Below are 57,671 nucleotides of genomic sequence, written 5' to 3'. Positions count from 1 at the left end.
GCGCCCATGCAGCGGCTCCCCGATGGAGCGGATGGCGAGCGCAAAATCATCGACCGACTGGTCCTTGGGCACATAGCCGATGTCGAAGTGCCGCTCGGCCACCAGGCGATAATTGCGCGTGATGAAGCCATAGAGAATATCGGCGAGGAACCGTCGCTCGCGCCGGTTGATGCGGCCCATGATGCCGAAGTCCACTGCCACCACGTCGCCGTTGCGGGAATCGACAAAGAGGTTCCCCGGATGCATGTCGGCATGAAAGAAGCCGTCGCGGATGGCGTGCTTCAAAAAACTCTGCAGCAGGTTGGCGGCCAGCGCCTTGCGGTTCACGCCCGCAGCATCCAGCGCCGCATGATTGCGGATCGGAATGCCTTCCACCCAACTGGTGGTCAGCACATTCTGCGCCACATGCTCCCAGCTGACAGTGGGGATAACGAAGCCGGTGTCGTTCTTGATGTTCTCGGCCATCTCCGAGATGGAGGCCGCCTCGAGGCGCAGATCGAGTTCCAGCCGCGCCGAGCGGTCCAGCGTCTGCACCACTTCGGTGGGCCGCAGGCGCTGGGTGGAACGCACGAAGCGCTCGGCGAGGCCCGCCGCGGCATAGAAGCTCTCGATATCGGCCATGAAGCGGTCGCCCACACCCGGCCGCAGGATCTTGACGGCAACGGTCTTGGCCGGCCCCACCGGGGGAACGAGCCTGGCCCTGTGCACCTGCGCAATGGAGGCCGCGGCGATGGGCGCGCTGAGATCGGTCAGCTCGGCAGCCTTGCCCTCGAGTGCTGCCCGCAGGATCTGGGGCACCAGCGCGGGGTCGAACGGGTCCATCCGATCCTGTAGCCCGGCCAGATCATTGGCGATATTGGCGCCAACCACATCGGGACGGGTGGCCAGCGTCTGGCCGAATTTCACATAGGTCGGGCCCAGCCGGTTCAGCGCCTTGTTCAGCCGCTCCACATGCCCCGTCTTGCGCACGCTTGGCCGCTCGATTAGCCGCCCCAGCCAGATGCCGAGCCGCAATGGCGCCAGCGCCGGGGGCAGGCCATTGGTCGAAATGATCGACAGCGCCCCCTCGCGCGCCAGGACATAGCCGGCCCGCGCCAGGCGATAATAGGCTGAGATCAGCATGTGCCTAGAGCTTCCATCCCGAAAACAGCGTCGCGACATTGCCTGTATAGGCGGTGGCCCTAACGCGCCGGAAGCCGGCCTCGCTCAGCATCGACTGGAACAGCGCTGGCGAGGGAAACTTGCGGATCGATTCCACCAGATATTGATAGGGTTGCGGATCGCCCGTCACCAAGCGCCCCATGGGCGGGATCACCCGGTCCGAGAAGGCCTTGTAGACGGCGTCGAACCCGGGCACATCGACTTGCGAAAACTCAAGCACCAGGATGCGTCCGCCGCGCTTGAGCACGCGGTGTGCTTCGTTCAGCGCCTTCTGGATGCGCGGCACGTTGCGGATGCCGAAGGCAATCGTATAGGCGTCGAAGCTGTTGTCCTCGAAGGGCAACTCTTCCGCATTGGCCTCGACGAAACTGGCTTGCGCCGGATAGCGCCAATTGCGCGCCCGCTCGGCGCCTATGCGCAGCATGTCGGTATTGATGTCGGAAACGACCACTTCGGAATAGCCCACCGAGGCATTGATGATACGCTCGGCGACGTCGCCCGTGCCGCCCGCCATATCCAGCACGCGGTAGGGCCGTGTGCCGCGCTTGGGCGGCGCGAGGTCCGCCACCAGGGCGTCCTTCCAGACGCGGTGGATACCCCCGCTCATCAGGTCGTTCATAAGGTCGTAGCGATCGGCCACCTGGTGAAACACCTGGTTGACCATGCCCTGCTTGTCCTGCAGCGCCACGGTCTGCTCACCGAAATGAGTGGTCTCTTGCGCATCGGTCATGGCGTGGCTCGCAAATACTGGACAGGTTTGGCGCACCATATAGAACCGATATGGGCTTTGCCATGGCGCAAAGCCGCACATGTTTAAAGAGGCCATGATGCCGGAATTACCCGAGGTAGAGACCGTCCGCCGCGGCCTGGAGCCGTGGATCGATGGGGCGACCATTGAAAAGGTGACGCTCAACCGTGAGAATTTACGCTTCCCCTTTCCGGCAGGATTGGCCGAGGCGATCGAGGGGGCGACCATTACCTCGGTCGGCCGTCGCGCCAAATATCTGCTGCTGGGTCTTTCCAACGGCAAGACAGTGCTCAGCCATCTGGGCATGACCGGCTCCTGGCGCTTCGCCGAACACGCCATCGACAAGCCGCCGCGCTATTACGAAACCGAGCCAACTCCAAAGCACGACCATATGGTGTGGACCATTTCCCACCCCCGGCACGGCAAGTCCCATCTGATCTATGCCGACCCGCGCCGCTTCGGCTTCATCGACCTCTACGACGATCTGGCCGACAGTCCCTATCTCAAGGGCCTCGGACCCGAGCCGCTGGGCAATGACTTCAATGCCGATGAGATGGCGAAAAAATTCGCCGGCAAGAAGACGCCGATCAAAGCCGCCCTGCTGGATCAGCGCGTGGTGGCGGGCCTGGGCAATATCTATGTCGCCGAGGCGCTGCATCGCAGCCATATCCTGCCGACGGTACTCGCCGGCCGGCTGGTGACGGCCGGGGGCAAGCCCAAACCCGTGCTGGAGGATCTCGCCAGCGCCGTGCGGCAGGTTCTCATTGAAGCCATCGAAGTCGGCGGCTCGACGCTGCGCGATTTCCGCAATGCCGAAGGTGGGAGCGGCTATTTCCAGCACCGCTTTGCGGTATATGATCGCGAAGGCGAACCTTGCCCGACCCCGCTCTGCACCGGCACTATCGAGCGCATCGTTCAGTCGGGGCGATCGACGTTCTTCTGCCCGATGTGTCAGAAGAAGGTTTGATGTCTCAGTCGACACCCTCCCCCCTTGCGGGGAGGGATCAAGGGTGGGGGTTGATTAGCCCCGCTATCGGGGCTCTCGCACCCCCTCCCAACCTCCCCCGTCCAGGGGGAGGTGCCGTCCGGCGGATGCGGTGGCATCAGAACACCCCATTCCTCCTTTGAATCCAGTTGACGCTGGCCCTTCCATCCCCTATAGACCGCCCAACTTGGCGGCAGTTCATACGCCGCCGATTTCATTTCATCCCGGACCCTGTGACGCCCAAGGCGCGCGGAGATGTCCGGCTGGACAGCCAAGAGGACCGTCATGGCCAATACGCCTTCAGCCAAAAAGGCTACCCGCAAGATCGCAGCCCGCACCGCGGTCAACAAGTCGCGCCGTTCGCGCGTCCGTACCTTCATCCGCAAGGTTGAAGAAGCCATCGTTGCCGGTGACCACAAGCTGGCCATGGAAGCGCTTGCCGTTGCCGCTCCCGAGATCAATCGCGCTGCGACCAAGGGCATCGTTCATGCCAACCTGGCTGCCCGCAAGGTTTCGCGCCTCAACAGCCGCGTCAAGGCTCTGAGCGCCTGATCGGGCACGCTGCGCGGCGCTTTCTGGCGCTGCTGCCGAAACGGCAAAACGGGCTCCGCAAGGAGCCCTTTTTATTTGCCGCCAATCGGGCAAGCTTTTCTCATGTGACAACTTCATGTCGCTGCTGGTTACGTACCTCTTGAATCCCGACCGGGTTATAGTGGAGTGCCGGATCCAAGCTGTTTCAAAGACTTGAGCTGTCGTATCCTTGTTACCGGGTTGTGATGTGGCGGCGTCGGAGCAGTAAAAACCGATCCATCGAAAATAAATTTTTCACCATGAGTCCGGACCCCGTATAGCGATTCTATCATGAGTCTCAGAGCCTTGGATTTTGCCTCTCGGCAGCCTTCTCGTCCCCTGAAATGACAAGCAGAGAGTCAAGCCCCAATTTTGCTGATTCCACGGTTGCAGGCCCAAATTGCTCCCTCTAAAGTAATCTCGTCAGCAAGCGAGGGGGCGCCAGAAACGAGCGTCCCGGCAAGTTGGCGAGTTCAATCTGGATCGGTGGTTTGATCCTTCGCGACAGGGTTTGTTGTTGCATTTTGAGCTGGTGGTAGTGTGTTGGCAGCGTATTCAGCAGCCGGTCCCCTGAGGCCGGCCAGACTTCGGTAAGGCGGTCCGCAGGCTCGGACCGAGTTCATGACAAATATGATTGCGACGCCGGCGGATAAACCGCCGGAGGAAGTAACTTTGCCCGCAACGCCGGGCATCGGGGCAAAGCCTTGGCCTGTGACCGCAAGGGTCCGGCCGGGGTGGAAAAAAGGTAATCGGCCGAACTTGTGCGGATCGGCCGGGCAACAGGAAATGGGGCTATCAATGATGCGACAGGCGACCGCTGGAGGAGATGACTGGGTGGCAAGAACCCCCGCTTCTTCCCCGTCCACGACCAGCAAAGGCGACAATCCTGTCATGAGCACGACCGATTCCACCGAAGGCCAGCGCGAGCTCTGGAACCGGATTCGCGCCCGCATCAAGGCTTCGGTCGGCGCCGATGTCTTCACCTCCTGGTTTGCCGCGCTCGAACTCGAGGAAGTGCTCGACGACGTGGCGCACCTGTCCGCCCCCACGCGCTTCCTGTGCTCCTGGGTGCAGTCCAACTATGCCGACCTGCTGCTGGAAACCTTCCGTCAGGACCTCGATCACATTGCCCGCGTGCAGGTGACGCTGCGCGTCAATGGCCAGGCCCGTCCCCGTCTGGCCCAGCCCGCCACCGAGGCTACAGCCGCTTCGGCGCCGGCCACGGCTTCGGCCTCGCCCACCCAGGCTCCGGTCACTCCGCGCCTGGTCCGTGACAATACCGCGACCAAGGGCGACGCCCTTTCCGGCAGCGCGATCGACCCGCGCATGACCTTTGACAGTTTCGTTGCTGGCGAAGCCAACGAGATGGCGCTGGGCGTTGCCCGCCAGATCGCCAATGCGGCCGCCAACAACACCGTGACCTTCAACCCGGTCTATATTCATTCCACCGTTGGCCTGGGCAAATCCCATTTGCTCAACGCCATCGCCCATGCCGTGCAGTCAGCGGATGCGTCCAAGAACATCGTCTACCTGACCGCCGACCATTTCATGTACCATTTCATCACCGCCGTGCAGCGCCAGTCCGCGCTCGGCTTCAAGGAATGGCTCCGCCGCGTCGATCTGCTCCTGATCGATGACATGCAGTTCCTCCAGGGCAAGTCGGCCACCGAATTCGGCCATACCCTGGGCACGCTCCTCACCGGCGCCAAGCAGGTCGTGGTGGCTGGCGATGCGCCGCCGCGCGATCTCGAAATGCTGGATGATCGGGTGCGCTCGCGCCTCTCGGGCGGTCTGGTGATCCCGATTTCGGGCTTTGACCTCGATCTGCGCCGCGCCATCGTGCAGCGCCGCGCCGACCAGTCCAGCGCCCGTTTCGGCATGCATTTCCCGGCGCCCGTCATCGACTACATCGCCCGCGCCGTCATCAGCCATGGCCGCGATCTCGATGGCGCCGTCAATCGCCTCGTTGCTGCCAACCAGTTGACCGGCGAACTGATCACCGTACCGCTGGCCGAAAAGACCCTGGGCGACCTGATCCGCTCCCACGAGGCGCGCCGCGTTCGCATCGAGGACATCCTCAAGATCGTCTCGCGCCACTACAAGGTGCCGCGCAACGAACTGCTATCGGCCCGCCGCTCGCGCGATGTCGTTCGCCCCCGCCAGATCGCCATGTTCCTCGCCAAGGCGCTGACTTCGCGTTCCCTTCCCGAAATCGGCCGTCGCTTTGGCGGCAGGGACCACACCACGGTTCTCCATTCGGTCCGCAAGGTCGAACAGATGATCAAGGACGATGTGGAACTGGCCCAGGAAATCGAACTGCTCAAGCGCATGCTTGAAGAGTAGAGCCCGGGGCGGGGTGACACCATCGGTGGAATGCCGGCGAATGGCGCTGCAATTCCCCGGCAAAATCTACCCTTGCCCTTGCCAACCCCTTACGAAATTGTAAATGTCCAACCCCCGGCTTGCCGGGGGTTTTGCTGCCATCAGGCAGACGCGTAGTGCCAGGGAATTTGCCGCATGAAAGTCACGCTCGAACGCAATCATCTGCTCAAGTCGCTGAGCCATGTGCATCGAGTGGTGGAGCGGCGCAATACCTATCCCATCCTCGCCAACGTCCTGTTCAAGGCCGGCGATGACAAGGTGGAACTGCGCGCGACTGACCTTGATATCGAGGTGACCGAAAGCGTTCCGGCCATGGTGTCCACCGCTGGCACCACGACGGTTCCGGCCCACACCCTTTATGAAATCGTGCGCAAGCTCGCCGATGGCGCCGAAGTGCGGCTTGAGACCGATGGCGGGGAGAACATGGTTCTGACCTCCGGCCGCTCGCGCTTTAACCTGGCGTGCCTGTCGCCCGACAGCTTCCCGGATCTCAAGTCCGGCAGCTTCGGCCATGAATTCTCCATGCCGGCGGCAGCGCTGCGCGAACTGATCGAACGCACCCAGTTCGCCATCTCCAACGAAGAAACCCGTTACTATCTCAACGGCATCTATTTCCACACCGTCGATGTGTCCAACGCCGGAACCGTGCTGCGCGCCGTCGCCACCGATGGCCACCGCATGGCCCGGGCGGAAATCGAAGCGCCAATTGGCGCTGGCGGCATGCCCGGCATCATCGTGCCCAAAAAGACCGTTGGCGAAGTGCAGAAGCTGCTCGATAGCGCCGATGGCGACGTCAAGGTGGAGGTCTCAGACACCAAGATCCGCTTCACCGTTGGCTCGGTCGTGCTGCTCTCCAAGCTGATCGAAGGCACCTTCCCCGATTATGACCGGGTGACGCCCAAGAACAACGACAAGATGATGAACGTCGACCGGCAGAGCTTCGCCACCGCCGTCGACCGCGTCTCGACCATTGCCTCCGATCGCGGCGGCAAGGCCGTCAAGCTCCAGGCCAAGGATGGCCTCCTGGAGCTTTCGGTCACCAACCCGGATCACGGCACGGCGAGCGAAGAGCTCGCCGTGGAGTTCGACACCGACGGCTTCGAGATCGGCTTCAACGCCCGATATTTGCTCGACATTATCGGCCAGATCCGCTCCGACAGCGCAATCTTCATGTTCAACGACGCCGGGTCTCCCACGCTGGTCAAGGACGAGGGTGACACCAAGGCGCTCTATGTGCTGATGCCGATGCGGGTTTAAGGGCGCCATTGCTCACCCCAAACGCGATCGTCACCCTCGGGCCTGACCCGAGGGTTCTGCACTTCCTTGCGGGCTTCGAAAACCCCCTCGGGTCAAGCCCGAGGGTGACGGCCGGTGGACGGGCCTGAATGTCGAGCGTGCAATCATGACCCGCCACCTCTCCCGCCTGCGTCTCACCGCCTTCCGCAACTATGCTGCGGCAGCCCTGGACCTCGACCATCGCCATGTCGTGCTGACCGGCCCCAATGGCGCGGGCAAAACCAATCTGCTCGAAGCCATATCGCTCCTTTCCCCCGGTCGCGGCCTGCGCCGGGCCAGTTTCGAGACCGTCCAGGCGCAGGGCTCCGACATTGGCTGGGCGGTGGCGGCAACGGTTGAAACCGATAATGGTCCTGCCGATATCGGCACCGGCGCCGGGCCCGATGGCGGCCGGCGCGTGCGCATCAATGGCGCCAATGCCCGCTCCATCGAGGCGATGAGCGACTATCTGCGCGTCCTCTGGCTCACACCCAGCATGGATGGGCTCTTTGCCGGCCCTGCCAGTGACCGCCGCCGGTTCCTTGATCGCCTGGTGACCACGCTGATCCCGACCCACTCGGCCTCGGTAGGCGACTATGAAAAGGCGATGCGGCAACGCAACAAGCTGCTCGATGATGGGGGCGACACTGCCTGGCTCAGCGCCATCGAGCGTCAGATGGCCGAGCTTGGAGCATCCATCCATCTCGCCCGTACCGACAGCCTTGAGCATCTCCAGGCCCTGATCGAGCAAAGCCTCGACGATGGCAGTTTCCCGGCAGCCCATCTGGGTCTGACACCGCTCTTCGAGGATGGCACGGAGCCCACCTCGTCAGCGGCGCTGGAGGCGGCTCTCGCGGGGCTTTGGAGCGGCTCCCGCGCCCTTGATCGTGCTGCCGGACGCACCATATATGGACCACACCGCGTCGATCTCGAAGTGACCTACAGGCAAAAGGCCATGCCGGCCGCCCTGGGATCGACGGGGGAGCAAAAGGCGCTGCTGATCGGGTTGATCCTGGCTCATGCGCGGCTCGTCAAGCTACGCACGGCTATCACGCCGTTCCTGTTGCTCGACGAGATTGCGGCCCATCTGGACCCCGACCGCCGCCGCGCCCTGTTTTCCGCGCTGGATAGTCTGGGAACCCAGTGTTTCCTCACTGGCACCGACAAGGTATTGTTCGAGGCGCTGGGCGAGCGGGCGCAGATGCTGACCGTGCGCGAGGGGCGTCTCTTGAGGGAATAATGCCCTTCCGGCGGCGCCACCATGATGTCTTGTGAACCATAGCCTCCTATCCCCGGCAAAAACCCCTCAAAAGCCCAATTTGCTTGGGGTTTGAGGCTGCTTCCGCTACAACAAAACCACTCTGAAACGACTGATTCGGAACCCATGACCGACACCCCCATGACCGATCCCAACGAATATGGCGCCGATAGCATCAAAGTGCTCAAGGGGCTCGATGCCGTGCGCAAGCGCCCCGGCATGTATATCGGGGATACGGATGACGGTTCGGGCCTGCATCACATGGTCTACGAGGTGGTGGACAACGCCATCGACGAAGCCCTTGCCGGCCACGCCGATCTGGTGACGGTGACGCTCAATGCCGATGGCTCGGTAACCGTCATCGACAACGGTCGCGGTATTCCCACCGGCATCCACAAGGAAGAGGGTATTTCAGCTGCCGAGGTCATCATGACCCAGCTTCATGCCGGCGGTAAGTTCGACCAGAACTCCTACAAGGTGTCCGGCGGTTTGCACGGCGTGGGCGTCTCTGTGGTCAACGCGCTCAGCCAGTGGCTGAAGCTCAAGATCCGCCGCGATGGCAAGATCTTCGAAATGGGCTTCACCCACGGCAATTCGGACGCTCCGCTGGAGCAGACCGGCACCTATGAGGATAACAAGCAGCCCGGCACCTATGAGGGCCGCAGCGGCAGCGCGATAAGCTTTCTGCCTTCGTCCGAAACCTTCACCATGGTGGAGTTCGATTTCAAGACGCTGGAACATCGCTTGCGCGAGCTCGCGTTCCTGAATTCCGGCGTGCGCATCCTGCTCAATGATCTGCGCCATCCCGAGCCCGTCTCGGCGGAGCTGTTCTACGAGGGCGGCCTGGAAGCCTTCGTCAAATATCTCGACAAGTCCAAGGCGCCGGTGATCGACAAGCCGATCACCATGATCAGCGAGAAGGACGGCATCACCGTCGAGGTCGCGCTGCAGTGGAACGACAGCTACCACGAGAACGTCCTCTGCTTCACCAACAACATTCCCCAGCGCGACGGCGGCACGCACCTTGCCGGCCTGCGCGGCGCCCTGACGCGCCAGGTGGTCGGCTATGCCGAATCCTCGGGCATCTCCAAAAAGGAGAAGGTCTCGGTCACCGGCGACGATACGCGCGAAGGGCTGACCTGCGTGCTTTCAGTCAAGGTTCCCGATCCAAAATTCTCGTCCCAGACCAAGGACAAGCTGGTTTCCTCCGAAGTGCGGCCCGTCGTTGAAAACATCGTCAACGATAAGCTGGGCCAGTGGTTCGAAGAGCACCCCAACGAGGCCAAGATCATCGTCGGCAAGGTGGCCGAAGCCGCCGCCGCTCGCGAGGCCGCCCGCAAGGCGCGTGAACTCACCCGCCGCAAGGGTGCGCTCGAAATCTCGTCCTTGCCCGGCAAGCTCGCCGACTGTCAGGAGCGCGATCCAGCCAAGTCGGAAATCTTCATCGTGGAAGGTGACTCTGCAGGCGGTTCCGCCAAGCAGGGGCGCGACCGCTCGAACCAGGCCGTGCTGCCCCTGCGCGGCAAGATCCTCAACGTGGAACGTGCCCGCTTCGACCGCATGATCTCCTCCGACCAGGTCGGCACGCTGATCACGGCGCTGGGCACCGGCATTGGCCGCGAGGAGTTCAACGCCGACAAGCTGCGCTACCACAAGATCATCATCATGACCGACGCCGACGTCGACGGCGCTCATATTCGCACGCTCCTGCTGACCTTCTTCTACCGGCAGACGCCGGAGCTGCTGGAGCGCGGCCACATCTACATCGCCCAGCCCCCGCTCTACAAAGCCATGCGCGGCAAGTCCGAGCAGTATTTGAAGGACGAGGATGCGCTGAACGACTATCTGATCGATGCGGGGCTCGACGAAGCCGTGTTGACGACGCGCGACGGGCATCAGCATGCCGGCGCTGACCTGCAGGCCATCGTGCAACAGGCGCGCAACATCGTGAACGCCATCGACAATCTCAACACGCGCTACAATCGCAGCCTCGTCGAACAGGCTGCCATCGTCGGCGGGCTTGATCCCGAAGGGCTCAATGACCCGGCCCGCATTAGCGGCACCATGGAACGCGTGGCCAACCGGCTCGACCGCATCTCCGATGAGCTGGAGCGCGGCTGGTCCGGTGTGATCACCGATGAAGACGGCCTTGCCTTCTCCCGCACCGTGCGCGGCGTCACCGAAACCCACCAGCTCGACAAGGCCCTGCTGCAGAGCGCTGACGCGCGCAAGATGCGCCAGTTGGCCGAGCGGCTCGACGAAATCTATGGCGGCGTGCCGACCCTTACCCGCAAGGGCGAGACGCACAACATCTATGGACCGTCTTCGCTGTTCAAGGCCGTGACCGACTATGGCCGCAAGGGCGTGTCGCTGCAGCGCTACAAGGGTCTGGGCGAAATGAACGCGTCCCAGCTCTGGGAAACCACGCTCGACCCGAATGCGCGCACCCTGCTCAAGGTCGAAGTCAACCAGAGCGACGAAGCCGACCAGATTTTCACCGCCCTGATGGGCGACCTGGTCGAACCCCGCCGCGACTTCATCCAGGACAACGCACTGAGCGTGAGCAATCTGGACGTTTAAGCCCGACTCCCAAAGTCCTCATGGTGAGCTTGTCGAACCATGGGGTCGAGCGAGTGGAGGCTGGGGTGCCACGGCCTCGTCCTTCGACAGGCTCAGGATGAGGTCTACTCGGCGCCCCTGCGCTAGGGCAGCCGATACTGCGAACTCTCGCACCCGCTCGCACGCCAATACCCATCGACTGGCGTAAACCGCCCCGTAGCGGCGTGCTGCACCCGGGCAGCAAAGGCCATGGCCTGGCATTCATTGGTGCCGGCCACCACATGCACCATCTCGTGCAGGATGGTCAGCTCCCGCAATTCGTCTGCACCCGGCGTAAAAAATCGCGGGCATATGACAAGCGGCACGACGCCGTTCTGCGGCGGCACGCGGGCAAAGGCGGCAAATCGGTCGCAGGAGTTGGTGGCTTCGCCCTGTACCTGCACCGCAACCTTTACGTCGCCACTCCAGACGCCGGACGAAAACCGCTGCAATGTTAGTGCGTCGCGGTAGGCGGTAACATCCACGCCGAACTCCGTCGGCGCGAGGCTGGGCAGCGCCCGCTCAAAGCGATCCACCGCATCCGAAATGGCCGCCTCAAGCAATTGGGATTGCTGCGCCGAGGCCTCCTTTGCCCCGCCTGCCAGCGCCAATATCACGACGGCCAAATATAAAGCGGCTCGAATCATGGCGCCAAGAGGCCCCGCTCACGCGGCAAAAGCAAGGCTGCAAACGGCCCACCCCTATCCCTCCCTTAAGGGGAGTGTTTACTATCCACGGTGTCATTCCCGCGAAAGCTGCGAAGCTCTCCAGACCTCCCGCCGCTGTTGATACGATTGTGATCCCCCAGCAGTGACCCGCCCGCAACACCGCGCTGCCATAGCTCCAGCTGCACAATAAACCGCCACAATTGCCCCGGAGAAGCTTGCCCATGGCCGCGTGGCAAGCGCTCCCTTGGGCTAGACGCAACACGAGCCGGCCAGCATGAGCCTTCATCTTTCGCTAACCTCTTGTTTCCCATTCTGGGCGGATCGGAGTAGAAGCGGCAAAAGGCACTTCGAACTAGGTTTGCTCGATGGATTTTCGCATTTCCGCCGATGATCGCGTGGGTGGCCGGCCGGCCAAGGTCGGCAAGCCGCGTGCGGCTGCCCGTGGCAAGGCCCAGGGCCAGCGTGTGGAGCCCTCCATGGGCCGATCGGTGGGCGTATTTGTGGATGACGAACGCTCTGGCGGCGTTCCCCCCAATAGCCCCGGCGGCAAAGCCCCCAAGGGCAAGGCGCCAAAGCCGCCCCGTCGTGGCAAGGCCAAGCCGGCAGCCAAGCGCAAGCGTTCGCGCAGCGGCGGTTTCCTCATGGGCCTGCTGTGGTGGGGGTTCGTTGCCTGCCTCTGGGGCGGCATCGCGGTTATCGGCATCGTGGTCTACTACGGCGCGCAATTGCCCTCATCCAATACCTGGGCCATTCCCGACCGTCCGCCCAATATCCAAATTCTGGCCTCCGATGGCTCGCTGATCTCCAATCGCGGGGTCACGGGTGGCGAAGCCATCACCTATCGCGAACTGCCCTATTACGTGCCCGCGGCCATCATCGCCTCGGAAGACCGGCGCTTCATGAGCCATTTCGGCGTCGACCCCATTGGCCTGGCCGCGGTGGCGGTGGAGTCCATTCAGGCGGGCGACGTGACCCGCGGCGCGTCCACCATTACCCAGCAGGTCGCCAAGAACCTGTTCCTGACGCCCGACCAGACCCTGGGCCGCAAGGTGCAGGAAGCAATCCTCGCGGTATGGTTGGAGCAGAACTATACCAAGGAAGAAATCCTCGAACTCTACATGAACCGGGTGTATTTCGGTTCGGGCGCCACCGGCATCGAGGCGGCGGCGCAGACCTATTTCGGTGTTTCCGCGCGCAACCTGTCGCTTGGTCAGGCCGCGATGCTTGCCGGCATCCTGCCTGCGCCATCGGCTTATAATCCCAAGAACAATTCCGAGCGCGCCATTGAGCGGCAGCGCCTGTCGCTCAATGCCATGGCCGAAGAAGGCTATATCACGCGCGAAGAGGCCGCCGCCGCTCAGATCGACCCCAGCCAGACCGTGCGCACGCGCATCGCCGGCTCGGAATCCTATGTGGCCGATTGGGTGGAATCCCTGATGACGGCTTATCTGGGCGAAATCAAAAGCGATGTGGTCGTGCAGACCACCATCGACTGGAAGATGCAGAAGGATGCCGAGTTCATCGTCAAGGAAATGGTGGCCTCTGAAGGACCCAAGCGCGGGTTCAAGCAGGGCGCCCTCGTCGCCATGGATGTGGACGGCACCGTGCGCGCCATGGTGGGCGGCGTCGATTACCAGGCCAGCCAGTACAACCGCGCCGTCACCGCCAAGCGTCAGCCGGGCTCCACCTTCAAGCCATTCGTCTATATGGCCGCCATGGAAAAAGGCTATACGCCCGAAACCTTGGCCGAAGACGCCCAATTCGAGTACAAGGGCTGGAGCCCGCGCAATGCCTCTGGCAAATATGCCGGCACCGTCACCCTGCGCCAGGGCCTGGCCTATTCGCTCAACACCATCTCGGCTCGCCTCGCCATCGACGTGACGCCTGAAGCGGTGGTCGACGTAGCCACCCGTATGGGCATCTCCTCGCAGCTCACCCCCGTGCCCTCCATCGCGCTGGGCACCCAGGAAGTGAACCTGCTGGAACTGACCTCGGCCTATGCGCCCTTCGCCAATGGCGGCATGGGCGTCATCCCCAATGTCATCACGTCCATCAAGTCCAAGGACGGCGACCTCCTTTATGAAGCCTCGGACGCCGGCCCCGGCCGCGTGGTTGCGCCGAATATCCTCGCCATGATGAACGACATGCTCACGACCGCGGTGGAAGTGGGTACCGGCAAGGGCGCCAATCTGGGCGGTTGGGAATTCGCCGGCAAGACGGGCACTTCCCAGAACGCACGCGACGCGCTGTTCGTTGGCTATACGTCGGCGATGGTCACTGGCGTCTGGCTCGGCAACGATAACGACACCAAGACCACGCTTTCCGGCGGCAATGTGCCCGCGGCCATCTGGTCGCAATTCATGACCAAGGCGCACGAGGGCAAGCAGATCGCCTCCATTCCCGGCGGCAGCTATGAAGGCCAGCTCGTGGCCCAGCAGATCATCGATCCTGCGACCGGCCAGGTGGCGATCGATCCGGCCACGGGCCAGCCCATGACGCAATATGTCGATGCCGGCACCGGCCAGGCTGTCCAGACCACGACCGATCCGGCTACCGGCCAGTTGATGCGCGTCGATCCGGCAACAGGGCAATATGTTCCCGCCAATGCTACGGCTCCGATCGCCACCCCTACGCAGCCTGGTTTAACCGATCCCAATGCCGGCTTCGGCAATGGCGCCCAGATCGATCCCAACACGGGCCAGCCGGTCAACCCCAATGGCGGCTACCTGGTGGATGCCAATGGCAACCAGATCGATCCCGCGACCGGCATGCCGGTGGGGCAGGTGGTTGGCGGCAATCAGGTGATCCAGCCCCAGGCGATCGATCCGGTCACCGGCTATCCGCTGCAGCCGCAATCCACTGGCGTTAGCGAAGCGCCCATCGATCCGCAGACCGGCCAGCCCATGACCCTGGTCACCGATCCCGCCACCGGCCAGCAGGTCTGGGTCCCCAGCGCCCCAGCCCAGCTCCAGCCGCCCCAGGACATCGTCGTGGAGCAGGTCCCGATCGAAAACGAGAACTCCCAGCGCACGCTGATGGATTTGATCTTCGGGAACTAGCGCGCCTGGTTCTTCCTCGCGCCATCCTCTCAGTCAACACCCTCCCCCTTGCGGGGAGGGATCAAGGGTGGGGGACATTTAGCCCCGATATAGGGGCCAGCCGCCAACCTACCCCGAGGTGACGTGCGGTGGGTGGTGACTTTCTGTGTGCTTCCGTAGCAGTCAGTAGACCTCATGGTGAGCCTGTCGAACCACGAGGCGTGCCCGGATCTACCGCCCACCCAACCGCGTCTTCTGCATCCCATCGGCATCAAAATTATCCGGCGCGAGCCAGCGCTCATATTCCGCCCGCAAAGCCGGCCACTCCCCATCGATCATGGAAAACCACGCCGTATCGCGGCTCTCGCCCTTGACGATCCGGTCCTGCCGGAACAAGCCCTCATACTGAAAGCCAAATCGCCGCGCCGCGGCCTTGGATGGCTCATTGCGGTTGTTGCACTTCCACTCGAAGCGCCTATAGCCCAGATCATCGAACGCATGCCTCGCGAAGAGATATAGCGCTTCGGTTGCGAGCGGGGTGCGCGCCATGCCGGGGCCCCAATAAACGCCACCGATCTCGATCGAAGCATGCTCGGGAAAAATCCGCATCCAGCCCTGGCGACCGAGCGCCTTGCCGGTGCGCCGGTCGACCACCGCCACAAAGCGGTCCGGCCCCGCATTCATCCGGTCAATGAAGCTCTCCGCCTCGGCCAGCGTCGTCGGCGCATGCTCGAACAGCCATGCAAACCGCTCCGGCACGCCCTCGCCCTGCGCTGCCGCCAAAAGGTCCGCGGCATGACGGCGCTCCAGCGGCTCCAGCCGAACATAGCTTCCCTCCAGCACGATAGGCTGCGGCGCTGACTTGGCGGCTTGTACACTCACTTGGTGGTCTCCCAGATGGCGTCCAGCGCCTTGCGATAATTGGGATATAGCAGCTCGATCCCCAGCGCCTGCTTGATGGCGGCATTGGAAACCCGCTTGTTGTCGGCGTAGAAGCTGCGCTGCATCGGCGTCATCTCGGCATCGTCGAACGCGGTTACCGGCGGTGGCTCCACCCCCATCATCCCGGCCGCCAGCGTCACCAGATCCTGCGGCGGCGCCGGCTCGTCATCGGCCAGATTAAAAGTGCCATCGAGCCGCGCATCAGCCGCCAGCGCCGTCACCCGGCCGATATCCTCCACATGTATGCGGTTGAACACCTGCCCGGGCTTGACCACCCGCCGCGCTGTCCCATCCCGCAGCTTGTCGAAAGTCGACCGGCCCGGCCCATAGATGCCCGCCAGCCGCAAAATGGCCAGCGGCACACCGCGCTCGGCCGCATAATCGCGCCAGGCCTGTTCGGCCAGCACGCGCCGGTCCGAGCGTTCATTGCGCGGCACCAGCGGCGCCGACTCATCTATCCACTCGCCCCCAAAATCCCCGTAAACCCCGACGGTGGAATAGTAGCAGAGCCACTGCAGATTCTTGGCCGCATCGAGATCGGTCCGGTGATGGATCAGGGCCGGATCACCATCGGCTCCCGGTGCGATGGAAAAGATCACATGGCTCGCATTCCGCAGGCTTGGCCCCAGCGTGGCGCCGGCAGAAGCGCCATCGAACACATGCGCCGTGATACCCTCACGCCTTAGCCGCTCCGCCTTCTCGGTCGTGCGAACGGTGCCCTCAACGTTAACATTCTGTGAACCGATCCGCAGCGCCCGGACGGCAGCCTGCGACGAAAACCCCAGCCCAAAGATAAAGGCGTTCATGCGATATCCACGCTCCATTCGCTAGCCACCGAGCTATCGCTTTCCCGCGCCTGATAGGCAAGCCTGAGCGCTGCCGCACGCGTCGGATCAAGCCGCCGCAACGCCCATATAGCGGCGCCCCGCACCAGCGGATCGGGATCGTCCAGCCGTGCCTCGACCAGCGGCACGAGGCTCTGATCGTCGGAATTCCCGATGGCAATCAGCACGTTGCGCAAAAACCGCCCAAGCCCGATCCGCTTGATCGGCGATCCGGCAAACAACTGCCGAAACGCTGCATCATCGAGTTGCACCAAGTCCGCCAACGCCGGCCGCTCCAGCTCATCCCGCGCCCGCAGCTTGGCCTCGCGGCTCACCGAGGCGAACTTGTTCCACGGACAGACCGCCAGGCAATCATCGCACCCATAGATGCGGTTGCCCATCGGCCGCCGAAACTCCAGCGGAATCTGGCCTTTGTGCTCCACCGTCAGATAAGCCAGGCACCGCCGCGCATCGAGCTGAAACGGCGCCGGGAAGGCGTTGGTCGGGCAGACATCGAGGCACCGCGTGCAAGAGCCGCAACTCTCCCGGCCCGCCTCGTCCACGGGCAGTTCAGCCGAGGTCAGGATCGCGCCCAGAAACAGCCAGGAGCCGAATTCCCGGCTGACCAGCACCGTGTGTTTGCCCTGCCAGCCCAGCCCTGCCGCCTCGGCCAGCGGCTTTTCCATCAACGGTGCCGTATCCACGAACACTTTCACCTCGGCGCCCGATCGCCGCGCCAGTAGCCCCGCCAATTCCTTGAGCTTGCCCTTGATGATCTCGTGGTAGTCGCGATTTCGCGCGTAAACCGAGATCGAGCCATGCGACTTTTCGCCGAGCACGGCCAGCGGATCGCTCTCTGGCCCATAATTATAGCCAAGAAGGATCAGCGACTTGGCCTCCGGCCACAGTCCCTTGGGACTAGCGCGGCGCTCTGCCGTCTCCGCCATCCAGTCCATGTCGCCATGCCAACCCGCCGCCAGCGCCTGGTTCAGCTTTTCGGGCAGGTCCGGCCGCGCATCGGCCGGAGTAACACCAAAGCTGCCAAACCCAAGCGCCATCGCCCGGGCGCGGAGCTCGGTGACGAGGGGTTCGGGACTGGAAAACGAACTGCTCAAACAGACCTCATGATGACCCTGCCGAAGGGGCGGGATGAGGTTTACTGCACAATCAGGCGCGAGTGCAAAATATCAAAAATCCAGATCCGCATAGCCCCGCTGCGGCGGCATCGAGACCACCCGGTCATTGAGCAGGGTCCGGAACGCCGGCCGCGACTTGATGCGCGAATACCAGTCCCGCGTTTCCCCGGCCTTGCCCCAATCGATATCACCCAGATAGTCCAGCGTCGACAAATGCGCCGCCAGCGCAAAATCCGCCAGCGTCATGCTGTGTCCGGCAAGCCAGGAGTGATTGGCAAACAGCCAGTTGAAATAGAGCATATGCTCGTTGAGATTGGCCTTGGCCACCCGCAACACGGCAGGGTCCGGCGTCTGCCCGCGCTGATCCCGCTTGACGATTTTTTCCTCAAGGATGTAGCGCGTCACTTCATCGTTAAGTTTGAAGATTACCCATTCGATCATCCGCCACATCTCGGCGCGCGCGCCCGGGTCCGCCGGGATCAGGCCCACAACCACGCTGGGCGTATAGAGATCTTCGATGGTGTGGATATTGGCCAGCACGCCAATCACCGGCTGGTCACCATCGCCCAACAGGATGGGCAGCGTCGCCGCCGGATTGATCTCCAGCAGCTCGGGCGTGCGCAGCCATGGCTTGATCTCTTCCATGTCGAGCGGCACGCCATATTCGGCACACATCAGGCGAATAAGCCGCGAGGACGGGTCGAGAGGATGGTGCAGCAGGCTTGGCATGTTGACGCTCTTCTCTTTTTGGGGCCGGTGCCGCCCAAAGCTTGGCGCAGCAAACGAACAGCGATAGTGCTTGCCCGCTCGCAAAGCCCAACAGTCTGAATTAGGGGATCAAATGAACGCCGATCAAGGTCTTTTTGTGCCGCTGATCCTGGGAATTCTCGAAGGGCTTACCGAATTCCTTCCAGTCAGCTCCACTGGCCACCTGCTTTTGGCCGGCCACTTCTTCGGGCTGACCCAGCCGGCGACCTTTATCGTGCTGATTCAGCTGGGGGCGATCCTCGCCGTCATCACCGTTTATTTCGCCAAGCTGGGCATGCTTATTCGCGACGCGCTGACCGGCAAGGCCTATGCCTGGAACTTTGCCCTGGCCGTGGTTCTCGCCTGCCTGCCGGCGGTGGTCGCCGGCGTGCTGCTGCGCGATTTCATCCAGGGGGATCTGTGGGAATCAGCCATGCTGATCTGCATCACCCTGCTGGTCGGCGGCGTTGTCCTGCTGATCGTCGACCGGCTGCCGCTGCAGCCGCGCTATGACGATATCTATCAGTTTCCCTGGCATCTGGCCCTCATCGTCGGGCTCTTCCAGATGCTGTCCCTGGTGCCCGGCGTGTCGCGCTCAGGCGCCACCGTGGTGGGCGGCATGCTGTTCGGGGCCAGCAAGCGCGCCGCCGCCGAATTCACCTTCTTCATCGCGCTGCCCATCATGGTCGGCGCCTTTGGCTACGACCTCTACAAAAGCCGCGACCTCATCGACGGCTCCATCGCCCTCAACGTCGCCATCGGCTTTGCCGCCGCCTTCATAGTCGGCACGCTGGTCGTCCGCTACCTGCTCACCTTCGTCAGCAGATACGGCTTCGCCCCCTTCGCCTGGTGGCGCATCGCGGTGGGTGGTGCAGGGCTCATCGCGCTGCTGGTGTGGGGCTAGATCAATCCGATCTCGGGGTAGGACCCATTTTTAGTCCACCCACGGCGTTTCCCTCGGACTTGATCCGAGGGCCTCTCCTCGCTTGTTCCGTGTTGAGAGTGACCCCCGGATCACGTCCGGGGGAAGCATCCGTGGGTGGATGGCATTGGCAGGCAAGCCCCTACACAGCCCAAGCCTATTGTTCGACGGCCTTATAGGTGGCCGGAATGGAGAAAAACGCCCGCGGGATTTCGACGCCTTTTTCCACGTCATAGAGCGAGAAAGTAAGCTCGGCGCCGCTGGGCTCCACCAGGCTCCATTGGGCAAGGTCCTTGGTGTCGGTGTCGAAAATCAGTGAAACCTGCACCGTGCCCGCGACGGTTTCATCGATCACCGTGATGGTCATGTAGCCGTCCGCCGTCGTCACATCCACCACATTGGCGTCGAGCAGGTTGATCTGGTCGCCCAGGAATTGCCGCAGCGGAATGGTGTCCTGTGGATAGGCGTAATAGGTTTCCTCGCGCCGGTTGAGGACATAAAAGCCCCGCCCGACCGATACGATTTCTTCGCGGCTCGGGGGCGCATAGCGGAAGGCGATCTTGTCGGGCCGCTCGAGGAAGAACGTGCCTTCCGTGCGCCCGCCATTGCTGTCGATCTGCAGGAACCGGCCGACCATGGTGCGGATCGCCGAATTATGCGCGCCGATTTCGTTGATCAGCTGCTGCTCCTCGGCCGACAGGGCACGGTCCAGCGCCCAGGCAGGCACGCTGAGGGCGAAGGCGGCGGAAAGGCCGAGCAGCAAGGCATCGCGGCGAATCATGAATGGGCGTCCCGTGGCTGAAAATACTGACTAGGCTAACCTCAAACGCAATTGCGGCAACAGGGAGTTGGTTCCGTTCACCTGATGTTCATCCGCAACGCAAGGGGGGAGAACGAGAAACTGCCGATTCCATCGCACCCTTCACCCGGCGCTTCGCGCGGACCTCTCCCCCGAGTGGGGGATTGTTCATATCGGGATTTTTGCGCCGTCGTTTCAGTCGACACCCTCCCCCTTGCGGGGAGGGAGCAAGGGTGGGGGTCGGTTAGCCTCCATATTGGGGGCATCCCCCACCCCTCCCAGCCTCCCCCGTCAAGGGGAGGTGCCGCCTGGCGGGGATGAAAGATCATGCCACCCAGCTCTTCCCTACTAATCGGCCCCCACCAGGATCTCGCGCTTGCCCGCATGATTGGCCGGTGAAATGACGCCCTCGCGCTCCATCCGCTCGATCAGCGTCGCGGCCTTGTTGTAGCCGATCGCCAGGCGCCGCTGCACATAAGAGGTGGACGCCTTCTTGTCGGTCAGAACGATATGGACAGCCTTGTCGTAGAGCTCGTCGCCCGAACCGGCATAATCATCGCCGCCACCAGCGCTCTCGCCGTCGAAATCGCCGCCCTCACCATCTTCCTCGGTGATGGATTCCAGGTAATCGGGCTGGCCCTGCGATTTGAGGTGCGCAACCACGGCCTCCACTTCGGAGTCCGCGACGAACGGGCCGTGCAGGCGCTTGGTGCGGCCGCCTGACGCCATATAAAGCATGTCGCCATTGCCCAGCAGCTGCTCGGCACCCTGCTCGCCCAGAATGGTGCGGGAGTCGATCTTGGAGGTCACCATGAACGAGATACGGGTAGGGAAGTTGGCCTTGATCGTACCGGTGATCACGTCCACCGACGGGCGCTGCGTGGCGGTGATGATGTGGATGCCGGCGGCACGTGCCATCTGCGCCAGGCGCTGGATGGCGCCTTCGATGTCCTTGCCGGCCACCATCATCAGGTCAGCCATTTCGTCGACGATGACGACGATATAGGGAAGCACTTCCAGGTTGAACTCTTCGCTCTCGAAGATCGCCTCGCCGGTTTCCCGGTCGAACCCGGTCTGCACGGTGCGGGTGATGGTCTTGCCTTCGGCGGCCGCTTCGCTCACGCGCTGGTTGAAGCCGTCGATATTGCGGACGCCGATCTTGCTCATCTTGCGATAGCGATCTTCCATCTCGCGTACCGCCCATTTGAGCGCCACCACCGCCTTGTGCGGGTCGGTCACCACGGGCGTCAGCAAATGCGGGATGCCGTCATAGATGCTCAGCTCCAGCATCTTGGGATCGATCATGATCATGCGGCATTGTGCGGGCGTCATCTGGTAGAGCAGTGACAGGATGAAGGTGTTGATACCCACCGACTTGCCCGAGCCTGTCGTACCCGCGATCAGCAAATGCGGCATGCGGGCAAGGTCGGCGATCACCGGCTCACCGCCGATGGTTTTCCCGAGGCAAATGGGCAGCTTGCCCTTCATCTTCTCGAAGTCGGAGCTGGCCAGCATCTCGCGGAAATAGACGGTTTCGCGATTGCGATTGGGCAGTTCGATACCGATGGCGTTGCGGCCGGGAACCACCGCGACACGGGCCGAAATCGCGCTCATCGAGCGGGCGATGTCGTCGGCCAGCGAAATCACGCGGGATGACTTGATCCCGGGTGCGGGCTCGAGCTCGAACAGGGTGACGACCGGACCCGGGCGGACATTGATGATGTCGCCTTTGACGCCAAAGTCTTCGAGCACGCCCTCAAGCTGCCGCGCCATTTCTTCCAATCGCTCCGGAGCATGCTCTGGCGATGGGCCAAGATGCTTGGGCTCCGACAACAGGCTCAGCGGCGGCAGCTCGAACCCACCGGGTTCATCAAGGAACGAGGTCTGCGCTTCGCGTGCCACGCGGTTGCCGGGCACGGGGCGCGGCGCTGGCGCGGTCACGCGCGGCTTGGTCGGATCAACCGGGTGGAACCGCGAATCGCCCTGCTGGCGATGGCTGGCGGCGGGAACAGGCAGATCGGCGACGAACGGGATGTCGTCGTCCTGCGGCTCGTCGGGGTAATCTAGTTCGGTGTCGTCATAGCTCGGGCGGGCATTGATGCGCGGCGAGATTTCAGGCTCGGCGGCACGCTCGAATGTGGGCTCCATGCCGGGTTCGACCGGCGCATGGATACGGCGCTGCGTAGCGGCAACCATAGGCTCGCGCCGTTCACCCACCGGCCCACCATCAAGGCTCGGCTCGACATCGTCATCACGCCAGCTGGCGGCATCGGCAGCCCGCCGCTCGGCATGGCTGGCCCGGGCGCGGCGAAATGCGGTGCGCAGCGAATAGCCCATATGCACCATGGCGCCGAGCGCCACGTCGACGAGCGGATTGGTTTCCGGCTCGTCTGCATCGGCCGGTTCGGCAACGGCGCCCTTGCGGCCGGCAGCTGCCGCCCTGGCCTTGTTGGGTCCGGTCGGCACCGAGTTGCCCAGGCCCATGGCGATCCAGAACAGTGCAAAGGCCGGAATGGCAATGATGATAGCAAAAAGCGCGGCGGTGACCGCCTGCGGCTGTTCGCCGGTGACCATGGTGGCAATTGTGGTAAAGCCGGTGCCGATCAGCCCGCCCAGGCCGGTCGGCAGCGGCCAGCTTGCCGGCATGGCAACGAATGAGAGCACGCCGGCACCCAGTAGCGTCGCACCCACCCAGCCGATGAAGCGCAGCCCCAGGCTCGTCGGCATGCGGCGGCGCGAGAAGGTCCAGCCCCACAGTGCCGGTGGCACCAAAAGGATCAGCGCGCCAAGCCCGAACACCTGAAACAGCGTGTCGGCGATCACCGCGCCGGGGAATCCGAGCCAATTGGCCGGCGTCTTGGTCGTTGCATAGGAAAAGCTGGGGTCGTCCACCGACCAGGAGGCCAGCGCCACGAGGCACACCGCCACTATCCCGAGCAGCACCAGTCCTGCGACGCGCACCGGAATGCGGATCGCCAAGGCAGGGGGCGGCGCCGGAATGGCCGGCTTGCTGCCGCTACGCGTGCCGCGCTGCGGCACTGAACGGATTTCATCGAGTACAGGCGAGGGGGAGCTGGGCATGGGCAATCTCGATAGGCCCCGGAACGGAAGGGGCTGTTTGCCGTGATGCTAATCGGGCCGGGTTAACCCAAGGCTAACCATGCGAGTTTTGCCCGGCTGGTTCCCACGGAGTCCACCGCAAGAGAAAAGGCCCCGCAACTGAGTGCGGAGCCTTTCGAGAAAATCCGGTGGCGGCGAACCGCCACCGGCAAAAGCTTAGTTATAGGCGCGCTCGCCGTGGCTGGAGAGATCGAGGCCATCGACTTCGCTCGATTCGGTGACGCGAGCCCCACCGAAGATCGCCTTGACCACCAGCATGGCGACGAGGGCCGCTACGCCCGACCAGACGATGGCGACGACCACGGCCATGATCTGGGTGACCAGTTGGCCGCCCATCGCATAGCCCTCGGCCCCGAAACCGCCCAGGGCCGGGTCGGCAACGATGGCCGTGCCGATGGCGCCGACAATGCCGCCAATGCCGTGGATGCCGAAGACATCGAGGCTGTCGTCATATTTCAGCATCGGCTTGAGGGTGACCACGGCCCACAGGCACACAAAGCCGGTGACCGCACCCAAGACGATCGCGCCGAACGTTCCGGCAAAACCAGCCGCTGGCGTGATGGCGACGAGGCCAGCGACAGCGCCCGAAACAAAGCCCAGGGCCGAAGCATGGCCGCGGGTGATCTTTTCGCCGACAGCCCAGGCAATGCCCGCGGCAGCAGGAGCCGTGATGGTGTTGAGGAAGGCCTGAGCGGCAACGCCGTTGGCGCCGAGAGCCGAGCCGGCGTTGAAGCCGAACCAGCCAACCCACAGCAGGCACGCGCCGATATAGGTGAAGACCAGATTATGCGGCGCAATCGGCTCCTTCATGTAGCCAAGGCGCGGCCCCAGCACGATGGCAGCCACCAGCGCCGCGACGCCGGAATTGATGTGCACGACCGTGCCACCGGCAAAGTCCAGCGCACCCATCTGGAAGAACAGGCCAGCGCCCGACCACACCATGTGGGCGATCGGCAGATAGGCGAAGGTGAACCAAATGGCGAGGAACGCCATGACGGCGCCGAACTTCATGCGTTCGGCAATACCGCCCACCACCAGCGTTGCGGTGATGCAGGCGAAGGTGAGCTGGAACACCACGAAGATCAGCTCGGGAATGGTGCCCGAAACCGAATCGGGAGTGACATTGGCGAGGAAGAAATTGGAGAAATCGCCGATAAAGGCGGAAAGCCCGCCTTCGCTTGGACCCGAGAAGGCCAGCGAATAGCCATAGGCCACCCAGAGCAGGGCGATCATCGAGAAGGCGCCGAACACCTGGGTGATGACCGATAGAATGTTCTTGGAGCGCACGAGGCCGCCATAGAACAGGGCAACGCCCGGAATGGTCATCAGGATGACCAGGAGGGTCGAAACGATCATCCAGGCGGTATCGCCCGTGTCGATGCTGGCGACGACCTCCTCGACCACTTCGGCAGCCGGCGCTGCCGCATCCTGGGCAAGGGCTGGCAGGGCCAGCAGCAGGGAGGCAAGTGCGGCGCTCCCCAAGATTTTTGACGTCTTCATCTCTAGTTTTCTCCCGAGGACGCTTAAAGGGCAGATGCGCCGGTTTCACCGGTGCGAATGCGGGTGACGGCAAGCAGGTCGAGCACGAAGATCTTGCCATCGCCGATCCGGCCGGTTTGCGCGCTATCGCAAATGGCGGCGGAAACGGCATCGGCGAGCGAGTCGTCGACGGCGATCTCGACCTTGAGCTTGGGCAGGAAATGCACGGCATACTCGGTGCCGCGGTAGATTTCGGAATGGCCCTTCTGGCGGCCATAGCCCTTCACTTCGCTTACGGTCATGCCGTGCACGTCGAGCGAGTTCAGAGCCTGGCGGACCTCTTCGAGGCGTGACGGCTTGATTATCGCAATCACCAGTTTCATGTGTGCCCCTTTGCGTTTTGGCGCTTTCTGGATGCACTCTCAGACTCAAGACGTGTGCCAACTTGATTTGGCCGGATTTAAATACGTGGATTCAATGGGTTAGATGCGATGCCGCTTTTCTGAGCGTGCTGGCTTCGCGACTTTTGCCTAATTCATAGGCAGCTCCGTGCCGGTCTGAGTAGAAATAAGGCAAGGCTGTGACGTTCAGCACGCTTGCGTGGCACGAGGGGAGCGGCACAATGGGGCAAACGGAGAAATGGGCATGAGCGGGCAACAATCATTCGACGTGCTGATCGTGGGTGGCGGGCCCGTGGGGCTCACCCTGGCGCTGGCCCTGGCGCAATCCGCGCGCGGCATTCGCATTGGCCTGGTCGATCGCCGCCCGCTCAGCGTGCCGAGGGACAATCGCGCTTCCGCCATTGCCGCAGGGGTGCGCCGGGTATTCGAGGTCCTGGGCGTCTGGCCGCTCATGCTGGCCCACTCGCAAGCGATCACCGCGATGCGCATCACCGATTCGGGGCAAGGCGATATCGCCCGCCCCAGCTTCCTGACCTTTGAGGGTGACGTAGCGCCCGGCGAGCCTTTTGCGCATATGGTGCCGAACCATGTGAGCGCTCAGGTACTGCTCGATGCCGTGAGCGACAAGATCACGGTCATCGCCCCCGCTGAAATCACCGGCTTTGCTGCCGCTGGTAAGCTGGCCCAGCTGCAGCTGGCCGACGGACAAATCCTTGCCGCGCCCCTTGTCGTCGCTGCCGATGGCGCCCGGTCCGCTCTGCGCGGCATGGCTGGCATTGGCGTGCTTGGCCGCCCCTATGGGCAAACCGGGCTGGTCGCGACCATCAGCCACGAACTGCCACATGATGGCGTTGCCTATGAACACTTCCGCCCCGCCGGCCCCTTTGCCAGCCTGCCGCTGCCGGGCAATAGTTCATCCCTGGTCTGGACGGAAAGCACGGACGAGGCACAGCGCCTGCTCGCCCTCGATGCGTCAGAAGCTGCCGCCGAGATCGAGGCCGCGATGGGCTATGCGCTCGGCGCCGTCACGCTGGAGGACAAGTTGGCGGGCTTCCCGCTCCATCTCCAGATCGCCCGCGATTTCGTCAGCACGCGTCTGGCGCTGGTGGGCGATGCCGCCCATGTCGTCCATCCCATCGCCGGGCAGGGGCTTAATCTGGGGCTCAAGGACATCGCGGCGCTGGCCGAAGTGGTGATCGACGCCATCCGCCTCGGGCTCGACCATGGCGCCGACGATGTGCTGGAGCGCTATCAGGCCTGGCGGCGCTTCGACACCGCCAGCATGGCGGCGATGACCGATGGCCTCAACAGCCTCTTTTCCAACGACGTCCCCCCCGTCCGCGCCATCCGCGATTTCGGCCTGGGGCTGGTCGACCGCGCGGGGCCGGTCAAATCAGCCCTGATCCGCACCGCTGCCGGTGTTTCCAGCAATGGGCCAAAGCTGTTGAGCGGGTTGCCGATCTAGGGTGTCGGCGCGTGGGAGACCTCATGGTTCGACAAGCTCACCATGGGGTCTACTGGGCGAATTCCACTCTGAGCGACATGCTTTAGGTTGCGCGGACTGAGCCGGCGGCGAGCAATATCCGCCCTCACCCACGGCGTCATTCCCGCGAAAGCGGAACCTCCGTTTCAAAACAGGGGTTCCCGCTTTCGCGGGAATGACACAGTGGATGGAACTGACTGGGATGATGAGCCCAAGGTAATTTGAACCCTGGTTACCCCCGAGGTCCCTTCAATTCCGGCAGCCGCCGCAGCATCTCGGGATCGACACTGCGCGCCTCATCCAGGCTCAGCAGCGGCACGCCGCTGGCGATGGGGAAAGCCAGGCGCGCCGCGACCGAGATCAGCTCGGTCTTGTCTTCCGAAAGGGTCAGCCGCGTCTTGGTCAGCGGGCAAACCAGCATTTCGAGCGTCTTGACGTCGAACTGGTGCCGCAAATCGGAAACGGGCGTGGCCATCAGTTGAGCGGCGCCCCGCCGTTGCCGCCCCGGGCGATTTCGTATTCCGTCATCGCGATCAAAGTTTCGGCACGCTGCTCCAGCGTTTCGGCCTCCAGCAATACCTGCTTTTCGGCTGGGCCATAGGGCCCCACCATGCAGCAGAAATTGACCAGGTCCGCCGTGCCGGTGCGCTCGATTTCTTCCCAATTGAGCTCGATATTGGCGAACTCGGCATAGTCACGCATCATCCGCACGAACCGCTCACGGTCGACGCGCTCCTCGCCAAAATCACGCTCGAAATCAGTAGCAAATTCCTCGGCTGCGATGGCGCCCTGGCGATAAGGCGTCATCACCGTCAGTTCATGCGCCAGCCGGAACCGGGTCACCCCTTCAAGGATAATGAAATACCGGCCCTCCCCGCTTTCCTCGAAATGGGTGAGCCGCCCCAGGCACCCGATCGGCTGTAGCGGACTGCGGCCGCGCGGGCTTTCTTCCTCGGTATCTTCTGGCTGGATCAGCCCGACTAGACGGTCGCCGCGCAGGGCTGCGTCCACCATCTCGATATAGCGCGGCTCGAAGATATTGAGCGGGCGATGGGAGAACGGCAGCAGCAATGCGCCCGAAAGCGGGAACAACGGCACCGATTTGGGCAGTTCGGCCGGCGATTGCGGACGCTTGGGCATGAAAGCTCCGATCAGGAGAACAGGGCCGCCGACAACATGCGCCGGCCCTTGTTGGTGGCAGGGTCCTTGGGACCCCAGGCATCGAAGAACTCCAGCAGCTTCTTGCGCGCGCCATCCTCGTTCCAGGTGCGGTCGCGCTTGAAAATCGCCACCAGCGCCTCGGCCGCCTCCACGCGCTTGCCTTCCGCGTTCAGCGCCAGCGCCAGATCATAGCGCGCCTGATGATCGTCCGGATTGGCCGCGATGGCCGCTTCCAGCGCCGTGGTCTCCGACAGGTCGGCAGCCTCGGCCAGCAGGCGAATGGAATTGGCGGTCGAAAGATAAGCCTCGCCCTTGCGCTCGCCCTCGGGCACCAGCTCCAGCGTTGCCTGCGCCTGTTCGGCTTCGCCCGCGGCGAGATACACCTTGGCCAGCCCGATCAGGGCCTGGGCATGGTCGGGCTGGTGCTGCACCACCATGCCATAGATTTGGGCCGCACGGCCGAGATCGCCAGCGGCAAAGGCCTGGTCGGCCGCCGCCAGCGCTTCGGTGATCTGTGCCTCGAGCGAGCCTTCCTGTGGCTGCGGGGCAGGGGCCGCGGCAATCACCTTCTCGGCGAAGCGGCGCACTTCGCCTTCCGGCATTGCGCCCATGAAGCCATCCACCGGCCGCCCGCCGGCAAAGGCAAACACGGCCGGGATCGACTGCACGCCGAGTTGGCCCGCGATCTGCGGGTTTTCATCGATATTGATCTTGATCAGCCGAATCGCGCCGGCTTTCTCGTTGACCACTTTTTCCAGCGCCGGCGTCAGCGCACGGCAGGGGCCGCACCATGGCGCCCAGAAATCGACCAGTACCGGCTGCTCGATCGAAGCATCGATCACGTCGGCCTTGAACGCCTGGTCGGTCGAATCCTTGATCAACGCGCCGGCTGGCACAGCGGCGGGAGAAGCATTGGCGGCGCTGGAAAACGGAGTGGACATGAATGCAAAGGCCCTTGAAACTAGGCGGATGATAATCGTTCGGCGCTCTTTTTGCGCCCGGAAACGGCGATGTGACAAGCCCTTTGGCGTCGCCGATGACGCTAAGATGACGCGGAGGCAAAATTGTGGGTTGCCAAGGGGCACGCGTTTAGGCATATAGGCCCGCGTCGCCGGACATCAAGTGTGCCCGGAGGCAACGGAGCGCGGGTGTAGCTCAGGGGTAGAGCATAACCTTGCCAAGGTTAGGGTCGTGGGTTCGAATCCCATCGCCCGCTCCAATTCTCAAGGCCGGCAAGCCTTGAGAAACAAAGGGTCCTTCGGGACCCTTTTTGTTTTTCTGGATGTTTGCGGAGCGAGCTCCAGCGAGTGGCCGTCCTGCTGCCATGGTTGCGCCGCACAAGAGCGGCGCTGTTTGGCGGCATCAGGCGTTTTCGCCAGAGGAGAACAACCATAACAGGCGACAATTACACGTTGATCGGGCTCGGTCTGGCAGCTTTGCTGGTGATCTGGCTCGTCTTCTCGGTGGTGAAGCGGATTTTTGGCCTGCTGCTGCTCGCGGGATTGGCGGTTGCCGGATTCGTCTTGTGGAACAATCCGGCCCTGCTTGGAGCGGTGCTCGAGGGCGCGCAAAGCCTCTGGCCCGTCAATTGATCTGCGCAGACCAGCTTCCCAGCCTATTTTCCTAGGTATTCGACCCCGGATGGCCTATATAGGTGTATGAACATTCCAGACCCAAAATCCTTCACCGATCCCGAAAAGCTGCGCAAGCTGATGGCGAACGCCGTTCGCCTTGGCTATGACGACCTCGCCTTTGGCTGCCAATTGCGCATTGCCGAACTCGCCGGCAACGCCCACAAGGATGCCGTCGAGCGCGCCTTCTGGACCAGCCTCACCGCTGCCGAGGAATTCCGCACCGCCGACAACGGCCGCTCCACCCGCCTGCTCAAGGTCCGCGCCAAGCACAAGCGCGTCGGTGCCCAGAAGGTGCTCTCCGACCTGATGATGGAAGAGGGCCTTTCCGACGGCTTCGACAAGTTCATTGCCCATGGCCGCAGCGATCTGACCGGCGAAGCCATCGTGCTGCAGCACGAAGACGAGTTCAGCGTCGATGTCGTCAACGCCGCCCGCAAGAAGCTGCTCGACAAGGGCGTTACCATTGCCGACGTAATGGCCTGAGCGCCAACGCTCGCTTCTTCTCTCACCCACCTCCCTCGGACCTGATCCGAGGGGATTGTTCACCAGCAGGCGCCACGCCGCTGGAACCCTTGAGCGGCCGCCTCATTAAACCGGCATCACCCCCATCGCCGCAAAATGCCCTTGTTTGGGTCCAATTGGCGACGCCTTTAGGCGCTCAAAGGAACGATCACGCTTTAGCGAGGTCGCATCATGACGGATTCCCATTCCGACGCCACACCGGAAATCGCCCCTGCCGATACCATCGGCAGGCTGTCCGAAGTGCTGGGTGGCGATCCCATGGACCGGCTCGATGCCGACATGAAGCATGTCCTCGATACGCTGGGCGAACTTGGCGCGCGGCCGCTGGAATATTCGACGCCCACCCTGGCGCGCCGCCAGCCGAAACCCGCCGACGCGGTCAAGGCGATCCTGGCGCTGCAGACTCGCGCTCCGGGCGAGGATGGCGTCGAGGCTGAGGACATCGAAATCACCAATGGCGAGGCCGAGTCTCTGCCCGCGCGCATCTATCGCCCGCTTGGCCTGTTGAGCCGCCTCAATCCCCTGGTCCTTTATTTCCACGGCGGCGGCTTCGTTACCGGCGATCTCGACAGCCATGATGCTTCGGCCCGCGCCATCGCGCGGCGCACCGGCGCCATCGTGGTTTCCGTCGCCTATCGGCTGGCGCCCGAGCATCGCTTTCCGGCAGCCCATGAAGATGCCTGGACGGCATGGACCTGGGCACTTGCCCAGGCGCGCGATCTCACCGCCGATCCGCGCCGGATGGCCGTCGTCGGCGAGGATGCCGGCGCTAATCTGGCCGCCAACATTGCCATCCGCACCCGCGACGGGCATGTCGGCCAGCCCGTTCACCAGGTGCTGATCCACCCGATCGCCGGCAGCGATCTGTCGACAGCCTCCTATGGCCAAACCCAGCGCGCGCGGCCCATTGGCCTGCCCGCCATGCGCTGGCGCTTCCGGCAATTGTTCGAGGATGGCGAGGAAATCAAGGACCCGCGCATCGATCTGCTGTCGCGCGACGATCTGGGCAATCTTGCACCCACCACCATCATCCTGGCTGGCATCGATCCCCTGCGCACCGAAGGCGAAATGCTGGCAGAAGCGCTGCGTCACGCCGGCACCCCCGTCAACTGTTGGACCTATGATGGTGTAACCCAGGGCTTCTTCGGCTTGGGCGTCATCGTCACCAAGGCGCTGTTCGCCCAGACCGACGTCGCCCAGGTGCTGGGCAAAGCCTTCGTGTCCAGCCGGCAGAGCTGAGCCATAAGCCGCTCATCGAATCAGAAATATTGCCCCAGGCGCCCTCTCTTGTTATGAGCGGGCAGCATTTGGTTTGCCACGAACGGCCCCAGACCCCTTGCGGGTCGTGGGGTCTGTTGCCATCTAGGGCTTAGATTTTGGCTGGGCGCGCGCGACGCGACCGGCAACGCATGGAGAACGGGTTTTTGTCCAAAAAGGATTTCTACGAGGTGCTGGGCGTCGCCAAGGGCGCCGATGACGCATCGCTCAAGAGCGCTTATCGCAAGCTCGCCATGCAGCATCACCCCGATCGCAATCCGGGCAATGCCGACGCGGAAGCCAAGTTCAAGGAAATCAACGAAGCCTACGATACCCTCAAGGACGGCCAGAAGCGCGCCGCCTATGACCGCTTCGGCCACGCCGCCTTCGAAAACGGCGGCGGCCGCGGTGGCGCTGCGGGCTTCGGTCCCGAATTCAGCTCATCGATGTCCGATATCTTCGACGATATCTTCGGCGATTTCATGGGCGGGCAACGCCGCGGCGGTGGTGGCTCGTCCAAGCTGCGCGGCAGCGATCTGCGCTATAACCTCGAAATCAGCCTCGAGGAAAGTTTTGAAGGCCGCACGGTGGAAATCGACGTGCCCACGCTCGTCGGCTGCACCACCTGCGATGGCTCGGGTGCCAAGCCCGGCACCGGCACCCACACCTGCCGGCAATGTAACGGCCACGGCAAGGTTCGCGCCGCCCAGGGCTTTTTCACCATCGAACGCACCTGCCCGGTCTGCCAGGGCCGCGGCCAGATGATGGACCAGCCCTGCACCGATTGCGGTGGCCAGGGCCGCCGCCAGGAAAATCGCAAGCTCTCGGTCGATATCCCAAAAGGCATCGAGGACGGCACCCGCATCCGCCTCGCCAATGAAGGCGAAGCCGGCGTTCGCGGCGGACCCCCGGGCGATCTCTATATTTTCATCTCCATCCGCCCGCACGATCTGTTCCAGCGCGACGGCGCCGATCTTTATGCCCGTGTGCCCATCGCCATGACCACGGCGGCCCTCGGCGGCGAGTTCGAAGTGCCAACGCTCGATGGCGCCCGCGCCAAGGTCAAGGTCGCGGCAGGCACCCAGCCGGGCCAGCGCGTCCGCCTCAAGGCCAAGGGCATGCCCGTACTGCGCTCCAAGGATGTCGGCGATCTCTATGTCCAGCTCGACATCGAGACCCCCCAGGCCCTCAGCCGCCGCCAGCGCGAACTCCTCGAAGAATTCGCGCGGCTGGAGACAGAGGAAACCAGTCCCACATCGGGCGGGTTCTTCGACAAGCTCAAGAAGATGTTTGAGGCTTGAGGCCGTTCAAAATCGCTCCAGTGGAGCAATTTCAGGCCTCAAGGCCATGAGAGCTACGCTCGAATGGCACGCACCTCCCACACACTCAATGTCATCCCGGCGCAGGCCGGGATCCAGCCCGAGATCACGCCACAGCCGCAAGGTGGCCGTCCCGAAGTCTGTCTGAGTCAGCCGAACCATCGGAGGATGGATCCCGGCCTACGCCGGGATGACACTGCGGTTGCTAAACCATCCGGGGCTTGCCTGCCTCAAGCCGCCACCGCTTGCCTTAACTGTCCCACCAGCGAATTGGTGCTCGTGCCCACGATCTCCACCTGGTGGATCGCCCCGATCAACTCGGTCCCGCCATTGAGATGCACCGCCTGCAGATAGGGCGATCGCCCACCCACCTGGCCCGGCATGCGCCCCGGCCGCTCGATCAGCACCGGCAGCGTCTTGCCCACGCATGAAGCATGGAACGCCGTCGTCTGCTTGTTGACCAGTTCCTGCAGCCGCCACAGGCGTTCGTTCTTGACCACCTCGCCAATCTGGTCGCCCAGATTGGCGCCCGGCGTACCCGGCCGCGTCGAATATTTGAACGAATAGGCCGAGGCATAGCCCACATCGGCGATGATCCGCAGCGTGTCCTCGAAATCCTGGTCGCTCTCGCCCGGGAAGCCGACAATGAAATCGCCCGACAGCGCCATGTCCGGCCGTGCCGTCTTGATACGTTCGATCAGCGTCATGTATTCGGCCGCCGTGTGGCGCCGGTTCATGGCCTTCAAAATACTGTCCGAACCCGACTGCACCGGTAGGTGCAGATAGGGCATCAGGATATCGAGGTCCCGATGCGCCGCGATCAGCGCATCGTCCATGTCGCGCGGATGGCTCGTGGTATAGCGCAGCCGCTCCAGCCCCGAAATTTCCGCCAGCCGATAAGCCAGTTCCCCCAGGCCCACGCTGCGGCCCTTGTCATCGCCGTGATAGGCGTTGACGTTCTGGCCCAGGAGCGTGATTTCCTTGACGCCGGCCTCCACCAGCCCCCGCGCTTCCGCCAGCACCTGCGCCACCGGCCGCGACACTTCCGCGCCGCGCGTATAGGGCACCACGCAGAACGAACAGAACTTGTCGCAGCCTTCCTGCACGGTCAAAAACGCGGTCAGCCCGCGCTTGATCGTCACTTCCTTTTTGGGCAGCGGCAGATGCTCGAATTTGTCTTCCTCGGGGAAGTCCGTGTCGATCACCGCTCGCTTCATGCTCGGATGCAATTGCCGCTGCGCTTCGGCCTTGGCCAGCATGTCCGGCAACCGGTGATAGGCCTGCGGCCCGAATACCATGTCGACCACGGGCGCGCGGCGGGCGATTTCCTCGCCCTCGGCCTGCGCCACGCAACCGGCCACGCCGATCATCATGTCCCCGCCCATGGCACGCCGCTCGGTCTGCAATTCCTTGAGCCGGCCCAGCTCGGAAAACACCTTCTCCGAGGCCTTCTCGCGAATGTGGCAGGTGTTGAGCAGCACCAGGTCCGCCTGCGCAATGTCCAGCGTCGGCTCATAGCCGTGCGGCGCCAGGGCATCGCCCATGCGGTCGCTGTCATAGACATTCATCTGACAGCCATAGGTCTTGATGAAGAGCTTTTTGGTGTTTGCGCGCGTCTCGGTCATATCGGCTCTTTAGCAGAGGACGCGCCAAGACTCAAAGCCAGTGCAACCATGGCGCCCGTCAGGGTGTTTCCCCTTCCAATAAGGGGAATCCAAGATGACCGATACCAACAAGAGTGACAACGCCGCTGCCATGAAGAATGGCAAGAAACCTGGCCCCAAGGATGCGCCGGTCCAGGTTCGCAATGCCGGCGAGGAATCGCAGGCCGACAAGCCCAGCGAATGGGACAAGCAGGATGAAGCCGTCGACGAAAGCTTCCCGGCCAGCGATCCCGCGACAAATTACTAGCGGCGGACCCCGCTAGCTAAACCTTTGTTGTTGCCCGAAACGGGCGAGTGAACCTATGCTTGTCTCCAGGAGTGGGGACAAGCGAGCGGCGCTCGTCCATTATCTCGTGCGGGCGGCATGGCAGAGGCAACTATCAGCAAGACTCCCCAGCGGCGCGCGCGGCGCTCCATCATCTACTACCTGGCAGCCCTGGCGCTGGTTGGCGTCGTGCCGAGCTTCCTCTTTGCAGGCGTCCTGATCGAGCGCAATGAAGCCGCCCAGGAAAAAACCCTCGAAACCCTTATCCTGGCGACCACACGCTCAAGCGTGCAGGCTGTCGAGCGCGAGATTTCCGCCAACATCACCACCCTGCGGGTGCTGGCGTCCTCGCCGGCACTGCGTGAGGGGGATTATCGCGGCTTTTATGCGCGCAGCAAGCTCGCCCTTGTCGACACGGATACCCATCTGTTCGTTGTCGATCCCGATTATACGACCTTTGCCAGCACGCGGGTTCCCTTCGACAGCCCGCGCGTCCAGACTAATGATATCGCCGCAGCGCAAGAAGCCTTCGAAAGCAACGAAGTCGTGGTTTCCGACCTGGTGTTTGGCGCAATCTCGAAAGTGTGGGTCTACAATATCCTGCTGCCGGTCGATCTGGGGCCGGAAGGCAAGAAGCTGATCGCGCTCAACCAGCCCGCCAGCAATTTTGCTTCCGCGCTCTCGACCAACAGCCTGCCCGAAGGCTGGAACGCGGCGCTGCTCGACAATGACGGCCAGATCATCGCGGCAACGCTTGATGGCGGCAATGTCGGCGATCAGTTCACCCCGTTCAACGCCATGGAACAGCCCTATGCCACGGGCTGGCGGCGCATCGAAACCAGCTCCGGTCCGGCCCAGGGCGTGATCCAGCGATCGGCGGCGACGGGCTGGCGGCTGGTTGCCTGGGCGCCGGCATCGATCATCAGCCAGCCGCTGCTGACGGCCATGCTGTCGCTGATTGCGGGCGCTGTCCTGCTGCTCGGCCTGATCCTGGCAGCCCTGTTCTGGGTCAGCCGGCGCATCGGCAGCTCGGTGCGGGGCCTGGCGCGCGATGCCCGGCGGCTGGGTGCTGGCGAATTGGTGGAAGCCAAGCCCTATCCCATCTCGGAGATCGCCGAAGTCTCCGACGCGCTGGCGCAGGCCTCGCGCGACCGGCAGGCCGCCGAGACCGAGGTGCGCTTCCTGATGCGCGAAGTGGCGCACCGCTCCAAGAACCAGATGACCGTCATCGCCGCCATGGCCAAGCAGACCGCACGCGGCGCTACCGAAGTCGGCACCTATGTCGAAAATTTCGAGCGCCGCATCCTGGGTCTCGCGCGCTCCACCGATCTGCTGCTGACCCATGGCCGGCAGGGCGTGGTGCTGGGCGAACTCATCGCCAACCAGATCGCGCCGTTCAGCCCCAGGGACACCAGGCGCCTGACCCTTTCGGGCCCCGAAGTGCGGCTCAACATGCAGGCCGCGCAGATCATCGGCATGGCGCTGCACGAACTCTCCACCAACGCCGTCAAATACGGCGCCTTTGCCGGCGACGACGGTACGCTGTCGGTCCGCTGGCACATTGCCGGCGAAAAACTCCATTGGATCTGGCGCGAAACCGTGGCGCGGGCGCTGCCCGAGGCATCCCGGGTGGGCTTTGGCACGACGGTGCTCAAGACCATGGTGGCGCGCTCTCTCGATGCGGAAGTCGAGCGCATCGGCCATGCCGATGGCATCGAATGGCGCTTTGCCGTTCCGCTGGCCTCGATCGATCCGGTCCAGGCGCCCGAGCCTGAGCCCGAACAGGACCTTGCCGCTGAATAATTCTGGCATTCTGGCGCACTTTGCCCTATATGCAGCCCAGCCTTAGACCCCCTGGGGTCCTTTGGCGTTTTCACGGCCCCTCCTGGACGACATCCCGGCCGGGGCGACCCCTATCCTCCAATTAAGGATCTATCCGATGTCGATTACGCCAGAGCGCAAAGCCGAACTCATCCAGGAATATGCAATCAAGCCAAACGATACGGGTTCGCCCGAGGTGCAGATTGCAATCCTGTCCGAGCGCATTGCCAATTTGACCGAGCACTTCAAGGGCCACAACAAGGACAACCATTCCCGTCGTGGTCTGCTCAAGCTCGTTTCGACCCGCCGTTCCCTGCTTGATTACGTCAAGAAGGTCGATGACTCCCGTTACAAGACCATCATCGAAAAGCTCGGCCTGCGTCGCTAAACGTAGTTCTTTGAATTTGCAGGTGCGGGATTTTCCTTCCGCATCTGCCTCTGCAATGGCGCCCTGATCGGGCGCCGCCGGCGAATGCCGGAGCATGGCAGGATTATTGGCCGCTCTCCTTCATGGGAGCTGCTTGTTGTCTTGCCCATGTTTCGTTCTTCGCCCGACGTAAACAGCACCTGTTTTGAGCCCGCTTCACACATGGGGTGTGCGGCAGGGTGGGTGCACCGGTTGAGTTCGTGGTTCTTGCCTTGATGGCCACCGCGTTCCCGCTCCGCCGGCAGAATGGAAAGACGAAAAACATGACGATCAATTTTGATCACCACAAGGTCGAGCTCAACTGGGGCGGCCAGCCCCTGACGCTCGAAACCGGCAAGATGGCCCGCCAGGCCGATGGCGCCGTGCTCGCTACCCTTGGCGAAACCGTGCTGCTGGCGACCGTTGTCAGCGCCAAGTCCGCCAAGCCGGGCCAGGACTTCTTCCCGCTGACCGTCAACTACCAGGAAAAGTATTTTGCCGCTGGCAAGATCCCCGGTGGCTATTTCAAGCGTGAAGGCCGTCCGACCGAGAACGAGACCCTGACGTCTCGCCTGATCGACCGCCCGATCCGCCCACTCTTCCCCGAAGGCTACAAGAACGAGACCCAGGTGGTCATCACCGTTCTGCAGCACGACATGGAAAACAACCCAGACGTGCTGGCCATGGTCGCAGCTTCCGCTGCCCTGACCATTTCGGGCATTCCCTTCATGGGCCCGATCGGCGCTGCCCGCGTCGGTTATGTCGATGGTGAGTACGTCCTCAATCTCGCCGTAGATCGCCGCAGCGAATCCAAGCTCGACCTCGTCATGGCCGGCACCGAAGACGCCGTGTTGATGGTTGAGTCCGAAGCCAAGGAACTCAGCGAAGAAATCATGCTGGGCGCCGTGATGTTCGGCCATGCCGAATCGCGCAAGGTCATCCAGGCCATCATCAAGCTCGCCGAGCTTGCCGCCAAGGAACCCCGCGACTTCCAGGCTCCGGATTATTCCGCCCTCGAAGCCGAAGTGCTCAAGGTCGCCGAAGCCGACCTGCGCGCGGCCTACAAGATCACCAAGAAGGAAGATCGCTACGCTGCGGTCGACGCTGCAAAGAAGGCCGTCAAGGAAGCCTTTGCCGCCAAGATCGAAGCTGGTGAAGTCTCCGCCGAAGACCTCGGCGAAGTGATCCACAATCTGCAGGCCAAGATCGTGCGCTGGAACGTGCTCGATACCGGCCTGCGCATCGACGGTCGTGACCTGTCCACCGTTCGCCCGATCGTTTCCGAAGTTGGCGTCCTGCCCCGCACCCATGGTTCGGCGCTGTTCACCCGCGGCGAAACCCAGGCGCTGGTCGTTGCCACGCTCGGCACCGGCGAAGACGAGCAGTATATCGACTCGCTCGAAGGCACCCAGAAGCAGAACTTCCTGCTGCACTACAACTTCCCTCCATACTCGGTGGGTGAAGCTGGCCGCATGGGTTCCCCCGGCCGTCGCGAAATCGGCCATGGCAAGCTCGCCTGGCGCGCCATCAACCCGATCCGTCCTTCGGTCGAAGAGTTCCCCTACACGATCCGTATCGTGTCCGAGATCACCGAATCCAACGGCTCCTCCTCCATGGCAACCGTCTGCGGCACCTCGCTCGCACTGATGGATGCTGGCGTGCCGCTGGCCCGCCCGGTGGCTGGTATCGCCATGGGCCTGATCCTCGAAGGCGAGAAGTTTGCTGTGCTCAGCGACATCCTCGGCGACGAAGATCACCTCGGCGACATGGACTTCAAGGTGGCCGGCACCGACCAGGGCGTCACCTCGCTGCAGATGGACATCAAGATCGCTGGCATCACCGAGGAGATCATGAAGATCGCCCTCGAGCAGGCCAAGGGCGGTCGTATCCACATCCTGGGCGAAATGGCCAAGGCGCTCTCCGCTTCGCGCGGTGAAGTGGGCGAGTTCGCTCCGCGCATCGAAACCATGAAGATCCCGACCGACAAGATCCGTGAAGTGATCGGCACCGGCGGCAAGGTGATCCGCGAGATCGTCGAAAAGACCGGCGCCAAGATCAACATCGATGACGATGGCACGATCAAGATTTCGTCCTCGGACGGATCGGAAATCGAAGCCGCCATCAAGTGGATCCGCTCGATCACCGACGAAGCCGAAGTGGGCGCCATCTACCAGGGCACCGTGGTCAAGACCGCCGATTTCGGCGCGTTCGTGAACTTCTTCGGTGCCAAGGACGGTCTGGTCCATATCAGCCAGCTGGCCGAACAGCGCGTTGCCAAGACCACCGACGTGGTCAAGGAAGGCGACAAGGTCTGGGTCAAGCTGCTGGGCTTCGACGAGCGCGGCAAGGTTCGCCTCTCCATGAAGGTGGTCGATCAGGCCACCGGCAAGGAAATCACCAAGGATGCTGCGGAAGCACCCGCTGCCGAATAGCGGCAAACTGGAAGCACAATAAAAGAAGGCCCGGAGCGATCCGGGCCTTTTCTCGCAGCATGCTTGCTTTCGTTCGCAATGATTGCGGCGCAGCCGTGGCGGGATTATGCACCTGGCCCCGCCGATGAACCGCCGCTATAACAACCTCTTAGGTTTGTAGTTGCTTTTTAGCCACAGTGAAAATTCATCACATTGTGGCGAGGAACCGACACTCCTGCGCGCCGTTCCGAAAGTGAGGCTTTCCTGCACTAGCGAATAGCGGCAACGCGGCTTAGGGCTTGGGCCACACAGTGTTTGCGTCACCGCTTTCCCAAGGGAACTGCTTTGCTTTCTCGTCGTCTTTTCATGATTGGCCTCCCCGCCGTTGCTCTTGCCGCCTGTTCAACCACCCGCAATCCGGTGGTCGAAGAGCCGCGCATCGATCCGTACTACCAGGCCATGTACGGTGCGATCTACGACGACAAATTCCCCATTCCGGCGATGGATCTCCGCCGGGTTGATCCGCAATTCTGGCGCCAGGAAGTGCCATACATCACCACCGAGCGCCCAGGCACCATCGTGGTGGATACGCCCAACCGCTTCCTCTATCTGGTGATGGAAGGCGGCCGTGCCCTGCGTTATGGCGTTGGTGTCGGCAAGAATGAAGCGCTGGTATTCCGCGGAACCGCAACGGTCGGCCGCAAGGCCCAATGGCCGCGCTGGACTCCGACCCGCAACATGGTTCAGCGTGAGCCCGAGCGTTACGGACCCTATGCCGACGGGCTCGAAGGCGGCCCCACCAATCCGCTCGGCCCGCGCGCGCTCTATCTCTACAAGAACGGCCAGGACACCCTGTTCCGTCTGCACGGCACCACCGAGCCCTACACCATCGGCACCAATGTATCCTCCGGCTGCATTCGCCTGATGAACCAGGACATCATCGATCTCTACTCCCGCGTGCCGGTCGGCACCAAGGTTGTCGTGATCAACTGATCCGCGAGCGCCTCCGGGTCACTGCCGCGGCAGCGGAGAGCCTTGCTTCGGATTCCGTAGTCACCGAAGCGAAGTTCGCTGCTGTCGCGACACTGGCCCGGAGATGAAACTGCACAAAGCCCGGTCAATAGCCGGGCTTTTGTTTGTCCGCCGCTTTGCTTTGACCCAAGCCCGCCTTTGCGAGATATAGGAACCATCACGCTGGAGGGGCAGATGGCCGACATCTTGGAATACTGCCAGGGCTTGCATCAGGTCAGCTTCAAGCCCGGCGCCGTGATCCTGCCGGAAGGGGAGCAATTCGGCCGCCTGTTCGTGTTGATCGAAGGCGAGGTCGAGGTGATCCGCGAACGCACCCAGGTCACCCATGTCGATGAGCCGGGCTCAATATTCGGCGAAATGGCCGTATTGCTCGACATGCCGCACACGGCCACGGTCAAGGCACTCTCACCGGTCCGGGCATACGAAATCCCCGACGCCTTGACCTTCCTGGACAGCCGGCCCGAGTTTTCGCTTCACATCGCCACCATGCTGGCCCGCCGGCTGTATTATACCACCTCCTATCTGGTAGATCTCCAGCAACAGGCCGCCGGCAAGCGGCAGGACCTCGACCTGGTCGACCAAATCCTCGCAACCCTTGTCGAACCCGCCGACCTCTCCAGGAAACGCAAGAAAAGCTGATGCCGGACACCAAGCCAACACTGTCGATAACATACTGCACCCAGTGCAACTGGCTGCTCCGCTCTGCTTGGATGGCCTCCGAAGTGCTCTCCACCTTCAGCCTCGAAATGGGCGCGGTTACCCTGGTGCCGGGCACGGGCGGAATTTTCGAAATCCACATCGACGGGGACCTGGTCTGGGAGCGCAAGCGCGACGGCGGCTTTCCCGACGTCAAGCAGCTCAAGCAATTGGTGCGCGACCGCATCGACCCCGATCGCGATCTCGGCCACATCGATGGCCACAAGGCCGCGCGCTAGCCTGGGGCTTCCCTTCCGCTCTCACGCCGCTATTCTATCCCGGTAAGCAGCCGGCTAGCGGCTGCCAAGATGGAGCCCAGCGTCATGGCACATAAGTTCACGATTTCGGCCGCCGCCAGCGATCAGTTCAAGTTTGCCTTCGAATACAACAGCGAAAAGATCTTCTGGTCGGAAGCCTACAAGCAGAAGGCTAGCGCCAAGTCGGCAATCGAATCCCTCAAGAACAACGCTCCCGGAGCCATCACGGTCGATCTGTCCAGCGACGAAACCGGCACCGGCTATCGCTTCGAGATCGTGCAGTCCAAGGATGCGCAGCATTTTGTGCGCTTCGTGGCCAGCAATGGCGAAACCATGGTCCGCACCGAAACCTATGCTTCCAAGGCCTCAGCCAAGAACGCCATCCAGTCGCTGCAAACCAACGGTCCCAGCGCAAACGTAGAAGACTAAAGCACAAAGCCCCTCCCAAGCCTTGCGTGCTTGGTCTAGTCTCCCGGCAAAACATCGCTCGGGAGACTGTTGCCTCATGCCTTCGCTTACCAGATTCCTTGCCGCTGCCGCAGTTCTGACGGCTTTGAGCCTGCCTGGCGTCCAGGCACAGGACTTGCCCGATCTCGCTGGCCGCGAAATCGTGGCCGTCACCGAGAACGCCTATGTGCCGCTGAACTTCGCTGATCCGCAAACCGGAGAGGGCGTCGGGCTGGAATACGACCTCTTCAACGAAATCGCCAAGCGCCTCAACGCCACGGTCAAGTGGGAGCTTTCGAGCTGGGATGTGATGATCCAGGCGGTACGGGATGGTCAGTTCGACATCGGCATGGACGGCATCACCATCAATGACGAGCGCAAGGAACTCATCGAGTTTTCCGACAGCTATCTGACCTCCCAGCAATTGATGCTGGTGCGCGCCGACGAAACGCGCTTTGCCGATGCGCAGGCTTTTTCTGCTGACAGCGATCTTTTGGTCGGCGCACAGGCCGGCACCACCAATTTCTATGTCGCCGTCTATGATGTGCTGGATGGTGACGAGGCCAATCCGCGCATCAAGCTGTTCGACACCTTCGGCGCCTCGGTACAGGCGCTGCAATCGGGCGATGTCGATACCGTCCTGATGGACCAGACCTCGGCCAACGGCTATATCGGCGCCAATCCGGGCGCCTTCAAAATCGTCGGCGAGCCCCTTGGCACCGAAGATTTCGGTTTCATCCTCACGCCGGGCTCCGATCTGGTCGCACCGGTGAACGCCGCCCTTGCCCAGATCAAGGCGGACGGCACCATGGAAGCGCTGCAAAAGAAGTGGTTCTACGACTACAACGCAGCGCAGTAGGTCCGGCTTGGCCCATGTAACAACCACCGGGTCATTCCCGCGAAAGCGGGAACCTCTGTTTTCATTCCAACCATCGCAACGGAGGTTCCCGCTTTCGCGGGAATGACCCGGTGGAAAAAGCGCACAAGTAAACACTCCCCCTGAACGGGGAGGAGTGGTTCCCTGCCGAACGAACCAAGGCCTCCCAGCCAAAGCCATGACCTACACCCCCCGTCCACCATCGCTCCTGTCGCGCATCCCCTGGTGGCTGTTGGCAATCGGCCTGCTGTTCGTGCTGGGCGCATGGGGCATTTCCGGCAGCACCACCTATAGCCAGATCTTCCGCTCGCTGCAGGGCGGCATTCTCACCACGCTCTGGGTCACCGGAGTGGCCTTTTCGGCGGCTACCATCCTGGGCCTGCTCGTTGCCCTTGCCCGCACCTCGGGCAATCGCGTCCTGCGCGAGATCGCGACGTTCTATGTCGAGATCATCCGCGGCATTCCCGTGCTGGTGTTCCTGTTCTACGTCGCCTTCGTCGGCGCGCCGGGCCTTGTTGCCGTGGTCAATTGGCTGCTGCAGCCGTTCGATAGTGCCATCACCATCCGCCAGTTTGATTTTGTCTGGCGCGCCATTGTCGCGCTCACCATCTGCTATTCGGCCTTCATCGCTGAGATCTTCCGAGCCGGCATCGAGGCGGTGGACCGAGGCCAGTTGGAAGCCGCGCGCTCGCTGGGGCTATCGCGCTGGAAATGCTTCCGTCTGGTGACCTTTCCCCAGGCGCTCCGCACCATCCTGCCGCCGCTCGCCAACGATTTCGTGTCCATGATCAAGGATTCGGCGCTGGTTTCGGCCTTGGGCGTGCAGGACATCACCCAATTGGGCAAAGTCTATTCGTCGGGCACCTTCCTGTTCTTCGAAACCTATAACGTGGTGGCCTATCTCTATCTCACCATGACCATTTCGCTCTCGCTGCTGGTGCGCCTGCTGGAGCGCTCCATGCGCGAAAACCGCTACTGACCCTTGCGGCGGGGCAGGGGGCGGGCCATGTGTGAAACCGCCAATAAGGAGCCCTCTGCATGAACAAGTTCGTCAGCCTCGCCCTCGCCGCACCTCTCGCGCTGCTCCTCGCGGCCTGCGGCGATAGTCGCGAAGTGGGCAATGTGGGTGTGGACTGGACGGGAAACGACATCGCCATCGAGGCCGTGGCCGATCCGGAGGTGGATGGCGTCGTCTGCCATCTGGCCTATTTCAATCGCTCGTTCATCGATCGCGTCAGTCAGGGCAACTGGTTCGAGGATCCGTCCTATTCGGCGCTGGACTGCTCGGTGATGGGGCCCATCACCATCGGCGACATCAACACCAGGGCAGGTGGCGAAGAGGTCTTCCGCCAGGGCCGCTCGTTGATCTGGAAATCGCTGCGCGTCACCCGCGTCTATGATGCGTCCAGCAATTCGCTGATCTATCTGGGCCATGCCCGCGAAATTCAGCAGGGCTCCGGCAAGATGAGCCTCTCGGTCATACCGCTCGCGACCGAACAGGTCATCTGGACCAACGGCGCGCCTGCCCCATAAGAAAAAGGCCCGGTGTGAACCGGGCCTCTTGGTGATTATTGCGTAACGGGCGGACAATCAGCCTTGGTCTGATCATCGATGGCGTCGCCTTCGTCGGCTTCGTCAACGTCTTCTTCGTCAGCCTGTACCGACAAGGATTCGTTATCCTGCAATGTTTCTTCGCCTTCCAGCTCGGCAGCAGGAGCTTCCATGCCGTCGGTAGCCAGTTCAGCACATTCGGCATCGCTTGCGGGCCGCTCGGCTTCCTGTGCGAACGACACCGAGGTGGCGCCAAACATCAGGGCAGCGGCAGTAACAAGAGCAAGGGCAGAGGATTTCATTTCATCATCTCCAGTTGAATGGGGCGTTCTTCTTTCGCGATTACCCACCCTCAACGCCTCACGATGGAATTTGGTTAGTTCACGACCTCGTGAGCGGTTCGCATCGCCCTCATCGAACTGGCCCAGACGTGGACATTTCCCCCAGGCGTCACTTGGGGCAAGCCCATGCTGTCCGAAGGGCGTTGGACATAAAAACTTTTCAACCCGTTGCGCTTACATCGCACCGTGCCGCTACGATATCCTGAGCACTACACACACCGGGCATCGGCGCCCGAAAGGACAATAACCCATGGCAATTCTGATTGGCGACACTGCGCCCGATTTCACGCTGGATTCCACCGAGGGTCCAATTCACTTCTACGATTATATCGAAGGCTCCTGGGCTGTGCTGTTCAGCCATCCCAAGAACTTTACGCCCGTCTGCACGACGGAGCTGGGCTATACTGCCAAGCTGAAGCCCGAGTTCGAGAAGCGCGGCGTCAAGGTGCTCGGTCTTTCGGTCGACAAGCTGGAAGATCATGGCGGCTGGGCCAAGGACATCGAGGAAACCCAGGGCCAGGCGCTCAATTTCCCGCTGCTTGCCGACACCAAGGGCGAAGTGGCCCGTCTCTACGACATGATCCACCCCAATGCCGACAACACGCTGACCGTACGCTCGGTGTTTGTCATCGGGCCGGACAAGAAGGTGAAGCTCAAGATCGAGTACCCGGCATCCACTGGCCGCAACTTCGATGAGGTGATCCGCGTCATCGATTCGCTGCAGCTGACCGCCAAGCATTCTGTCGCCACCCCGGTGAACTGGAAGAACGGCGAAGACGTGATTATTGCAAGCTCGCTTTCCGCCGAAGCCGCAAGGGAGAAGTTCCCCGATGGCTGGAAGGAACCCAAGCCCTATCTGCGCATTGTCCCCCAGCCCCGCGCGTAACGACGCGCATCTCGTTTTCTCCCTGACTGACTGGGCGGTGGTTGATCCACCGCCCTTTTCTTTGTGCCAGCCGATGACCCCGTCGAACCACGAGGTCGCAGCACTTACCCCACTGCGAAGCTGGAATTTACGTCCTGTGGCTTGACCAGGCTCACAGTGCGCAACGCCGCGGCAAAGGCCAGTGCCGCCATGGCCGCACCCAGGATATAAACCGGCACAATCGCGAACTTGATGTCCGCTACCGAACTCGCGGTCGCAAGGCCCGCCGCATTGGCTGCCACCCCTGCCAACGCCGCGCCGATGGCATTGCCGGCCGATTGCGTCGTCGGCATCAAGGCCGAGGTGCGGTCGCGCTCGGCGTCGCTGGCCGCTTCCATCATGGTGAGGTTGAGATAGCCGTTGCAGGTGCCGAAGCCCGAGCCGATAACGAGCTGGCCGATAACGACGACTGCCACGAGGTCCAGTTGCAACCCGATCAGCACCAGCACAAGCCCGGTCGCGATCATCGCCGGCCCCAGGCGGATCAGGGTCTTGCGCGTTTCCTTCTGGCGCACATTGGCGACGAGGATCGCCGATGCGCTCCAGGCCACGGCCAGAACTGCGGCGATCACGCCCGCCAGCGTCGGCCCCAGCCCCCACATCTCCTGCACCACCAGCACCAGGTAAACCGCCGAGCCGGCCCCAGCCACGTTGATCAGCAGGGTCATCCACAACCCCGTGCCGACTACCGATACCGGGCGGAACGCATCGAGCGGCATCAGCCGGTCGCGGCTGCGGCCATCGAGCCAGACCGCTCCAACCAGCAGCAGCGCCGCGCCGACCAGCAAGCCCGTGGCCTGCCAGGGCGGCGCAACACCGGCCAGCGCCACCAGCATGATGCCAAGGCCAATGGCCAGCAGCCGCAGCCCGGGAAAACTGACGGGCTTTTTGTCCTCGCTCCGCCCGCCCGGCACCACGAACATCACCATCACGGCAAAGATCAGCACCAGCGGCACGCTGATCAGGAAGGCTGCGCGCCACGAAACCAACTCGGTCAACAGTCCCGCGATGGCCGGTCCGCCAAACGCGGCAATCGCCCAGATCATCGCCTGCATCCCAAAAACCTTGGGCACGAGCCGCGACGGAAACAATTCCGGAATCAGCGCAAAGCAGATCGCCGACACCACGCCCTCGCCCAGTCCCTGCAACGCCCGGCCCACCAGCACGATCGGCATGGAGGTGGCATTGGCGGCAATCAGAGTGCCGACCAGGAATACGCCGGCCGAGACCAGCAAGGCGGTCTTGGCGCCAAGCCGCTGCTTCAGCAGCGCCGATCCAGAACCGCCCACGATCGCAAACACCAGGAACAGCGTCAGCGCCCAGGAAATCAGCGCGACACCGCCCATTTCCTGCACCGCCGTGGGCAGTGAAATCGACGACAGGAACGCGTTGAACGCCAGCAAGGCCACGCCGATGCACAGGATCAGCGTCACGCTGGCATAGCGCGGGGTAAAGATTTCGGCCCAGCTGCCGCTGCTTGATGGTTCGGACATGGCGGATTGTTCCTGCGGGTAACCTCTTGGGGTGCTCTTATACGAGCTGATTTAAAAAGGAGAAGCTTGTTTTATTCTGGCGCGACTCCGGAAGCCGGCAATTGCAACGATACACCGCGAGTTATGCTAGCTGCTACGCGATCTTAACCCAGCATGCGCATGCTGCGGCGCCCTTCACTCCGTCAGGACCATGTGCGTGACCGGTCAGACTTCTCTGCGCTCTGGCCCCGATTGGCGCCTCGTCACCGGGGTGTTCATCGTTGCCGCCACGACCCTGGTCGTCCGCACCATGATGGGCCGTTCCGGCCTGCCGTTTTTCGCCGACACCGACGACGCCATGCGCATGGTCATGGTGCGCGATTTCCTGGCCGGCCAGAACTGGTACGATCTCACCGTTCACCGGCTCAACACTCCGTTCGGCGCTGAAATCCACTGGTCGCGCCTGATCGATCTGCCGCTCGCCGTTCTGGTGCTGGTGTTCACGCCGCTCCTCGGTGCCGATACGGCGCTGCTCGCCGCCGGCACGATATGGCCCATGCTGCTTCTGGCCCTGCTGCTGTGGCTCAGTGCCAGCCTCGCCTTCCGGCTGGTCGGCCCCGAAGGCGTGTTCCCCGCCCTGATCCTGCCATTGCTGAGCCCGGCAATAACAGCCGAATTCACACCCGGCCGCGTCGATCACCACGGCGTCGTCATCGTTTTGACCTTCGCCATGGCGTGGGCTTCGGTCGAAGCCATTACCCGCCCGCGCTTCGCCATCCTCGCGGGCCTGCTGACCGCAACAGCCCTTGCAATCGCCACTGAATCGCTGCCCGCCATTGCCGCCGCGATCATCGTCTTCGGTCTGGCTTTCGTGATCGATGGCCAACGAGCCACCGCCATGCGCGGCTTCGGCTTGGCATTCGGCCTCGGCACGGTTGTGCATCTGGCCATTTTCCGCCCGCCTGCGCGCTGGTTCGAGCCGGCCTGCGACGTTATCTCCCCGCTCTATGTCGGGGTGGCGCTGCTCGTCGCCGTCCTCTTTACGCTGGCCAGCATCGTGCCCCCGCTCCGCGCACCCTGGCAGCGCTTCCTCCTTCTCGCCATACCGGGAGCCACAGGCCTGCTTGTCCTGGCCTCCTTTTTCCCCCAATGCCTCAGCGGCCCCTATGCCGCGCTCGATCCATGGCTCCAGGCCAACTGGATCGCAGCAATCGTCGAAGCCAAGCCCTGGCTCTCCAATTTCGTCGACACGCCCGCCTATGCCGTAGCAATTGGCCTTCCGCCGCTCCTTGCCGTTCTGATCGTGCCTTACCGCCTCTGGCGCGTGTCCGAAAGCCGCGCCCAATGGGCCGTGCTGCTGGTGTTCCTGGTAACAACGGCTCTCGTCATGCTGGCGCAGGTGCGCGGCGCGCGCCTTTCCATCATGCCGGCCATGCCCGCCGCCGCCTGGCTCATTGTTTCCATGCGCCACCGCTACCTGGCCAATCGGCGGCCGGGCAATCTGGCAGCCTTGCTTGGCAGCTGGCTGGCCTTTTCCGGCGTCGTGCTTGCGCTGGCTGTGAGCGGCATCCTTGCGCTGCTGCCGGGGCAGCCTGAACGGGCCGGCAATGGCCGCGCCAACACCGAAGCGTGCCTTGTGCCTTCCGCCTTTGCCGATCTTGCAGCCATCCCGCCCGAGCGCATCATGTCGCCGATCGATCTGGGTGCCCACCTCTTGCTCTATACCCCGCATGCCGTGGTGGCCGCGCCCTATCATCGCAATGAGCAGGGCGTGCTTGACGCGTTCCGTTTCCTCAACGAGCCCATCGCCACGGCCCGGACCATTCTTGCCGATCGCGGTGTCTCACTCGTCGTCGTCTGCCCCGGCATGCCCGAAATGGGGGGGATCCCGGGCAAGGCGGAAGACAGCTTCGTCTCGCTTTTCGCCCGCGATGCGCTGCCCGGCTGGCTGCATGATGTGAGCCTGCCTAATAGCCCCCTGCGCATCTATTCGGTCATGCCCTGAGCCTTTTGCCCGGGCGGAATTGACAGCGCTCCCCTCGCGCCCCTACTACCCCAAGGCAAATATGAGGGAACCCGCCAGATGACGCCGTCTCGCATCGCAACGCGCTTTGAAGCGCTCAAGGCCGAAGGCCGCCCGGCGCTCGTCACCTTCGTGATGGGCGGCGATCCCGACCTCGCCACGAGCCAGGCGATCTTCGATGCCCTGCCACAGGCCGGCGCCGATATCATCGAGCTTGGCATGCCCTTTTCCGATCCCATGGCCGACGGCGTTGCCATCCAGCTGGGCGGCCAGCGTGCGCTCGCCGCCGGACAGACCTTGCGCGGCATTCTGGGCATGGTGGAAGATTTCCGCCGCAAGGACGAGACCACGCCCGTGGTGCTGATGGGCTACTACAATCCCATCTTCATCTTCGGCGTCGACAAGTTTTTGGCCGCCGCGAAGGCAGCCGGCGTCGATGGGCTCATCATCGTCGACCTGCCGCCCGAGGAAGACGAGGAACTCTGCATTCCCGCGCTCGAGGCCGGCATCAACTTCATTCGCCTCACCACGCCAACCACCGACGACAAGCGCCTGCCTGCGGTGCTCAAGAACACTTCGGGCTTTGTCTATTATGTCTCGATGACCGGTGTGACCGGCGCCGCCATCAAATCGCGCGGCGCGGTGGGTGATGCTGTCGAGCGCATCAAGGGCCACACCGATCTGCCCGTCGCTGTCGGCTTCGGCATCAAAACCGCCGAAGATGCCGCCGAAATCGGCCGCCACGCGGATGGCATCGTGGTCGGCACAGTCCTCGTCGAAGCCGTCGGCAATTCGCTGGTCGATGGCAAGGCAACCGACCGCACCGTTGCGGCCGTCCGCGACATCGTCGCAGACCTGGCCCGTGGCGTGAAGCGGGCCCGCTCCTGAACTAAAGCATGTCGCACCGGATGGGATTCACGCAGTAGACCTCATGGTGAGCTTGTCGAACCACGAGGGCGTGGCACCAAGCCTCCACTAGCTGAGCTCAATCAAACGCGACGCGCTGTAACGCAGGCGGCCTGTTGGTAAGGCCGCCTGCGCTGCGATTACTGCACGCTCGTTGCGTTGGCAGCTGCCGGCACTATGGTCGTAGCAGCAGCCGCGGCGGCAACCGGCACCTCGGGTAGTTCAGAAAGATCGACTTCAGCCAGACGGTCGGCGCAAATATCGGCGGCACCGTCAATCGGGTCCTCGCGATCTGCAAAGGTAACCCAGCCGCCCTCTTCGATCAGCCCGTCGCGGCTATAGCTGCTCGCCTCGGTGAGCGCCGTCAAATTGACCCGCGCATCGGGCGAGGCCAGATAGCGCTTGACGCATATGTCGGCAGCGAGTTCGGCAACCGCCTGGTCGGCAGCATTAGCGGCCTGTTCTTGTGCGGAACCCGCCGTTACCCAACCGCCCCAGGTAAAGCCGAGTACCATCGTGGCAACAATGCAGCCGGCACATGACCAAAACATGACCGCCTTGCTCGCTTTGAAGTCCCGGAATTTTTCTCCTATTGCAGACATTATGCTGCCTCCTCATTAGTTTATCGGTGATTGCACGCCTCAAAAGGGCGCTCGGAATGATTCCAGAGTGCCATATTTCGGCCGAAATTACCAATCCGGCAATATACATGAGGAGTAAAGAAAACGCGGAATCTGGAACTGTATTGAGAAGCCATCTGAAATCGCCGGGATATTCGAAGGATGTCAGTGGAAGAAATCGTCTGGATTTATAGTATATGGCAGGACATCTCGCACAATGTTGTGAATACATCACGGTTTGAGGAGGGCAGCCTGTGGAAGTTCCGCGTCTCGCCTTTGCCCTGCCCGCCCCACCCTGATAAGAATTGCCACAATTGACGCGTAGCTGACCAAAAGCTCACCGCACGAGGCTTGCCATGAACTGGATCGACAATTTCGTCCGCCCCAAGATCCGCTCCATCCTGGGGCAAAAGCGAGACATCGGGGAAAACCTCTGGGTCAAGGATCCGGAATCGGGCGAGATGGTGTTCTACCGCGATCTCGAGGCCAATCAGTGGGTCGTCCCTAATTCGGGTTATCACATGAAGATAAAGCCGGCCGACCGGCTCAAGACCTTCTTCGACGATGGCCAGTATAGCCTCGTCAGCGTCCCTTCCGTTCCCGTCGATCCGCTGAAATTCCGCGACCAGAAGCGCTATGTCGACCGCCTCAAGGAAAGCCGTGCCAAGACCGGCTATGACGACGCGGTGCTGGTTGCCACCGGTAAGCTTTACCAGCGCGACATCACCGTCGCCGTGCAGGATTTCGATTTCATGGGCGGCTCGCTCGGCATGGCAGCCGGGCAGGGGATCATCACCGGTCTTGAAACCGCTGCCAACCGCAAGACGCCCTTCGTGCTGTTCGTCGCTTCCGGCGGCGCGCGCATGCAGGAAGGCGTGCTCTCGCTGATGCAGATGCCGCGCACCACCGTTGCCGTGCTGCGCCTGCGCGAAGCGGGCCTGCCGTTCTTCGTGGTCTTCACCGATCCGACCACCGGTGGCGTTACCGCATCCTACGCCATGCTGGGCGACGTTCATCTGGCCGAACCGGGCGCCCGCATCGGCTTTGCCGGCGCGCGCGTCATCGAGCAGACCATTCGCGAAAAGCTCCCCAAGGGCTTCCAGCGTTCCGAATATCTTTATGAGCACGGCATGGTCGACATGGTCGTCCACCGCCACAATCTGCGCTCCACCATCGGCTCGCTCGCCTCCATCCTGACCAAGGGCGAACCGGTCGGCGAGTTGACCTCCACGGCACCCACCCTGGCCCGCGCCACCATGCGCGATGCAGCTTTGGCGGCCGAAGGCGATGATGATGAATTGACGGCGCCGAGCGCCGCTCACGCCGAGTAAGTCTTTACCGGCATTTAAGCACACGGCCCTATCTTTGAGCACGGATGCACACGGCGGATGATTCCGCCGTGCTGCCATTTGCCAAGGGGGTCATCCGTGCCAAAGTTCTCCATGCCGATCGCGCGCAAGCTGCCGCTTGCCCTGCTGGGTTCTGCCCTCTTGGTCAGCCTTGGCGTGGGCGCGGCCAGCTACATGATCGGCTCGGACGCTCTGCGCCACTCGGCCGAAACAAATCTGGCGACCCTGGCCAGCGAACGGGCCAGCAAAGTCTCCTCTTATCTCGACTCCGTCGAAAGCGATCTGGTCGCCACCTCCCGCTCCGAGGCCACCATTCAGGCCCTGCGCGATTTCGCCGGCGCCTGGCTGTCATTCAAGGTCGATCCGACCGCCGAAGTGCGCAAGCTCTATGTCGACGACAATCCCAACAAGGACAATCTGGCGGCTCTGGAAACCCTGGGCACCACCGGCGCCTATGACGTGCCCCACACCCGTTCGCACGCCGCCTTCCGCAACCAGATCGCCGTCCGCGGCTACCGTGACCTCTACCTCTTCGATCTCAAGGGGGCGCTGGTCTATTCGGTCAATAAATCCGCCGATTTCGGCACCAGCTTCGCCGAAGGCGGCCCCTTCGCGGCCACTGCCCTGGGCAAGGCCTTCCAGCAGGCAATCGCCATCGAAAACCCTGACGATTTGGTCTTCGAGGATTTCGCGCCCTATGAGGTCGCCGGCGGCCTGCCCGCCAGCTTCTTCGCCAAGCCCGTCTTCAACGCCCAGGGCCGCAAGATCGGCGTCCTTGCGCTGCAACTGCCCTCCGAGCGCCTCGATGCCGTGGTGGGTGACCGCACTGGCCTCGGGCAAACCGGCGAAGTGATCGTCGTCGGCAGCGACAATCTGCTGCGCTCCGATTCCACCTTCACCCCCGACAATGATGCGCTGGTGACCCCCTTCGTCACCCCCGTGCTCGATCAGGCCCTTGCCGGCACGCCAGCCAATGGCGAAACCCTCGACTATCGTGCTACCGACATGCTGGTCGCCGCCGCCCCCATCGCCACCCGCGGCCAGCCCTGGGCTGCCGTCGCCATCATGGCCACCGACGAAGTGCTGGCCCCCGTCGCCAACATGCGCAACATGATGCTGTTGATCGGCGCGGGCCTGCTGGCCGTCGTCGCCGCCATGGGCCTTTTGTTCTCGCGCACCATCACCCGCCCGATGACCCGCCTCACCGGCACCATGCAGGCCCTCGCCCAAGGCGATCTTGCCACGCAAGTGCAGGGCGCCGAACGCACCGACGAGCTGGGGGCCATGGCCCGCGCCGTCGAAGTCTTCCGCGAAAACGGCCTCAAGGTCGCCGAAATGACCGAGGCTGAAGCTGCCCGCATCATCGCCAACCAGGCCGAACGCAGCGCCATGATGGTGTCGCTGCAGCGCGCCTTCGGCGACGTGGTCGAGGCCGCCATCGCCGGCGACTTCAACCAGCGCGTCGAAACCCAATTCCCCGACGCCGAGCTCAATACCCTCGCGCGCTCCGTCAACACCCTCGTCGAAACCGTCGATCGTGGCTTGGGCGAAACCGGCGAAGTGCTGGCCGCCCTCGCCGACACCGACCTGACCCGGCGTGTCCGCGGCGACTACCACGGCGCTTTCGCGCGCCTCAAGGACGACACCAACGCCGTCGCCGAAAAGCTGGGCGAAATCGTCGGCCAGCTGCGCACCACGTCGGGCCAGCTCAAGCTCGCCACCGGCGAAATTCTCTCCGGCGCCAACGATTTGTCCGAGCGCACCACCCGCCAGGCCGCAACCATCGAGCAAACCTCGGCCTCCGTGGAGCAACTGGCCGCAACGGTCCTCGAAAGCGCCAACCGTGCCGAAGCCGCCAGCGTTCAGGCAAAAAATGTCAGCCGCACCGCCGAAGAAGGCGGGCAGGTCATGGCCGCCGCCACCGAAGCCATGGACCGCATCACCGCCTCCTCCGGCAAGATTTCCAACATCATCGGCCTCATCGACGACATCGCCTTCCAGACCAATTTGCTCGCCCTCAACGCCTCCGTGGAAGCCGCCCGTGCGGGCGACGCCGGCAAGGGCTTCGCCGTGGTTGCCGTCGAAGTGCGGCGCCTCGCCCAATCGGCCGCCAGCGCCTCTTCCGACGTCAAGGCGTTGATCGAGCAGTCCGCCAACGAGGTCAAGGGCGGCACCAGGCTCGTTTCCGACGCCTCCACCAAGCTCTCCTCCATGCTGTCGGCCATCCGCGACAACACCGAGGTGCTCCAAACCATTTCGCACGACAGCCGCAAACAGGCCGGTGCCCTCAAGGAGGTCACCATCGCCGTGCAGCAGATGGACGAAATGACCCAGCACAACGCAGCCCTGGTGGAAGAAACCAACGCCGCAATCGAGCAGACCGAAGCCCAAGCCGTCGAACTCGACCGCATCGTGGAAGTCTTCACCATCGACACCCCGACGCCCCGCCTCGTCGGCAAACCCGCCGCTAGTGCCCGCACCCTCCAGGAAAAACTCAAATCCGCCGCCGGCACCTACCTCCGCCGCTCCAACACCGCCGAAGCCATCGACAAGGACTGGTCGGAGTTCTGATCCCTCAGTCGACACCCTCCCCCTTGCGGGAAGGGATCAAGGTTGGGGGCCGGATTAACTCCGGCACAACGTTGGAACTTGGCCCATTCACCTGCATCTAACAGACCTCATGGTGAGCCTGTCGAACCACGCGGTCAAGCAAGTGGAGCGCGCACCCAACCCCACCTTCCGCCTTGCAGCGCACCCACATCGGCGCTACCTGATCCGCATCTCCCTCTGGACCAAGCCATGTCCCGCACCGATGCCATTCTCAAGCGCCTTTCGGGGCTCCATCCCAAGCTGATCGACCTCAGCCTCGATCGTATCCTGCCGCTGCTTGAAGCCCTGGGCAATCCGCACCAGAAGCTGCCCCCGGTGATCCATGTCGCCGGCACCAATGCCAAGGGCTCGACCATTGCCTATCTGCGCGCCTTCCTCGAAGCCGCCGGCAAATCGGTCCACGTCTACAATTCACCCCATCTGGTGCACTTCAACGAGCGCATCCGGCTGGCCGGCAAGCTGGTCAGCACGGAGCGACTCAACGAGGTCCTGGAGCGCGTCGAACAGATCAACGCCGGCCGCAACATTACCTTTTTCGAGGTCACTACCGCCGCAGCCTTCGTGCTCTATGCCGAAACACCGGCCGACTACCTGCTGCTCGAAACCGGTATGGGCGGCACCTATGACACCACCAATGTCGTGGCGGATCCGCTCGGCGTCATCATCACCCCGGTCGATCTCGATCACCAGGGGTTCCTCGGCAATACCATCGCCGAGATCGCCGCCAATAAGGCGGGCATTCTCAAGCGCGGCAGCAAGGCCGTCATCGGCATCCAGCAGGACGAAGGCCGCGCCGTGATCGACCGCGCCGCCCGGCGCCTGGGCATCACCCCGGTCTACCAGGGCGAGGATTTCCACGGCTCGGCCCAGGATGGCCGCCTCGTCTACCAGGACGAATCGGGCCTGCTCGACCTGCCCCCACCGGCCCTACTTGGCGCCCATCAATTCGAAAACGCTGCTCTCGCCATCGCCGCCACCCGACACTTCGGCTTGCCAGTCGATAGCGACGCCCTCGCGCGCGGTCTGCGCAATGTCGTCTGGCCCGCCCGCATGATGCCGCTGCACGGCAAGCTGCGCGACCAGTTGGGCGCCGGCGCCGAACTCTGGCTCGATGGCGGCCACAACGTCCACGGCGCCCGCGCCATTGCCCACGCCATCGCGGACATGAACCGCAGCCGGCCCGCGCCACTGATCCTGATCATGGGCATGATGAGCAACCGCTCCCCCGCCGAGTTCCTCGAACCCTTCAAGGGCATGGTTCAGGAGGTCTTCACCCTCACCGTTCCCGGCGAGCCCAACGCCCACACCGCCGATTTCATCGCCAGCGACGCCCGCAGCGTCGGCTTGCAGGCCACAACTGCCCCCGACGTCGAAGCGGCCCTGACCCAAGCCGCCAAAACCCCCAACGCCCGCGTTCTCATCTGCGGCTCGCTCTACCTCGCCGGCGACGTCCTCGCCAAAAACGGCACCCCGCCTGATTGAATTCAGCTGCCCCAGAGCCCTCATGGTGAGCCTGTCGAAGCACGAGGGCGAGTGAGTGGAGGCATTTTGCCCAGCCCTCATGGTTCGATAAGCTCACCATGAGGTCCATTGGTCCGGTGAGGGCTGCCCCCTCAATACCGCCCCTGCTCGCTCCCGACAAACGGGTCCACCGGGCTAGTCCCCGCAAATTCCTGCCGCCCCAAAATCGCTTCCACCACCGCCGCCTGCAGCGCCTCGCTCGATCCATAAGCATTCACATAAGCCGGCACCCGCGGCGCATCATGCAAATAATACGGCCAGCCAAAGCTGATCATCAGCGTCGGCAGATCGTGCCAATAGCGCGCCATGGCGCCAAACACCGAACCGGTCAATTTGTGCCAATCGAGAAATATCCGGCTGCGCGTCAACAGCGTTTCCTCGGCAAACAGATAGAGCACCAGATCATAATCCCGCGGGCTCACCGCCATGCCGGGCTGATAAACCGTCACCTCGAACCCCTCCGCGGTCAGCCGGTCGGGAACACTTAGCGGCAGGGGCGCCGGCACGAAGGGCAACACCACGCCGCCCGAAAACACCAGCACCCGGCGATGCTTGTCCAGGCTCAGCGGCACTATCCCGCGAACATCCTTGACCAGCGTCGGCACCCGCCCGGTCACGCCCCGCGCCATATTGGCGCTTTCCTGGTCCCCGACCACAGCCTGTGCCGCTGCCAGGCTCACCTGTGGCTTCTCGACCTTGTGCAAGCCCAGCGCAGCCTTCAGCGCCAGCACGCGCGTTACCGCTTCATCCACCCGCTCCTGCGAAAGCCGGCCGTCGGCCACCGCCTTCACCAGTCGCATCAAATCGGCATTGGGATCATCGGAAAACAGGATCACGTCACAGCCGGCAATCACCGCCTCGGGCAGCACCTCGTCCCGTGGGCCCCAATCGTTCATCCCCGCCATGGGCGTCGCGTCGGACACGATCAGCCCGTTGAACCCCATCTCGCGCCGCAACAGATCCTGGTTCAGGATGCGCGACAACGAAGCCGGCCGGAATGCCTCGGCTCCTGCCTCAGAATCCAGCGCCCGCACGAATGCGGGAAAAGCGATATGCGCCGACATCACGCTCATCACGCCGGCTTCGATTGCCTTGCGATACAGCCGGCCAAAACTCTCTTCCCACTCCGCCATATCAAGCGGATTGACCGTAGTCACCAGATGCTGGTCCCGGTCGTCATAGCCCTCGCCGGGCCAGTGCTTCACCGTCGCCGCTACGCCATTGGCCTGGAACGCTGCGATCTGCGCCAGCGCATGGCGTTCGATTTTCTCGGCATCACTGCCAAACGAGCGCGTGCCCACAATGGCACTCCGCCAGGCCGCGTTGATGTCGATAACCGGCGTAAAACTCCAGTTCAGCCCCACCGCACTGGCTTCCCGCGCCATGATGGTCGAAATCGCCGTGGTCGCCTCGACGTCATCCACCGCCGCAAGCCCCAACGGGTTGGGCACGCTGGTGCCAAACGGCAGGCTCATGCGGCTGCCTTCAAGGTCGGCGCTCACCAGTAAGGGAATGGCGCTATGCTCGGCCAGCTCCTGCACCAGGCCAATCTCGGCCGCCAGATCGTCCGAATAGATCCGGGTAATGCCGCCTGGCTTGAAGCTTCGCACCGTCTCGCTGACTTCATCAGGCTCGCCCCGCGCCAGCAGCACAAACAATTGCGCCAGCTTGTCGCGCGGCATCAGCGCCTCGCGCGTCGTATGCACCCAGGCAATCGCCTCGTTATCCAGATGGAACGGGCTCGCATAAAGATCGATAGCCATCCGAGGGCCTCCCCAGCCTTCTTGTTGGCTGAAGGCTAGTGCTTTTCGCGGCGGCACGGAAGCTGGCGAGGGCAATATCCTGCCCCACCCACTGCGTCACCACCCGGCTTGTCCGGCAGGGCTATCGCATATGAACAGCGTTCAAGGTTCCATCGTCCCCTCGCCCCTTGTATGTTTCCTTTGAGGCCGTGATTGACGATGATCGGCCTTGGAGCGTGGCGTGAGCCATGGTCCGGGCCGGATAGCCTGTAGCCCCTCAGAGCCAGCCAAGCTCGCCCTTGAGCA

The 57,671-nt window shown here is 62.9% G+C and carries 49 protein-coding genes and 1 tRNA gene (1 of these 50 running past the window's edge); 31 read left to right on the top strand and 19 right to left on the bottom strand.

Annotation, left to right across the window (positions count from 1 at the left end):
• A protein-coding gene (ubiB, locus tag C8264_RS15445; RefSeq protein WP_245893259.1) for a 2-polyprenylphenol 6-hydroxylase crosses the window boundary here: on the bottom strand, nt 1–1,122 show its 5' portion. 435 nt of this gene lie to the left of the window's left edge; only the first 1,122 of its 1,557 coding nucleotides appear in the window; the start codon lies at nt 1,120–1,122; its stop codon lies beyond the left edge, outside the window.
• A gap of 4 nt (nt 1,123–1,126) precedes the next feature.
• A complete protein-coding gene (ubiE, locus tag C8264_RS15440) occupies nt 1,127–1,891 on the bottom strand; it encodes a bifunctional demethylmenaquinone methyltransferase/2-methoxy-6-polyprenyl-1,4-benzoquinol methylase UbiE (RefSeq protein WP_108461870.1) in 765 nt (254 codons plus the stop codon).
• A 97-nt stretch (nt 1,892–1,988) separates the two neighbouring features.
• On the opposite strand from ubiE, the gene mutM reads away from it, so the two are divergent.
• The 6 genes from mutM to gyrB all read left to right on the top strand — a co-directional run bounded on the left by mutM (nt 1,989) and on the right by gyrB (nt 10,959).
• On the top strand, nt 1,989–2,876 hold the full coding sequence (gene mutM / locus C8264_RS15435) for a bifunctional DNA-formamidopyrimidine glycosylase/DNA-(apurinic or apyrimidinic site) lyase (protein WP_108461956.1): 888 nt from the start codon (nt 1,989–1,991) through the stop codon (nt 2,874–2,876).
• A gap of 303 nt (nt 2,877–3,179) precedes the next feature.
• The gene (gene rpsT, locus C8264_RS15430; RefSeq protein ID WP_108461955.1) at nt 3,180–3,446 is read left to right on the top strand and encodes a 30S ribosomal protein S20; all 267 of its coding nucleotides are present in this window, start codon (nt 3,180–3,182) and stop codon (nt 3,444–3,446) included.
• Nucleotides 3,447–4,355: 909 nt separating this feature from the next.
• Nucleotides 4,356–5,807, top strand: coding sequence for a chromosomal replication initiator protein DnaA (gene dnaA / locus C8264_RS15425; protein WP_108461869.1), 1,452 nt, complete (start codon nt 4,356–4,358; stop codon nt 5,805–5,807).
• A 174-nt stretch (nt 5,808–5,981) separates the two neighbouring features.
• A complete protein-coding gene (gene dnaN / locus C8264_RS15420; protein WP_108461868.1) occupies nt 5,982–7,103 on the top strand; it encodes a DNA polymerase III subunit beta in 1,122 nt (373 codons plus the stop codon).
• A gap of 145 nt (nt 7,104–7,248) precedes the next feature.
• Nucleotides 7,249–8,361, top strand: coding sequence for a DNA replication/repair protein RecF (recF, locus tag C8264_RS15415; RefSeq protein ID WP_108461867.1), 1,113 nt, complete (start codon nt 7,249–7,251; stop codon nt 8,359–8,361).
• Nucleotides 8,362–8,505: 144 nt separating this feature from the next.
• Complete coding sequence (gene gyrB / locus C8264_RS15410) at nt 8,506–10,959, top strand: DNA topoisomerase (ATP-hydrolyzing) subunit B (protein WP_108461866.1); 2,454 nt, start codon at nt 8,506–8,508, stop codon at nt 10,957–10,959.
• Between the two features lie 122 nt (nt 10,960–11,081).
• Here gyrB and C8264_RS15405 read toward each other — a convergent pair whose 3' ends face one another.
• Nucleotides 11,082–11,624, bottom strand: a complete 543-nt coding sequence (locus C8264_RS15405; RefSeq protein WP_108461865.1) for a M35 family metalloendopeptidase — start codon at nt 11,622–11,624, stop codon at nt 11,082–11,084.
• 386 nt (nt 11,625–12,010) lie between these two features.
• Between C8264_RS15405 and C8264_RS15400 the strand changes: the two genes are divergently transcribed.
• Nucleotides 12,011–14,704 (top strand): transglycosylase domain-containing protein, encoded by a 2,694-nt coding sequence (locus tag C8264_RS15400; RefSeq protein WP_108461864.1) that lies wholly within the window; start codon nt 12,011–12,013, stop codon nt 14,702–14,704.
• Nucleotides 14,705–14,914: 210 nt separating this feature from the next.
• Here C8264_RS15400 and C8264_RS15395 read toward each other — a convergent pair whose 3' ends face one another.
• From C8264_RS15395 to C8264_RS15380, 4 genes are all read right to left on the bottom strand, one after another.
• Nucleotides 14,915–15,565: a GNAT family N-acetyltransferase gene (locus C8264_RS15395; RefSeq protein WP_108461863.1), complete on the bottom strand. Its 651-nt coding sequence runs from the start codon at nt 15,563–15,565 to the stop codon at nt 14,915–14,917.
• Complete coding sequence (locus C8264_RS15390; protein ID WP_108461862.1) at nt 15,562–16,431, bottom strand: SDR family oxidoreductase; 870 nt, start codon at nt 16,429–16,431, stop codon at nt 15,562–15,564. Before C8264_RS15390 ends, C8264_RS15395 begins: the two co-directional genes overlap by 4 nt.
• Nucleotides 16,428–17,507 carry a tRNA epoxyqueuosine(34) reductase QueG gene (gene queG / locus C8264_RS15385; protein ID WP_108461954.1) on the bottom strand — a complete coding sequence of 360 codons (1,080 nt, stop codon included), beginning with the start codon at nt 17,505–17,507 and terminating at the stop codon, nt 16,428–16,430. Before queG ends, C8264_RS15390 begins: the two co-directional genes overlap by 4 nt.
• 129 nt (nt 17,508–17,636) lie before the next feature.
• Nucleotides 17,637–18,314 carry a glutathione S-transferase family protein gene (locus C8264_RS15380; RefSeq protein ID WP_108461861.1) on the bottom strand — a complete coding sequence of 226 codons (678 nt, stop codon included), beginning with the start codon at nt 18,312–18,314 and terminating at the stop codon, nt 17,637–17,639.
• A 112-nt stretch (nt 18,315–18,426) separates the two neighbouring features.
• Between C8264_RS15380 and C8264_RS15375 the strand changes: the two genes are divergently transcribed.
• Nucleotides 18,427–19,236 carry an undecaprenyl-diphosphate phosphatase gene (locus C8264_RS15375; protein ID WP_108461860.1) on the top strand — a complete coding sequence of 270 codons (810 nt, stop codon included), beginning with the start codon at nt 18,427–18,429 and terminating at the stop codon, nt 19,234–19,236.
• A gap of 175 nt (nt 19,237–19,411) precedes the next feature.
• Here the strand turns inward: C8264_RS15375 and C8264_RS15370 are convergent, their stop codons facing one another.
• The 4 genes from C8264_RS15370 to C8264_RS15355 all read right to left on the bottom strand — a co-directional run bounded on the left by C8264_RS15370 (nt 19,412) and on the right by C8264_RS15355 (nt 25,035).
• Nucleotides 19,412–20,035: a LolA family protein gene (locus tag C8264_RS15370; RefSeq protein WP_108461859.1), complete on the bottom strand. Its 624-nt coding sequence runs from the start codon at nt 20,033–20,035 to the stop codon at nt 19,412–19,414.
• 366 nt (nt 20,036–20,401) lie between these two features.
• The gene (locus C8264_RS15365; protein ID WP_108461858.1) at nt 20,402–23,134 is read right to left on the bottom strand and encodes a DNA translocase FtsK; all 2,733 of its coding nucleotides are present in this window, start codon (nt 23,132–23,134) and stop codon (nt 20,402–20,404) included.
• Nucleotides 23,135–23,329: 195 nt separating this feature from the next.
• Nucleotides 23,330–24,673 carry an ammonium transporter gene (locus C8264_RS15360; RefSeq protein ID WP_108461857.1) on the bottom strand — a complete coding sequence of 448 codons (1,344 nt, stop codon included), beginning with the start codon at nt 24,671–24,673 and terminating at the stop codon, nt 23,330–23,332.
• A gap of 23 nt (nt 24,674–24,696) precedes the next feature.
• Nucleotides 24,697–25,035 carry a P-II family nitrogen regulator gene (locus C8264_RS15355; protein ID WP_108461856.1) on the bottom strand — a complete coding sequence of 113 codons (339 nt, stop codon included), beginning with the start codon at nt 25,033–25,035 and terminating at the stop codon, nt 24,697–24,699.
• A gap of 262 nt (nt 25,036–25,297) precedes the next feature.
• Here C8264_RS15355 and C8264_RS15350 point away from each other — a divergent pair, with 262 nt between their 5' ends.
• Nucleotides 25,298–26,518 (top strand): FAD-dependent monooxygenase, encoded by a 1,221-nt coding sequence (locus C8264_RS15350; RefSeq protein ID WP_108461855.1) that lies wholly within the window; start codon nt 25,298–25,300, stop codon nt 26,516–26,518.
• 250 nt (nt 26,519–26,768) lie between these two features.
• Here C8264_RS15350 and C8264_RS15345 read toward each other — a convergent pair whose 3' ends face one another.
• The 3 genes from C8264_RS15345 to C8264_RS15335 are packed head-to-tail and all read right to left on the bottom strand — an operon-like array spanning nt 26,769 to nt 28,638.
• Nucleotides 26,769–27,011 carry a Trm112 family protein gene (locus C8264_RS15345; protein WP_108461854.1) on the bottom strand — a complete coding sequence of 81 codons (243 nt, stop codon included), beginning with the start codon at nt 27,009–27,011 and terminating at the stop codon, nt 26,769–26,771.
• On the bottom strand, nt 27,011–27,676 hold the full coding sequence (locus C8264_RS15340) for an LON peptidase substrate-binding domain-containing protein (protein ID WP_108461853.1): 666 nt from the start codon (nt 27,674–27,676) through the stop codon (nt 27,011–27,013). The genes C8264_RS15345 and C8264_RS15340 overlap by 1 nt, the downstream gene beginning before the upstream one ends.
• 11 nt (nt 27,677–27,687) lie before the next feature.
• The gene (locus C8264_RS15335) at nt 27,688–28,638 is read right to left on the bottom strand and encodes a thioredoxin family protein (protein ID WP_108461852.1); all 951 of its coding nucleotides are present in this window, start codon (nt 28,636–28,638) and stop codon (nt 27,688–27,690) included.
• Between the two features lie 203 nt (nt 28,639–28,841).
• On the opposite strand from C8264_RS15335, the gene C8264_RS15330 reads away from it, so the two are divergent.
• From C8264_RS15330 to dnaJ, 5 genes are all read left to right on the top strand, one after another.
• Nucleotides 28,842–28,916, top strand: a tRNA-Gly gene (locus C8264_RS15330).
• Between the two features lie 88 nt (nt 28,917–29,004).
• On the top strand, nt 29,005–29,289 hold the full coding sequence (locus C8264_RS22220; protein WP_162783684.1) for a hypothetical protein: 285 nt from the start codon (nt 29,005–29,007) through the stop codon (nt 29,287–29,289).
• A 66-nt stretch (nt 29,290–29,355) separates the two neighbouring features.
• The gene (locus tag C8264_RS15320; RefSeq protein ID WP_108461850.1) at nt 29,356–29,814 is read left to right on the top strand and encodes a hypothetical protein; all 459 of its coding nucleotides are present in this window, start codon (nt 29,356–29,358) and stop codon (nt 29,812–29,814) included.
• Nucleotides 29,815–30,024: 210 nt separating this feature from the next.
• Entirely contained in the window at nt 30,025–31,092 is a 1,068-nt protein-coding gene (locus C8264_RS15315) for an alpha/beta hydrolase (RefSeq protein ID WP_108461849.1), read from the top strand.
• A 185-nt stretch (nt 31,093–31,277) separates the two neighbouring features.
• Nucleotides 31,278–32,411 (top strand): molecular chaperone DnaJ, encoded by a 1,134-nt coding sequence (dnaJ, locus tag C8264_RS15310; protein WP_245893251.1) that lies wholly within the window; start codon nt 31,278–31,280, stop codon nt 32,409–32,411.
• 248 nt (nt 32,412–32,659) lie between these two features.
• Here dnaJ and miaB read toward each other — a convergent pair whose 3' ends face one another.
• A complete protein-coding gene (gene miaB, locus C8264_RS15305) occupies nt 32,660–34,054 on the bottom strand; it encodes a tRNA (N6-isopentenyl adenosine(37)-C2)-methylthiotransferase MiaB (RefSeq protein WP_108461847.1) in 1,395 nt (464 codons plus the stop codon).
• Nucleotides 34,055–34,148: 94 nt separating this feature from the next.
• Between miaB and C8264_RS15300 the strand changes: the two genes are divergently transcribed.
• The 11 genes from C8264_RS15300 (at nt 34,149) to C8264_RS15250 (ending at nt 43,838) form a co-directional block, all read left to right on the top strand.
• Nucleotides 34,149–34,340 (top strand): hypothetical protein, encoded by a 192-nt coding sequence (locus tag C8264_RS15300; protein ID WP_108461846.1) that lies wholly within the window; start codon nt 34,149–34,151, stop codon nt 34,338–34,340.
• A 117-nt stretch (nt 34,341–34,457) separates the two neighbouring features.
• Nucleotides 34,458–36,161, top strand: a complete 1,704-nt coding sequence (locus C8264_RS15295; RefSeq protein WP_108461845.1) for a sensor histidine kinase — start codon at nt 34,458–34,460, stop codon at nt 36,159–36,161.
• A 136-nt stretch (nt 36,162–36,297) separates the two neighbouring features.
• Nucleotides 36,298–36,567 carry a 30S ribosomal protein S15 gene (rpsO, locus tag C8264_RS15290; RefSeq protein WP_108461844.1) on the top strand — a complete coding sequence of 90 codons (270 nt, stop codon included), beginning with the start codon at nt 36,298–36,300 and terminating at the stop codon, nt 36,565–36,567.
• Nucleotides 36,568–36,869: 302 nt separating this feature from the next.
• The gene (gene pnp / locus C8264_RS15285; protein WP_108461953.1) at nt 36,870–39,017 is read left to right on the top strand and encodes a polyribonucleotide nucleotidyltransferase; all 2,148 of its coding nucleotides are present in this window, start codon (nt 36,870–36,872) and stop codon (nt 39,015–39,017) included.
• 345 nt (nt 39,018–39,362) lie between these two features.
• Complete coding sequence (locus tag C8264_RS15280; RefSeq protein ID WP_108461843.1) at nt 39,363–39,989, top strand: L,D-transpeptidase; 627 nt, start codon at nt 39,363–39,365, stop codon at nt 39,987–39,989.
• Nucleotides 39,990–40,202: 213 nt separating this feature from the next.
• A complete protein-coding gene (locus C8264_RS15275) occupies nt 40,203–40,667 on the top strand; it encodes a Crp/Fnr family transcriptional regulator (RefSeq protein WP_108461842.1) in 465 nt (154 codons plus the stop codon).
• Nucleotides 40,667–40,963, top strand: coding sequence for an Rdx family protein (locus C8264_RS15270; protein ID WP_108461841.1), 297 nt, complete (start codon nt 40,667–40,669; stop codon nt 40,961–40,963). The genes C8264_RS15275 and C8264_RS15270 overlap by 1 nt, the downstream gene beginning before the upstream one ends.
• 84 nt (nt 40,964–41,047) lie before the next feature.
• Nucleotides 41,048–41,410: a YegP family protein gene (locus C8264_RS22945; protein WP_205245695.1), complete on the top strand. Its 363-nt coding sequence runs from the start codon at nt 41,048–41,050 to the stop codon at nt 41,408–41,410.
• 76 nt (nt 41,411–41,486) lie between these two features.
• Nucleotides 41,487–42,287 (top strand): transporter substrate-binding domain-containing protein, encoded by an 801-nt coding sequence (locus tag C8264_RS15260; RefSeq protein WP_108461839.1) that lies wholly within the window; start codon nt 41,487–41,489, stop codon nt 42,285–42,287.
• Nucleotides 42,288–42,483: 196 nt separating this feature from the next.
• Nucleotides 42,484–43,284, top strand: a complete 801-nt coding sequence (locus C8264_RS15255; RefSeq protein ID WP_108461838.1) for an amino acid ABC transporter permease — start codon at nt 42,484–42,486, stop codon at nt 43,282–43,284.
• A 59-nt stretch (nt 43,285–43,343) separates the two neighbouring features.
• On the top strand, nt 43,344–43,838 hold the full coding sequence (locus C8264_RS15250) for a CreA family protein (protein ID WP_108461837.1): 495 nt from the start codon (nt 43,344–43,346) through the stop codon (nt 43,836–43,838).
• Nucleotides 43,839–43,873: 35 nt separating this feature from the next.
• On the opposite strand, the gene C8264_RS15245 is transcribed toward C8264_RS15250, so the two are convergent.
• On the bottom strand, nt 43,874–44,158 hold the full coding sequence (locus C8264_RS15245) for a hypothetical protein (RefSeq protein WP_108461836.1): 285 nt from the start codon (nt 44,156–44,158) through the stop codon (nt 43,874–43,876).
• 289 nt (nt 44,159–44,447) lie between these two features.
• On the opposite strand from C8264_RS15245, the gene C8264_RS15240 reads away from it, so the two are divergent.
• Nucleotides 44,448–45,083 (top strand): peroxiredoxin, encoded by a 636-nt coding sequence (locus C8264_RS15240; RefSeq protein ID WP_108461835.1) that lies wholly within the window; start codon nt 44,448–44,450, stop codon nt 45,081–45,083.
• A gap of 104 nt (nt 45,084–45,187) precedes the next feature.
• Here C8264_RS15240 and C8264_RS15235 read toward each other — a convergent pair whose 3' ends face one another.
• Nucleotides 45,188–46,615, bottom strand: coding sequence for an MFS transporter (locus C8264_RS15235; protein WP_108461834.1), 1,428 nt, complete (start codon nt 46,613–46,615; stop codon nt 45,188–45,190).
• Nucleotides 46,616–46,811: 196 nt separating this feature from the next.
• Between C8264_RS15235 and C8264_RS15230 the strand changes: the two genes are divergently transcribed.
• Together C8264_RS15230 and trpA are read left to right on the top strand one after the other, a co-directional pair.
• On the top strand, nt 46,812–48,599 hold the full coding sequence (locus C8264_RS15230) for a hypothetical protein (RefSeq protein WP_162783683.1): 1,788 nt from the start codon (nt 46,812–46,814) through the stop codon (nt 48,597–48,599).
• Between the two features lie 78 nt (nt 48,600–48,677).
• The gene (gene trpA, locus C8264_RS15225; RefSeq protein WP_108461832.1) at nt 48,678–49,505 is read left to right on the top strand and encodes a tryptophan synthase subunit alpha; all 828 of its coding nucleotides are present in this window, start codon (nt 48,678–48,680) and stop codon (nt 49,503–49,505) included.
• A gap of 158 nt (nt 49,506–49,663) precedes the next feature.
• Here trpA and C8264_RS15220 read toward each other — a convergent pair whose 3' ends face one another.
• Nucleotides 49,664–50,125, bottom strand: a complete 462-nt coding sequence (locus C8264_RS15220; protein WP_205245694.1) for a hypothetical protein — start codon at nt 50,123–50,125, stop codon at nt 49,664–49,666.
• 374 nt (nt 50,126–50,499) lie between these two features.
• On the opposite strand from C8264_RS15220, the gene accD reads away from it, so the two are divergent.
• The 3 genes from accD (at nt 50,500) to C8264_RS15205 (ending at nt 55,584) form a co-directional block, all read left to right on the top strand.
• Nucleotides 50,500–51,474 carry an acetyl-CoA carboxylase, carboxyltransferase subunit beta gene (gene accD, locus C8264_RS15215; RefSeq protein WP_108461831.1) on the top strand — a complete coding sequence of 325 codons (975 nt, stop codon included), beginning with the start codon at nt 50,500–50,502 and terminating at the stop codon, nt 51,472–51,474.
• Between the two features lie 96 nt (nt 51,475–51,570).
• A complete protein-coding gene (locus tag C8264_RS22620; RefSeq protein ID WP_245893249.1) occupies nt 51,571–54,063 on the top strand; it encodes a methyl-accepting chemotaxis protein in 2,493 nt (830 codons plus the stop codon).
• Nucleotides 54,064–54,291: 228 nt separating this feature from the next.
• Complete coding sequence (locus tag C8264_RS15205) at nt 54,292–55,584, top strand: bifunctional folylpolyglutamate synthase/dihydrofolate synthase (protein WP_108461830.1); 1,293 nt, start codon at nt 54,292–54,294, stop codon at nt 55,582–55,584.
• Between the two features lie 131 nt (nt 55,585–55,715).
• Here C8264_RS15205 and C8264_RS15200 read toward each other — a convergent pair whose 3' ends face one another.
• On the bottom strand, nt 55,716–57,386 hold the full coding sequence (locus C8264_RS15200; protein ID WP_108461829.1) for a glycoside hydrolase family 3 protein: 1,671 nt from the start codon (nt 57,384–57,386) through the stop codon (nt 55,716–55,718).
• Nucleotides 57,387–57,671 lie beyond the last annotated feature (285 nt).

This window comes from Devosia naphthalenivorans (assembly GCF_003056355.1).
GTDB lineage: Bacteria > Pseudomonadota > Alphaproteobacteria > Rhizobiales > Devosiaceae > Devosia > Devosia naphthalenivorans.
The sequence above is the reverse complement of the archived record's forward strand: the minus strand, read 5'-3'. Positions and strand labels throughout refer to the sequence as shown.

Bases quoted from the DNA above. Each gene is read 5' to 3' on its own strand.
- pnp (WP_108461953.1), top strand. From the start codon at position 36,870: ATGACGATCAATTTTGATCACCACAAGGTCGAGCTCAACTGGGGCGGC.
- C8264_RS15355 (WP_108461856.1), bottom strand. From the start codon at position 25,035: ATGAAACTGGTGATTGCGATAATCAAGCCGTCACGCCTCGAAGAGGTC.
- rpsT (WP_108461955.1), top strand. From the start codon at position 3,180: ATGGCCAATACGCCTTCAGCCAAAAAGGCTACCCGCAAGATCGCAGCC.
- C8264_RS15250 (WP_108461837.1), top strand. From the start codon at position 43,344: ATGAACAAGTTCGTCAGCCTCGCCCTCGCCGCACCTCTCGCGCTGCTC.
- recF (WP_108461867.1), top strand. From the start codon at position 7,249: ATGACCCGCCACCTCTCCCGCCTGCGTCTCACCGCCTTCCGCAACTAT.
- trpA (WP_108461832.1), top strand. From the start codon at position 48,678: ATGACGCCGTCTCGCATCGCAACGCGCTTTGAAGCGCTCAAGGCCGAA.
- C8264_RS15390 (WP_108461862.1), bottom strand. From the start codon at position 16,431: ATGAACGCCTTTATCTTTGGGCTGGGGTTTTCGTCGCAGGCTGCCGTC.
- queG (WP_108461954.1), bottom strand. From the start codon at position 17,507: ATGGCGCTTGGGTTTGGCAGCTTTGGTGTTACTCCGGCCGATGCGCGG.
- gyrB (WP_108461866.1), top strand. From the start codon at position 8,506: ATGACCGACACCCCCATGACCGATCCCAACGAATATGGCGCCGATAGC.
- miaB (WP_108461847.1), bottom strand. From the start codon at position 34,054: ATGACCGAGACGCGCGCAAACACCAAAAAGCTCTTCATCAAGACCTAT.
- C8264_RS15295 (WP_108461845.1), top strand. From the start codon at position 34,458: ATGGCAGAGGCAACTATCAGCAAGACTCCCCAGCGGCGCGCGCGGCGC.
- C8264_RS15350 (WP_108461855.1), top strand. From the start codon at position 25,298: ATGAGCGGGCAACAATCATTCGACGTGCTGATCGTGGGTGGCGGGCCC.
- C8264_RS15220 (WP_205245694.1), bottom strand. From the start codon at position 50,125: ATGTCTGCAATAGGAGAAAAATTCCGGGACTTCAAAGCGAGCAAGGCG.
- C8264_RS15240 (WP_108461835.1), top strand. From the start codon at position 44,448: ATGGCAATTCTGATTGGCGACACTGCGCCCGATTTCACGCTGGATTCC.
- dnaN (WP_108461868.1), top strand. From the start codon at position 5,982: ATGAAAGTCACGCTCGAACGCAATCATCTGCTCAAGTCGCTGAGCCAT.
- C8264_RS15275 (WP_108461842.1), top strand. From the start codon at position 40,203: ATGGCCGACATCTTGGAATACTGCCAGGGCTTGCATCAGGTCAGCTTC.
- rpsO (WP_108461844.1), top strand. From the start codon at position 36,298: ATGTCGATTACGCCAGAGCGCAAAGCCGAACTCATCCAGGAATATGCA.
- ubiE (WP_108461870.1), bottom strand. From the start codon at position 1,891: ATGACCGATGCGCAAGAGACCACTCATTTCGGTGAGCAGACCGTGGCG.
- C8264_RS15335 (WP_108461852.1), bottom strand. From the start codon at position 28,638: ATGTCCACTCCGTTTTCCAGCGCCGCCAATGCTTCTCCCGCCGCTGTG.
- C8264_RS15375 (WP_108461860.1), top strand. From the start codon at position 18,427: ATGAACGCCGATCAAGGTCTTTTTGTGCCGCTGATCCTGGGAATTCTC.
- C8264_RS15380 (WP_108461861.1), bottom strand. From the start codon at position 18,314: ATGCCAAGCCTGCTGCACCATCCTCTCGACCCGTCCTCGCGGCTTATT.
- C8264_RS15205 (WP_108461830.1), top strand. From the start codon at position 54,292: ATGTCCCGCACCGATGCCATTCTCAAGCGCCTTTCGGGGCTCCATCCC.
- C8264_RS15260 (WP_108461839.1), top strand. From the start codon at position 41,487: ATGCCTTCGCTTACCAGATTCCTTGCCGCTGCCGCAGTTCTGACGGCT.
- C8264_RS15400 (WP_108461864.1), top strand. From the start codon at position 12,011: ATGGATTTTCGCATTTCCGCCGATGATCGCGTGGGTGGCCGGCCGGCC.
- C8264_RS15300 (WP_108461846.1), top strand. From the start codon at position 34,149: ATGACCGATACCAACAAGAGTGACAACGCCGCTGCCATGAAGAATGGC.
- C8264_RS15370 (WP_108461859.1), bottom strand. From the start codon at position 20,035: ATGATTCGCCGCGATGCCTTGCTGCTCGGCCTTTCCGCCGCCTTCGCC.
- dnaA (WP_108461869.1), top strand. From the start codon at position 4,356: ATGAGCACGACCGATTCCACCGAAGGCCAGCGCGAGCTCTGGAACCGG.
- C8264_RS15405 (WP_108461865.1), bottom strand. From the start codon at position 11,624: ATGATTCGAGCCGCTTTATATTTGGCCGTCGTGATATTGGCGCTGGCA.
- C8264_RS15200 (WP_108461829.1), bottom strand. From the start codon at position 57,386: ATGGCTATCGATCTTTATGCGAGCCCGTTCCATCTGGATAACGAGGCG.
- C8264_RS15315 (WP_108461849.1), top strand. From the start codon at position 30,025: ATGACGGATTCCCATTCCGACGCCACACCGGAAATCGCCCCTGCCGAT.
- C8264_RS15360 (WP_108461857.1), bottom strand. From the start codon at position 24,673: ATGAAGACGTCAAAAATCTTGGGGAGCGCCGCACTTGCCTCCCTGCTG.
- C8264_RS15345 (WP_108461854.1), bottom strand. From the start codon at position 27,011: ATGGCCACGCCCGTTTCCGATTTGCGGCACCAGTTCGACGTCAAGACG.
- C8264_RS15280 (WP_108461843.1), top strand. From the start codon at position 39,363: ATGATTGGCCTCCCCGCCGTTGCTCTTGCCGCCTGTTCAACCACCCGC.
- accD (WP_108461831.1), top strand. From the start codon at position 50,500: ATGAACTGGATCGACAATTTCGTCCGCCCCAAGATCCGCTCCATCCTG.
- C8264_RS15340 (WP_108461853.1), bottom strand. From the start codon at position 27,676: ATGCCCAAGCGTCCGCAATCGCCGGCCGAACTGCCCAAATCGGTGCCG.
- mutM (WP_108461956.1), top strand. From the start codon at position 1,989: ATGCCGGAATTACCCGAGGTAGAGACCGTCCGCCGCGGCCTGGAGCCG.
- C8264_RS15255 (WP_108461838.1), top strand. From the start codon at position 42,484: ATGACCTACACCCCCCGTCCACCATCGCTCCTGTCGCGCATCCCCTGG.
- C8264_RS15320 (WP_108461850.1), top strand. From the start codon at position 29,356: ATGAACATTCCAGACCCAAAATCCTTCACCGATCCCGAAAAGCTGCGC.
- C8264_RS15235 (WP_108461834.1), bottom strand. From the start codon at position 46,615: ATGTCCGAACCATCAAGCAGCGGCAGCTGGGCCGAAATCTTTACCCCG.
- C8264_RS15245 (WP_108461836.1), bottom strand. From the start codon at position 44,158: ATGAAATCCTCTGCCCTTGCTCTTGTTACTGCCGCTGCCCTGATGTTT.
- C8264_RS22945 (WP_205245695.1), top strand. From the start codon at position 41,048: ATGGCACATAAGTTCACGATTTCGGCCGCCGCCAGCGATCAGTTCAAG.
- C8264_RS15270 (WP_108461841.1), top strand. From the start codon at position 40,667: ATGCCGGACACCAAGCCAACACTGTCGATAACATACTGCACCCAGTGC.
- C8264_RS15365 (WP_108461858.1), bottom strand. From the start codon at position 23,134: ATGCCCAGCTCCCCCTCGCCTGTACTCGATGAAATCCGTTCAGTGCCG.